At 48.0% G+C, this 57,671-nt stretch carries 56 protein-coding genes and 1 tRNA gene (1 of these 57 running past the window's edge); 2 read left to right on the forward strand and 55 right to left on the reverse strand.

The annotated features are described in order from the left end of the window. Positions 1-466 precede the first annotated feature (466 nt). From B5F07_RS13355 to B5F07_RS13410, 12 genes are all read right to left on the reverse strand, one after another. Positions 467-3,094, reverse strand: a complete 2,628-nt coding sequence (locus tag B5F07_RS13355) for a transglutaminase-like domain-containing protein (RefSeq protein ID WP_087161787.1) — start codon at positions 3,092-3,094, stop codon at positions 467-469. Continuing rightward, positions 3,012-4,118, reverse strand: a complete 1,107-nt coding sequence (locus tag B5F07_RS13360) for a DUF58 domain-containing protein (protein WP_087161788.1) — start codon at positions 4,116-4,118, stop codon at positions 3,012-3,014. The genes B5F07_RS13355 and B5F07_RS13360 overlap by 83 nt, the downstream gene beginning before the upstream one ends. A 76-nt stretch (positions 4,119-4,194) precedes the next feature. After that, positions 4,195-5,148, reverse strand: coding sequence for an AAA family ATPase (locus B5F07_RS13365; protein WP_087161789.1), 954 nt, complete (start codon positions 5,146-5,148; stop codon positions 4,195-4,197). Beyond that, positions 5,145-6,320 carry a class C sortase gene (locus B5F07_RS13370; RefSeq protein WP_087161790.1) on the reverse strand — a complete coding sequence of 392 codons (1,176 nt, stop codon included), beginning with the start codon at positions 6,318-6,320 and terminating at the stop codon, positions 5,145-5,147. The genes B5F07_RS13365 and B5F07_RS13370 overlap by 4 nt, the downstream gene beginning before the upstream one ends. Beyond that, entirely contained in the window at positions 6,317-7,177 is an 861-nt protein-coding gene (locus B5F07_RS13375) for a class C sortase (RefSeq protein ID WP_204248845.1), read from the reverse strand. The genes B5F07_RS13370 and B5F07_RS13375 overlap by 4 nt, the downstream gene beginning before the upstream one ends. A gap of 170 nt (positions 7,178-7,347) precedes the next feature. Further along, positions 7,348-9,375, reverse strand: a complete 2,028-nt coding sequence (locus B5F07_RS13380) for a SpaH/EbpB family LPXTG-anchored major pilin (RefSeq protein WP_087161865.1) — start codon at positions 9,373-9,375, stop codon at positions 7,348-7,350. Positions 9,376-9,440: 65 nt separating this feature from the next. Then, positions 9,441-15,533, reverse strand: coding sequence for a SpaA isopeptide-forming pilin-related protein (locus tag B5F07_RS13385; RefSeq protein ID WP_087161791.1), 6,093 nt, complete (start codon positions 15,531-15,533; stop codon positions 9,441-9,443). Positions 15,534-15,740: 207 nt separating this feature from the next. Continuing rightward, complete coding sequence (locus B5F07_RS13390; protein ID WP_087161792.1) at positions 15,741-17,261, reverse strand: response regulator transcription factor; 1,521 nt, start codon at positions 17,259-17,261, stop codon at positions 15,741-15,743. Between the two features lie 54 nt (positions 17,262-17,315). Next, on the reverse strand, positions 17,316-18,182 hold the full coding sequence (locus B5F07_RS13395; RefSeq protein ID WP_242972529.1) for a sugar ABC transporter permease: 867 nt from the start codon (positions 18,180-18,182) through the stop codon (positions 17,316-17,318). Further along, complete coding sequence (locus B5F07_RS13400; protein ID WP_087161794.1) at positions 18,182-19,567, reverse strand: carbohydrate ABC transporter permease; 1,386 nt, start codon at positions 19,565-19,567, stop codon at positions 18,182-18,184. The genes B5F07_RS13395 and B5F07_RS13400 overlap by 1 nt, the downstream gene beginning before the upstream one ends. A 68-nt stretch (positions 19,568-19,635) precedes the next feature. Next, entirely contained in the window at positions 19,636-20,925 is a 1,290-nt protein-coding gene (locus B5F07_RS13405; RefSeq protein WP_087161795.1) for an extracellular solute-binding protein, read from the reverse strand. 95 nt (positions 20,926-21,020) lie between these two features. Then, positions 21,021-25,475, reverse strand: a complete 4,455-nt coding sequence (locus B5F07_RS13410; protein WP_162613135.1) for an alpha-amylase family glycosyl hydrolase — start codon at positions 25,473-25,475, stop codon at positions 21,021-21,023. Positions 25,476-25,857: 382 nt separating this feature from the next. Between B5F07_RS13410 and B5F07_RS13415 the strand changes: the two genes are divergently transcribed. Further along, positions 25,858-25,931, forward strand: a tRNA-Arg gene (locus B5F07_RS13415). Between the two features lie 226 nt (positions 25,932-26,157). Here the strand turns inward: B5F07_RS13415 and trpS are convergent. The 11 genes from trpS to B5F07_RS13470 all read right to left on the reverse strand — a co-directional run bounded on the left by trpS (position 26,158) and on the right by B5F07_RS13470 (position 36,896). Continuing rightward, positions 26,158-27,243, reverse strand: coding sequence for a tryptophan--tRNA ligase (trpS, locus tag B5F07_RS13420; RefSeq protein ID WP_087161797.1), 1,086 nt, complete (start codon positions 27,241-27,243; stop codon positions 26,158-26,160). Between the two features lie 166 nt (positions 27,244-27,409). Next, positions 27,410-28,099, reverse strand: coding sequence for a phosphatase PAP2 family protein (locus B5F07_RS13425; protein ID WP_087161798.1), 690 nt, complete (start codon positions 28,097-28,099; stop codon positions 27,410-27,412). A gap of 140 nt (positions 28,100-28,239) precedes the next feature. After that, the gene (locus tag B5F07_RS13430) at positions 28,240-29,049 is read right to left on the reverse strand and encodes a glycerophosphodiester phosphodiesterase (RefSeq protein ID WP_087161799.1); all 810 of its coding nucleotides are present in this window, start codon (positions 29,047-29,049) and stop codon (positions 28,240-28,242) included. 40 nt (positions 29,050-29,089) lie between these two features. Next, entirely contained in the window at positions 29,090-30,016 is a 927-nt protein-coding gene (locus tag B5F07_RS13435; protein ID WP_087161800.1) for a diacylglycerol/lipid kinase family protein, read from the reverse strand. A gap of 74 nt (positions 30,017-30,090) precedes the next feature. Continuing rightward, positions 30,091-30,699, reverse strand: a complete 609-nt coding sequence (locus B5F07_RS13440; RefSeq protein WP_087161801.1) for a TetR/AcrR family transcriptional regulator — start codon at positions 30,697-30,699, stop codon at positions 30,091-30,093. Between the two features lie 93 nt (positions 30,700-30,792). Continuing rightward, positions 30,793-32,526: an A/G-specific adenine glycosylase gene (mutY, locus tag B5F07_RS13445; protein WP_087161802.1), complete on the reverse strand. Its 1,734-nt coding sequence runs from the start codon at positions 32,524-32,526 to the stop codon at positions 30,793-30,795. 147 nt (positions 32,527-32,673) lie between these two features. Continuing rightward, positions 32,674-33,498, reverse strand: coding sequence for an amino acid ABC transporter ATP-binding protein (locus tag B5F07_RS13450; RefSeq protein ID WP_087161803.1), 825 nt, complete (start codon positions 33,496-33,498; stop codon positions 32,674-32,676). After that, on the reverse strand, positions 33,482-34,192 hold the full coding sequence (locus B5F07_RS13455; RefSeq protein ID WP_087161804.1) for an amino acid ABC transporter permease: 711 nt from the start codon (positions 34,190-34,192) through the stop codon (positions 33,482-33,484). Before B5F07_RS13455 ends, B5F07_RS13450 begins: the two co-directional genes overlap by 17 nt. Positions 34,193-34,204: 12 nt before the next feature. Beyond that, on the reverse strand, positions 34,205-35,083 hold the full coding sequence (locus B5F07_RS13460) for a transporter substrate-binding domain-containing protein (protein ID WP_191403881.1): 879 nt from the start codon (positions 35,081-35,083) through the stop codon (positions 34,205-34,207). 141 nt (positions 35,084-35,224) lie between these two features. Continuing rightward, on the reverse strand, positions 35,225-36,052 hold the full coding sequence (locus B5F07_RS13465) for an undecaprenyl-diphosphate phosphatase (protein ID WP_087161805.1): 828 nt from the start codon (positions 36,050-36,052) through the stop codon (positions 35,225-35,227). Between the two features lie 13 nt (positions 36,053-36,065). After that, positions 36,066-36,896 (reverse strand): Cof-type HAD-IIB family hydrolase, encoded by an 831-nt coding sequence (locus tag B5F07_RS13470; RefSeq protein ID WP_242972530.1) that lies wholly within the window; start codon positions 36,894-36,896, stop codon positions 36,066-36,068. A 181-nt stretch (positions 36,897-37,077) separates the two neighbouring features. On the opposite strand from B5F07_RS13470, the gene B5F07_RS13475 reads away from it, so the two are divergent. Further along, on the forward strand, positions 37,078-38,172 hold the full coding sequence (locus B5F07_RS13475; RefSeq protein WP_087161806.1) for a cell wall hydrolase: 1,095 nt from the start codon (positions 37,078-37,080) through the stop codon (positions 38,170-38,172). Positions 38,173-38,330: 158 nt separating this feature from the next. On the opposite strand, the gene B5F07_RS13480 is transcribed toward B5F07_RS13475, so the two are convergent. The 32 genes from B5F07_RS13480 to rplC form a co-directional block, all read right to left on the reverse strand. Then, positions 38,331-39,086 carry an aminoglycoside phosphotransferase family protein gene (locus B5F07_RS13480; protein ID WP_087161807.1) on the reverse strand — a complete coding sequence of 252 codons (756 nt, stop codon included), beginning with the start codon at positions 39,084-39,086 and terminating at the stop codon, positions 38,331-38,333. Between the two features lie 295 nt (positions 39,087-39,381). Further along, entirely contained in the window at positions 39,382-42,024 is a 2,643-nt protein-coding gene (adhE, locus tag B5F07_RS13485; RefSeq protein WP_087161808.1) for a bifunctional acetaldehyde-CoA/alcohol dehydrogenase, read from the reverse strand. Between the two features lie 259 nt (positions 42,025-42,283). Next, the gene (locus B5F07_RS13490) at positions 42,284-42,820 is read right to left on the reverse strand and encodes a bL17 family ribosomal protein (protein ID WP_087161809.1); all 537 of its coding nucleotides are present in this window, start codon (positions 42,818-42,820) and stop codon (positions 42,284-42,286) included. A 108-nt stretch (positions 42,821-42,928) separates the two neighbouring features. Continuing rightward, complete coding sequence (locus B5F07_RS13495) at positions 42,929-43,888, reverse strand: DNA-directed RNA polymerase subunit alpha (protein ID WP_087161810.1); 960 nt, start codon at positions 43,886-43,888, stop codon at positions 42,929-42,931. Positions 43,889-43,947: 59 nt separating this feature from the next. Next, the gene (rpsD, locus tag B5F07_RS13500) at positions 43,948-44,541 is read right to left on the reverse strand and encodes a 30S ribosomal protein S4 (RefSeq protein ID WP_087161811.1); all 594 of its coding nucleotides are present in this window, start codon (positions 44,539-44,541) and stop codon (positions 43,948-43,950) included. Positions 44,542-44,647: 106 nt separating this feature from the next. After that, complete coding sequence (gene rpsK, locus B5F07_RS13505; protein ID WP_005613028.1) at positions 44,648-45,043, reverse strand: 30S ribosomal protein S11; 396 nt, start codon at positions 45,041-45,043, stop codon at positions 44,648-44,650. A gap of 29 nt (positions 45,044-45,072) precedes the next feature. Further along, positions 45,073-45,441, reverse strand: a complete 369-nt coding sequence (gene rpsM / locus B5F07_RS13510) for a 30S ribosomal protein S13 (RefSeq protein WP_087161812.1) — start codon at positions 45,439-45,441, stop codon at positions 45,073-45,075. Between the two features lie 395 nt (positions 45,442-45,836). After that, positions 45,837-45,950, reverse strand: a complete 114-nt coding sequence (gene rpmJ / locus B5F07_RS13515) for a 50S ribosomal protein L36 (protein WP_003497809.1) — start codon at positions 45,948-45,950, stop codon at positions 45,837-45,839. A 118-nt stretch (positions 45,951-46,068) separates the two neighbouring features. Continuing rightward, positions 46,069-46,287 carry a translation initiation factor IF-1 gene (gene infA, locus B5F07_RS13520; RefSeq protein WP_004074886.1) on the reverse strand — a complete coding sequence of 73 codons (219 nt, stop codon included), beginning with the start codon at positions 46,285-46,287 and terminating at the stop codon, positions 46,069-46,071. Positions 46,288-46,365: 78 nt separating this feature from the next. Continuing rightward, a complete protein-coding gene (locus B5F07_RS13525) occupies positions 46,366-46,608 on the reverse strand; it encodes a KOW domain-containing RNA-binding protein (RefSeq protein ID WP_087161813.1) in 243 nt (80 codons plus the stop codon). 6 nt (positions 46,609-46,614) lie between these two features. Continuing rightward, positions 46,615-47,259, reverse strand: a complete 645-nt coding sequence (locus B5F07_RS13530; protein WP_087161814.1) for an adenylate kinase — start codon at positions 47,257-47,259, stop codon at positions 46,615-46,617. Between the two features lie 107 nt (positions 47,260-47,366). Next, the gene (secY, locus tag B5F07_RS13535; RefSeq protein WP_087161815.1) at positions 47,367-48,719 is read right to left on the reverse strand and encodes a preprotein translocase subunit SecY; all 1,353 of its coding nucleotides are present in this window, start codon (positions 48,717-48,719) and stop codon (positions 47,367-47,369) included. Continuing rightward, a complete protein-coding gene (rplO, locus tag B5F07_RS13540) occupies positions 48,719-49,159 on the reverse strand; it encodes a 50S ribosomal protein L15 (RefSeq protein WP_087161816.1) in 441 nt (146 codons plus the stop codon). The genes secY and rplO overlap by 1 nt, the downstream gene beginning before the upstream one ends. Before the next feature lie 21 nt (positions 49,160-49,180). Continuing rightward, a complete protein-coding gene (gene rpmD, locus B5F07_RS13545; protein ID WP_087161817.1) occupies positions 49,181-49,363 on the reverse strand; it encodes a 50S ribosomal protein L30 in 183 nt (60 codons plus the stop codon). A 14-nt stretch (positions 49,364-49,377) separates the two neighbouring features. Beyond that, entirely contained in the window at positions 49,378-49,887 is a 510-nt protein-coding gene (rpsE, locus tag B5F07_RS13550; protein WP_087161818.1) for a 30S ribosomal protein S5, read from the reverse strand. Between the two features lie 15 nt (positions 49,888-49,902). Beyond that, positions 49,903-50,271, reverse strand: a complete 369-nt coding sequence (gene rplR / locus B5F07_RS13555) for a 50S ribosomal protein L18 (RefSeq protein ID WP_087161819.1) — start codon at positions 50,269-50,271, stop codon at positions 49,903-49,905. Between the two features lie 17 nt (positions 50,272-50,288). Then, entirely contained in the window at positions 50,289-50,831 is a 543-nt protein-coding gene (gene rplF / locus B5F07_RS13560) for a 50S ribosomal protein L6 (RefSeq protein WP_087161820.1), read from the reverse strand. Positions 50,832-51,040: 209 nt separating this feature from the next. Next, positions 51,041-51,442: a 30S ribosomal protein S8 gene (gene rpsH, locus B5F07_RS13565; protein WP_087161821.1), complete on the reverse strand. Its 402-nt coding sequence runs from the start codon at positions 51,440-51,442 to the stop codon at positions 51,041-51,043. A 15-nt stretch (positions 51,443-51,457) separates the two neighbouring features. Beyond that, positions 51,458-51,643, reverse strand: coding sequence for a type Z 30S ribosomal protein S14 (locus B5F07_RS13570; protein WP_004847508.1), 186 nt, complete (start codon positions 51,641-51,643; stop codon positions 51,458-51,460). Between the two features lie 13 nt (positions 51,644-51,656). Then, positions 51,657-52,196 carry a 50S ribosomal protein L5 gene (gene rplE, locus B5F07_RS13575; protein ID WP_087161822.1) on the reverse strand — a complete coding sequence of 180 codons (540 nt, stop codon included), beginning with the start codon at positions 52,194-52,196 and terminating at the stop codon, positions 51,657-51,659. Positions 52,197-52,219: 23 nt separating this feature from the next. After that, on the reverse strand, positions 52,220-52,531 hold the full coding sequence (gene rplX, locus B5F07_RS13580) for a 50S ribosomal protein L24 (protein ID WP_087161823.1): 312 nt from the start codon (positions 52,529-52,531) through the stop codon (positions 52,220-52,222). A gap of 14 nt (positions 52,532-52,545) precedes the next feature. After that, entirely contained in the window at positions 52,546-52,914 is a 369-nt protein-coding gene (rplN, locus tag B5F07_RS13585; protein WP_087161824.1) for a 50S ribosomal protein L14, read from the reverse strand. Between the two features lie 23 nt (positions 52,915-52,937). After that, positions 52,938-53,195, reverse strand: a complete 258-nt coding sequence (rpsQ, locus tag B5F07_RS13590) for a 30S ribosomal protein S17 (protein ID WP_005612998.1) — start codon at positions 53,193-53,195, stop codon at positions 52,938-52,940. 44 nt (positions 53,196-53,239) lie between these two features. Further along, positions 53,240-53,440 (reverse strand): 50S ribosomal protein L29, encoded by a 201-nt coding sequence (gene rpmC, locus B5F07_RS13595; RefSeq protein WP_087161825.1) that lies wholly within the window; start codon positions 53,438-53,440, stop codon positions 53,240-53,242. Further along, complete coding sequence (rplP, locus tag B5F07_RS13600) at positions 53,430-53,867, reverse strand: 50S ribosomal protein L16 (protein WP_087161826.1); 438 nt, start codon at positions 53,865-53,867, stop codon at positions 53,430-53,432. Before rplP ends, rpmC begins: the two co-directional genes overlap by 11 nt. Beyond that, on the reverse strand, positions 53,867-54,523 hold the full coding sequence (gene rpsC / locus B5F07_RS13605) for a 30S ribosomal protein S3 (RefSeq protein WP_087161827.1): 657 nt from the start codon (positions 54,521-54,523) through the stop codon (positions 53,867-53,869). Before rpsC ends, rplP begins: the two co-directional genes overlap by 1 nt. A gap of 9 nt (positions 54,524-54,532) precedes the next feature. Then, positions 54,533-54,919, reverse strand: coding sequence for a 50S ribosomal protein L22 (gene rplV, locus B5F07_RS13610; RefSeq protein WP_087161828.1), 387 nt, complete (start codon positions 54,917-54,919; stop codon positions 54,533-54,535). 29 nt (positions 54,920-54,948) lie between these two features. Then, the gene (gene rpsS, locus B5F07_RS13615) at positions 54,949-55,230 is read right to left on the reverse strand and encodes a 30S ribosomal protein S19 (protein WP_087161829.1); all 282 of its coding nucleotides are present in this window, start codon (positions 55,228-55,230) and stop codon (positions 54,949-54,951) included. A gap of 26 nt (positions 55,231-55,256) precedes the next feature. Further along, the gene (rplB, locus tag B5F07_RS13620; protein WP_087161830.1) at positions 55,257-56,099 is read right to left on the reverse strand and encodes a 50S ribosomal protein L2; all 843 of its coding nucleotides are present in this window, start codon (positions 56,097-56,099) and stop codon (positions 55,257-55,259) included. Positions 56,100-56,307: 208 nt separating this feature from the next. Beyond that, a complete protein-coding gene (gene rplW, locus B5F07_RS13625; RefSeq protein ID WP_087161831.1) occupies positions 56,308-56,607 on the reverse strand; it encodes a 50S ribosomal protein L23 in 300 nt (99 codons plus the stop codon). Beyond that, positions 56,607-57,227: a 50S ribosomal protein L4 gene (gene rplD, locus B5F07_RS13630; RefSeq protein WP_087161832.1), complete on the reverse strand. Its 621-nt coding sequence runs from the start codon at positions 57,225-57,227 to the stop codon at positions 56,607-56,609. Before rplD ends, rplW begins: the two co-directional genes overlap by 1 nt. A 30-nt stretch (positions 57,228-57,257) precedes the next feature. Beyond that, positions 57,258-57,671 carry the 3' portion of a 50S ribosomal protein L3 gene (gene rplC / locus B5F07_RS13635; protein WP_087161833.1) on the reverse strand. It continues 270 nt past the right edge of the window, so only the last 414 of its 684 coding nucleotides appear in the window; its start codon lies beyond the right edge, outside the window — the gene reads right to left on this strand; the stop codon is at positions 57,258-57,260.

A 57,671-nucleotide genomic window follows, 5' to 3' on the forward strand; every position in this document is an offset into this window, starting at 1 on the left:
TTGAAACAGAAATCCACCATGGGAAGCATGATAAAGTTTTCATTGTTACTGCTGTTTTTGTCAATTAATTTTACTGCGCCATTTGTCTCATTTTTTCCGCGATATTTAATGTTCGCTTTCCTTTTTCTCTTTTTTTGTCTCATATTTTCCACTTCCATCATACCATGTTCTTCCCGAAAACACCACCCCAACAGGTTCCTGTTCAAACTCTGGATTTCCCGGCAGATCCGCCTGCTGAATTTTAATTTCTCTTCAGATTGCTCTTGTTCAGATATCTTTTTTCAGATTTCTCAGAATGTTTGAATGCACCCGGAAGATCGTCATTCCAAAAGGCATTTTGATCTCCGGGTGCATTCACCATATCATGACATTATTTTAATTTCAATAAGAAGAACACAAAAAAGAGGGTTATCAACAAACTTACAGAAGTTATAAAAAGTTATCCACTTCATGTGCAGGATTTTTCTCAATATCCCCGCCAGACAACCGCTTTGATCCGCCGAATGAATCTCATCTGTCTCAGTACCGAAGGGACCAGTTCCCGGTAATACTTTCTGGCGCGGATCAGGTCTTTTTCCTGCAAGTCAGTGTTTCCATACACAGCCTCCAGAACAAGTGCATAGAACTCCCGTATCTCTCTGCATCCTGCAGGGTTTTCTGCCCCGCTACAGTACTCCGCCGCAATCTCCGTAAACCGGGGATCATCCGACGCGACAGCCGTATCCATCCCTGCATACAGGAGCACTTCATAGAAGGCCCGGAAGATCTCGCGGATATTTTCATTTACGGATAACCGCTTTCTTTTTCCGAGATGGCACCGGCGTTTCCAGATCAGATGACCTGACACAGCGCCGGTCACTGCCACAAGGGAAACGATCTCCATACAGAAGATCACCGAATCGAGACTTCCGTCAAGCAGGCGGGACACGAAGTCTGAAAACGGATTATTCCCATCTTCCTCCGTCCCATTCTCCTGACTGCCGTCCTCATCAGCGCCATTTTGCTCTGTTCCCTCCGGCATCTCCACCTGGGCTTTTGTCCCCAGGGCTCCCGGGGTCGTCTCCACCGGGACCCAGCCGACGCCGGACTGGTAGACTTCCACCCAGGCATGGGAATTATCCGCCTGAGCTACCGCCGTATATGTGCCTTCCGGCTGTACTGCGAAAAGATCTGCCGGCACTGCATACCCTGCCACATACCGGGCAGGCAGACCGCACATCCGGAACATAACAACAGCCGCGGTGGCAAAATGGGTACTATATCCGGTCTTCGACTCTTCCAGAAAATACGTGAGGAAATCCTCACCTTCGGGGACCGCCTCAGCATTCATATCATAAGTATAATTTTCCGTCAGATAAGGGATCACAAACTCCGCAACATCGTCCACGCCGTCCGCCGGGACGTCGCCGGTCTCCTCCACATGAAATTCCTGCTCCTCGCAGAGTTCCTTTAACTCGTCGAGGCCTTCCGGGACGTCCATATACCACTGCCTGGCATAAGCTTCGTATGAAGCTTCCACACGGTCGAGCACGCTGGCATTTTCCTCATCGCTGTTCCACGCCTCCAGGACGGAACTGCTTGTCTCCTCCGGAAACCAGGAAAAAATATCATCCTGGACCGACTGGCCTGCCACCGCCCCATCTCCGTCCGGGATATCATAATATTCATTCAGATAAGCATTGTAAGGAACATATGTATACGAAGACACCGCATTCAGCCTTTCCACCGTCAGTTCCGCAGGAGCCGCTGCCGTCCCGCCTGACGAACCATCCGACAAAGCACCTACTCCGCTGTTTTCTCCGCCGTCAGCACTGCCCGCAGATGCATCTTCCCCGTTCTCCCCGTCTGCCGTCATATTCAGAGCATACATCGTCCTCAAAAAAGGCAGATTCTGTATATAAAGAGCCGGATCATCCTCGGTCTGCCAGTTCGACGCCGCACTGAAAAATGTCTCCCCGGAAGGCGCAAGCCATCTGTTCTCCCCGTAAGTGCTCCCGATAAATCCTTTGAGATAGACGGTTTCTGACGGTTTCACTGAACTGGTGAGGCGCAGATCTTCAAGGGAACCTACAGCAAACCCATCCGTCTCTCCGAGCATGCCGTCCTGCACGCCTCCCCCGTCCGTCTCCGCAGTCAGGCTTAACCCGCCGTTTTCCGACTGGGGCAGGAGAGCGATCAGGCTTTCCATGATCCGGTTCTCCACTCTGGCCGTCACGCTTTCCGCGCGTTCAAGCTGTACATTCAGCCCCGGGCGCACCAGATAGAACGCAAAGATCGAGAGCACGACACCGGCTGTCCCGACAGCGATCAGAATCTTTTTCTGCACATTTTCAAAACATTCCAGATTCCGTTTCCGCTGTTCACTCCCCGGCGTCCCCCAGAGAGCCTTTCTCCGGAACGAACGGGAAGACGCATAGGTCCCCACCGCGCCGAACAGCAGGAAAAACAGCGCCGGCATGGAAGGTTCTCCGGCGCACAGGAACATCACGGCAAGAATCGGGAACTCCGCCAGAGCGAGGATCAGCGCGTCCGGACGCCATAGCACGACCGACGCCAGAAATCCTGTGAGGACAAGCATGATCTCCAGAAGGAAAACGGTCATCTCCCCAGCATCTACAGTCTGGGAAAACACCGCGATCGAACTGTTATACTCCCGATTCACCGCCGAGACCACCGCATTGACAAACTGCTTTCCTCCGCTCAGAAAGGTATCCTGCGTCACAAACAAAAGCCCGGCGTAAAGCAGGACAAAGAGGAACACCATATATCTCCGCTTTCCCTCCAGGCGCCCTTCATAAAAAAACAGCGACGCCAGGACAGCGGATACCGCGGTCCCCAGATAAACTGCAGGCGCATTGACCGGCAGATCCCATCCGGTGACTGTTGCCATGAGGATCCCTTCCGCCTCCAGCAGCAGCAGGATCACGCCCGCCAAAAACCAGACCCGGGGATGGCTCTTTCCTGTCTCCACCTGGACCAGTTCTTTGCCCGTCACCCGGATCCCCGCATTTTTATTTTCCCGTTTTCGTTTTCTCCCTTTTCCGGCTTCCACCTGCTTCGAGTGAAAGCCTTCCAACTTCCCTGAATGTCTCATCAGAAAACCGCTCCTTATAAAGTAGATCCAGATCTGCCCTCCGGCTGGAAAGAGGCGTGTGGACCAGCGCTGTCAGCATCCCCCGGAAAGAAGATTCATCCCGCACCTCATAACGCACGATCCCGTTTCCTGATCCGGCCCTTTTCTCCTGTTCTTCCAGATCCGCCCACACAACATAGTGGCGCACGCCGTCCGTGAGAAGTCTGTGGGATGCCGCTGCCGCCCGCTCGTAGAACCGGTCCAGTTCAGACCGTGCCTGATCCGACCGTGCCAGCGCATCTTTGTCCGCCGTATACAGATCCAGGAAGATCAGCACCGCCGTGTCGGCCGTATCGGAAGGCTCGCGCACCATCAGATCCTCCATCTTCGCCGAAAGTTTCCAGTGGATACTGTGCCTGGCGTCTCCTCTCCGGTAAGGACGGATGTCGCGGATCTCCGAATAATCATCCCCCGAACGGTCCCCATCCGCCTCCTCACTGCCCCCGGTCCTCTGCCGTTTCTCCGCGCTCCCCGCTTCCGCCTCCGTCCAGTCCGGGAGCACGGCATATTCCGGATTGCCCGGCGCCGGAGCTGTTTTCCTGCGAAAGAGGGCAAGGTAGTCTTTCACCCAGACTTCCCCGGGGAGGACGCGGATGACTCCGCAGTGTCCTGCCCTCAGCCGGAAACGCGCGACCGATCTTCCCCGGCTGTCTGCCATGGCAGGCATCTGTACAGTCCCTCTCTCCCCGGAGATCACATCTTCCCAGATAAACCCGGCTGTCAACGCAGGAACGGGAAGGATACTGTGGTTCACGATCTCTGCCTCCACCACGATCTCCTTTGACCGGCTGTCCGCGAGGACCGGAAGCCGGAAATGGACTTCGATCTTCCCCGCAAGGACCTTAAGTGAAAAAAAGAGTGCAGCCGCCAGCACGACCTCGAATCCCAGAAGAAATCTGGGAAATTCGCCCTCATGGGTCAAAGCGATGATCAGCGTGAGTACGACCACCGCGCCGTACCCCGCCTTACTCTTCATCCTCTCCATACCTCACACTCCTCGCATCATGATCCGTTTCTCTTCACCCTGCTGGCCGTTCCATCCTGCTGACCGTTTTCCCCTGCTACCGCTTCTCCGGTCTGGGCTTTTTCACCGTCTCCAGGATCTCGTCCAGCACATCGTCCGCAGTCATATTTCCCGCCTTCGCCTGGGCGCTCAGGAGGATCCTGTGTCTGGCGGTATCATGGAACACTCCCGCCACATCGTCCGGCACTACAAAGCCTCTCCCCGCCATGTAAGCGCCCGCCTTCGCCATCTGCACTGCCGCGAGAGAACCTCTGGGGCTTAATCCCAGAGAGATCAGGGGATGTTCCCTCGTAGCCTCGGCCAGAGATACGATATAGTCATAGACAGCCCTGTGGACAAATACCTCCTGCGTCTCTTTCTGCATCCTCCGCAGTTCTTCCTTCGTGATCACCGCCTCTGTCCGGGCGAGTGGACCTGCGCCCGCTTCTCCCATGAGGATGCGGATCTCTTCCTCTCTCTCCGGATATCCCATGACCACGCAGATCATGAAACGGTCCAGTTGGGACTCCGGGAGCATCTGGGTTCCCGCAGAGCCCAGAGGGTTCTCCGTGGCAAATACAAGAAACGGCTTCGGCACGGAATGGGTCTCCCCGTCCACAGTCACGTTGCCTTCCTCCATCACTTCCAGGAGCGCGGACTGCGTTTTCGCGGAAGTTCGGTTGATCTCGTCCGCCAGGAACAGGTTGCACATCACCGCTCCCGGATAGTAGACAAACGCGTCCTGAGACTTCTCATACATCGTGAATCCCGTGATATCCGAGGGCATGACATCCGGTGTAAACTGCACACGCCTCTGGCTTAAGTCCATGGCTCTGGCAAATGCAACGGCAAGGGTCGTCTTCCCCACTCCCGGGATATCCTCGATCAGCACGTGTCCCCCCGCCAGGACTGCCATCATGATTTTCTCCACACAACCGTCCTTTCCGGCGATGACTTTCTCCACTTCCTCCACCACCAGTCTGGCTTTCTCTGCGTATTTTGATGCACTCATCTTTTCTTCTTCCTCCTGCCTTTCTTCTTCCCGCGCCCTGCACACATCACCGCGATGGAAACGATGATGACTGCAGCGGCAAATACGATCCATATCCCGTAAGTCTCCATCCAGATCTGCAGATTCGAGTATCCGGCTCCTGCTGCCTCCGTGCCTTCCAGGAAAGATGGGCTGATGTCAGAGGGATCCACAAGTATGGTATTTCCATCCACATCTTCCACTTCCCGTGCACTGGAGTCGTAACTGCCTTCCGCCTCGGCCAGATCTTCCTCCTTCGTCCGGGGCTCCTCGTCCGAGCGTTCGGCGATCACGAGATACCTCTGATAATTCTGCGTATATGGATGACAGGTGAGCAGGGTCACAAGATCCCGCCCTTCCCGGATCAGCACTTCTTCTGTATCGTCCGGGGAAATGATCTTCAGCTCACATACCCGGTAAATGAGAGTCTCCCACGGCGTCGTGATCTGGATCTTATCCCCGATCTGGATCGACTGGATATTGCGGAACATGGGGATTCCGCTCCATCCCCGGTGCGCCGCGATGACCGCGTTCGTGTTCACACCGCCCAGAGGCATGGAAGTCTGACCCATCAGAGCCGCTCCCTTTGCCATGTTTGACGCGTTCGCGCCGAGATAGACCGGAAGCTCCTCATTCAGACGGGGGATCCAGAGCACGCCGATCACGTTCTGGCTGAATCCGTACTCCGTCAGGTCAAAGGAGGAAGTTTCATAGGAAAACGGATCCCTCAGCCCGGACTGCCCGGTCTCGTACAGTTCCTCATTATAGGCTTCCAGCGCCTCCCTTAGATCTGCCAGACCGGAGGCAGACGCCTCCCCGGAATATGCACCGATCCCATCCTCGTCCGCATCCGTTCCAGTTCCCGCATCCGCTCCGGTTCCTGCACCCGCTTCTGCTCCTGTCTCCGCACCTGTCCCTGTACTTCCTGCGCCTTCCGCCACGGTCCCGTCTGCGCCTCCGCCTGTGCCGTCAGCATCCGCGCCTTCACTGCCGGAAATGGAAGCCGCCTCTTCCTGAAATACAGCGATCACTTCAGAACTGTCACGCCCGGCGATCCAGCGGTTTACCATGGGACCGAAGAAAATGACCACCCCTGCAGTAAATGCGATCACAGCCAGTATCTGTACCGCCTTTCTCAAGATCTCTTTTTTCATAACATCTCTTCCCTGTCACGTTTCTTCTTCCTGCGCACCAGGAGGATAAACAGCACTGCTTCCGTACCGATGGCGGTCACGCCCGCCATCAGGAGCCAGGGCCACACATCAAGAAGCCTTTTCGCGATGGTCCCCGACTGTAATTCCTGATACTGCACATCACTTTCCAATTCACCATTATACGCTGTCCTTACGCCCCGCACAAGCAGTCTGTGGGTATTGACCGCATAAGGCGTACAGGTGACGAGCGTACAGTAATCTTCCCCCTCGATGATATCCAGATCACCGGTCTCATTGGGCTCTACGACCTTGATCTGATCCACCTGATAGGCAAGGATCTCATCCAGCACATGGAGGTAAAACCGGTCCCCCACTTCCAGATCGTCCAGATTCGTAAAAAGCTCCGCGTCCGGAAGTCCCCGGTGCCCGGTGAGAACACTGTGGGTGCTCTCTCCGCCGATGGGATAAGAAGACTGCTCCATGTGTCCGATCCCCTTCTGCAGGACCTCTTCACTGCTCCCGTTGTAGATCGGCAGTTCCACGTCAATCTTCGGGATCGTTATGTATCCGATGCTCTCGCCTACATTGACCAGATCCACGTAACTCTCCCCGGCCTGCTCGCCTTCCCCGTTCTCGTCACGGACGACGACTGACTGGAGCTGTTCATTGTACTTGCGCGCTGCTTCCTTCGCCGCGTCGATCTCCTCCTGCTCCATGTCGTCCACCGTCTCACTGTAAGTCTCCACGACTTTCGTGGCGTTGCGCTCATAGAGCATGTTGCTGATAACCGGATAGGCCGCGATGCCAAGTCCCGTGGCAAACATAAGAAGCGCAAAAATCGTCTTTATCTTCTTCATTTTCCTGATCCGTCCTTTGCTTCCTCTTCTCTTAAGTCCCCTGAGGCTCTCAGCCGGTTTCCAGAATCCCGCGTCCTCTGGATCCCGGCTGAAAGTCTCATAGGAGGGACATGCAGTGCACATCTCTCCTATGAAACAGTAAAATGAAAGAGTTTATCTAAAATTTGTAATCAGGCATTTTTTCTCTTTCTGGAGGAAAGGAATACAAACGCTCCGCCTGCCATCAGCAGGATACCTGCGAAGGAAGCGAGGAGGGTTCCCATGCCACCGGTAACGGGGAGCTCGAAGCCTTCACTATTATCCACAGTAAATGTATAAACAGGTGCTTCAGTAGTCGGATCTGCTTCCGTATATGTTGTTTCTGAAGTGGTGGTAGTAGCAGTACGAATAACATTGCCATACTGATCTTTCTCCGTAGTAGTTTCTGTTGTCGTTATCGTTGTGGTATAGGGCACTGTAATTTCTATTTTTATAGAATCTTTAAGGAGATTAAATCCTTCAACCGTCGCAGTCTCCACAAAATAGTATGTTCCCTGAGCAAAGCCTTTATCCTGGTTTCCTGTTTGTGAAGTATTATATGTTATCTTACCTTGTTCATCTGTTGTATAAGTTCCAATCGGACTAACTTTTACATCTTGATTCTCATGTTTAATAGTTGTACTTCCATTGGCATCCTCTCTATACAAATCAAATGTTGCAGTATATCCTTCTGCTGGTGTCGCTCCATTAAATGTTTTTGTAAGTTCCATACCAAATGTATAGATAACTACTTTATCGGTTAATTTGCTTGTAGTCGGAGTTCCCGGCTCATTTGGATTTCCCTCATCATCACTTTCTGGCAGAATTTTATTGGAATATTCCAGCTCAATATCGTTATCGTTACCTGTCCCGCCAGTTACTGCATCTCCATTTAATGTAGCCTTAAACTCAATAAAAATTGTATCCGCATTTGCCAATTTGGTCATATCACCCTCAGCAAAACTATATTCTAACGTCCAACCATTATTGGTAGAAACTGGAGTTCTGCTAAGTCCAATATCGGTAACTGATCCATCTTTGTAATATGTAACACTAAATTCTTTTGCGCTTTCCAATCCACTTTCCATTGTATCAGTAAGTTTAAAGGTTTTCAGTTTTGCAATATTGGATGGAATATCAACCTCTATCTTAAATGGAACATCATCTCCAACACTGTAATCTACATCATCGCCATAATTTCCCTCTGCATCTCCCACTGTCTTGTCAACTTCTGGTTTTTCATTGGGGACTGTAATGACTGCAGTTTTGTCTCCCGTCGTCGTAATGCCATATGCATCATCCTTAGCTGTAATGCTTCCATCCTCATTTATCACAAACCCATAACGCTTGCTTCCATCCATAATATATCCGCCAGGAGCAGAAACCTCGATAAATCTATATTCCCCTACTTTCAGTCCACTGAAAGTCGTACCACCTGCAGGAATAGTATAAATCACATCTTGATTATAGGTTGTTCCGCTGTAATTATACCCATCTGTTCCATTTCCGGTGACATATTTCCAAGTAGTACCGTCCTTAATCTGAAGTACAAAGCGTGAATCTGGAAGATCCTTTCCTGCGTCGTCTGTCTTTTTCAGTGTAACACCTGCATATACCGTCTGGTTTTTAGGATTTACTGTTATATCATACAGCCAACCATCACCATCTACATTTGTCATCGGGACAGAAATGAGCGTCTCTACAGCTGTACTTATAGTATTTGCAGAAGGCTTTGTCTCCTTTAAATAGTAGATACCAAACTCAAGATTATTATATGGAATTTCTCCATTTTCATCTGTCAGCTTTTCTCCACCATCAATAGGTGTTAGGCTCTCTTCTTGAACTTTATTTTTTGCCTCCTCAAGTGTCGGAAGGGCAATACCAGCACTTGTATAATAGTTATCCAAATCTGCTACCTTCCAGAGAGTAAAACCAACTCCCTCCATTTTTGTTGCTCCGGTTGGAATTTCCTGATTAGCTTCTCCTGTTCCTGCCGGATCATCTGGAATATTTCCTTGCATTTCATATTTAACCACTTTAAGAGAACAATTCCCGTCTCTACTTTGGTCAATCAAAGTATCATTTTCCCCCGCTGCGAATGCTGTCACCGCCATGGTAGACATCACCATAGCCGCGCTAAGTATACCGGCTACGAGTTTTTTGAGTTTCTTCATCTTCATACCTTATTTCCCTCTCTTTCACTCAAAAATATAGGTTTTCATTTTTTACTACGTTGATTGCTCCACTACTTCTTTCCAGGAGTCTTGACCTCCTTTCTTCGTTTCTGCAATCTATAGATGAAAAGTGCTGTGCCCGCAAGGGCAAGACCTCCAGCTATCATATAGAATCGGAGATAACCTCCGGTCACCGGGAGCTCGAACTGCAGACGGTTGGAAATGGTGATCTTGATCGTATTGTTTTCAAGTGTAACGTTCTGCGGTTTTCCATCTGTCCCATCTTGGATCTTCATACTGCCTTTTCCATCCACGTTCAGGAACAGCGGTGATTTCAGCAGACTGTATTTTTCCTGTGTCTTTGTCTCAATGATCCGATAAATCCCCGGCGAAAGATTTTGAACAGTTGCGATTCCCCCGTTTTGGGTTGTCAACGTCTGTTTAGCAAATGAACTGTCTACTATAAATCCTTCATCTGATAAAGTACCTTTTTCCAGAGTAAACTCTACATTATCCAATGTTTTATCTGTCTCGGAGGCATCTACCTTTTTGATCTGGAGATCAAATACTCTGGTATTGGTTATAGCAGCCAAGTGTTCTTCGCTATGCATATCACTGTCTCCGGTAACACCTTCGTTCGTCGCTGTGCCGTACTGAGCATCGGAATCTTCTGCCTGAATTTCCTTATATTCATAATCAACGCCGTATTCGATTTCTGACACTGTGATTTTCCCATTTTCAGCTTCTACAAAATTGCCATCGCCGTCCAATGTTCCTTCAACAACACGATACGTATATTTTACTAATTGCGCCGGATCTCCCGTCAGATCCGAACTTCGGTATTTCTCCAGACCGGTAAATGTATACCGCCATCCTTCATATCCTTTTTCAATGGTAACGTAATTCTTTCCATTGATCATGACCGGCTCAAATTGATCAGCATTTCCATTCACGTAATTCCGTTGCAGCTGTACATAGATCGGTGCACTAATACTGTCACTGATGTCTTCCCCTGATGCGTCCTGCCATTTCTTCTCTACAGTAATATCAAGAAGCGGGCGGTTTGTATTTTTAAATACAAACGAACAATCCACAGTGTTGTCTTTCATAATGCCATGTACCGTCTCGCCTTCAACGCGTACCCACTTAAGAGCCTCCTCTTTTTCCTCGTCAGATAAGCTGCCCGTGTTTATCTCGATACTTTCCAGTCGGGAACCATCTGCCGGTTCCACCTCTTCTATAACATAATCGGTTCCAATCGGAATACCTTCTATCGTTACAGACTCTCCTGCTTTCACTTTAACCGTATGTTCAATCGGCGTTCCATCCCCCAGGGATGATCCTGCAACATTGGTAAAAGTAATCTTAAACTCATATTCAGTATTCGAACCCAAGTCTCCCGATGTATCCGACTTGTCCTTCTTAATAACAAGGCTTCTGGTCTTCACTGTATTCGTAAAGACTGCTTTCAGCTTGGTCTGGTTTGCTCTATTATCCGGATTCGTGTAAGAGCGGAAAACGATCGAATTTTCCTCTGTATCATTTACTTCTTCACCTTTTCCATAATTCGCAGCCGGAGAATTTTCATCAGTTTTCTCAATCCGACCGTCTTCCAGAGCAGTCCCTTTCACATCTACCAGATTTTTACTTTCATCACCGACATTAATTGTATCTCCAGAAGACATACTGGTAACGGGCACTCCATTGTCATAGATCGTCCATGTTGTATCAAACGCTTCCGAATTTACTCCGGTCTCCTCAAGATAGATGTAACTTCCTAATCGGAACTGATTACTGAATGTAGCCGTCTCACCATCCCGCAAAGTAAACATCCCATCTGTACCGATCCGCCCGTAAGATTTGGTGTTATCTGATCCAGTCAACGTATATACAGCACCAGTAGCATTTTGCAGAGAAGGATTATTTTCATTGGCTCCGTTTGCCTCAACAGATCCATAGTCTGGTATGTCTGCCTGCTGTAATGTAAACCCTGTCATAACATCCATAGATGTCTCTGGAACGAAAGTGAAATTATCAAAATAAATATCACGGCTTTTCGTAAAAGCAAGTTTGATATTCTTCACCTTTTCCCAGTCAAATCCCGCTGTGTTTCCGTCATTTTGCGTTGTCAGTTTGTCCAGCCTTACCTTAATGTTCTGCCACGTTTTCTGCTTCAGATTCCCTGAACCAAACGTATTACTTGCCGATAGTCTTGCTCCTATCTTCGTTCCATCCGCATCTTCCAGCTCGATCCAGGCGTTACTCAACGATGGAACTGCATCGTAATCAAAGTAAAAGTCAAAGCTCAGATATGCAGCTGCACCCAAAGCATCAAAAACCGCTCCTTTTCCAGAAGAAGGATACACAATTCCCCAACGCTTTTCTTTATAGGTTCCCGACGCATCGTCTTCATGCAGAGCCTTCCAATGGACAACATCTGTTTTTCCTTGATAACTAGTTACCAATTCAAATGTATTGTCTGTCTCACTTGGCTCGACTGTATCCTCTTGAAAGCTTTCATTAAATACTTTGTCCTCTACAGCGTTATTATCGGACACTTTCGTTTCTCCCCAGTGTGTCACTGCATTTTTGATCGTGAATCCAAAATCTGCTGTCGTGAACAGTTCCTCGGGGAAGATTTCTGTATTTACATTGGTTGTATCAACTTCCTTTTTGACTTCCAGCTGGTTCTCATCCGGGAAGTTGAAGGTGATCTTCATGTTCGATTCCCACATACCACGCTCCATGTAGTACATGGTCAGAGTGTGGATTTCTCCGGGTTTGGAATCTAATGTAGTTGTTTTTACCGTATTTGTTGTACTACCCGGTGTAAATCCGGCACTGCTTTTGACATTGCTGACAGTTGCCTTTATCTGTGTTGTATCGCTGTCATTGTTCCCTTCCTGACTAAAGTTAAGTGTACCTGTAACCTTTCCATGAGCTCCACCTACATCAAGTGCAAGTTGATCATCAATAAACACCCATACATCGTCATCTCCGGAAAACTCAAAAGTAATATCAACGGGATTACCTTTAGAATCCAATACTTTCCCATCTTCTGTCAGTCGGAAATTGAACTCAATCTTCGTACCAAACCCATAATTATATGTACCAGCTTGTCCGTTTGTACTACCACTGTTAAATGGGAAAAATCCATATTTATTCTCTGTATTAATACCATATCCATTAGAACCCGAATTTAAGTTTTGATATTGATCTTCCTGAGCGATCTTCTTCAAATAATATTCGTCCGTATCTGGATCCTGCTTCATCTCCAAAGTTGTCTTGTTACTGTCAAACACCCAGTACTCGACTCCATTGTCATGTAAATCTTCTTTCGTAAACGGAAAAGAAACATTCTTATATACTTCACCCAGTACGGCATTTTTACTGTTCTCTCCCAAAAGGAAGTCTTCATCAAAATGTGGTTCAAATGTTTCTCTATTACTGGTCTGCAGTTTTCCTTCTTCTGTCAAACTTTGGGCAACAAGCCCTTGTGCTGCATAATCATAAAAAGGATTTTCGTTACTGTCAGTTGTATTTCCGTTATTATCAATAACTGAGTTATTCGTTGAAAAAAACAGATTATACTTATCTCCCCCGAACAGTTTTAACGTATTCGCAATCTGACTAAACGGATATGCAACATTTGTCCCATCTGTCTGGAAATGTCCGGTATAAATTGGGATCGCAACCTTATTCTCTTCATAGTAGTCGCTCAGAGCCTGATTAAACTGTCTGAAAGTAACCCAGTTTCTCTGCGAATTAAAGTCATTATCTTTCGTTGAAAAATCATTCTTATATGTATCTCGATTATTTCCATTCAATTCATAGTCTGTGTAGTAATCATAAAATGTTGTATTGACATACATCGTATCCTGTTCTTTCACAAATCTCTCCGAATTGTCAATATCAACTACGTCTGCCTCTTTCCCGCATTCAGCATTTCTGATACTATACACTTCATCCCAGTATCCACTTCTGGCTTTGCCCCCATCATATGCGATATCGTCACTGCTGTCCGCATAGAAGCAGGGCTTCGCCAGACTCCAGTCAATCGTCAGATTTTCTGTCCGTCTTGGCGAATTTTCACCAGGCCATGTTCCCAAATTATTGCTAGTATAAAAAATAATATGTGTATATTCTTGCTTTAACTCAGCACTGTAAACGTCCTGCCACTTATTTTCTCCTTCTGAATAAGACGAGTTTTTTTGTAATTCACCATCTTCTGTTGCAGTACTATCATCGTTATAGGCATGGTAAAAAATCTTTTCTCCACTGTCAGGTATCCCTACATTACCGCCTTCAACCGCTCCTGCATCTCCACTATAAGAAAGTTTCGACAATGACGCGTCAAAATACACGGTATATGACGACCTGTAAATATCTGATACAGTTGCCACATCTTCATTAAGCACTACCTGATTCTTTGCTGTATTCCCCCACAGAAAGCGATAGGTATTTCCTTTCGCTGTTACTGTAATGATACTCTGCTGTGTTGCATTAGAATCTTCTAGGAACGTGTATGCCAACATATTGGAGCCTTCTACAAATCCTGCATTTTCTTCTGATTCATTACACGACACTTTAACATCACTGCCAAAAGCATCCGAATTAAAATACAATATCTTTCCAACAAGACTTTCATTATCGCTGACCGGCTCTCCCCATGCACTGATAATGTTTTCTCCCGAAATCGTAGTGCTTCCATAATAGAATGTTGTATTTCCTGCATCGATAAGATTAGAAAGGCTATACGCGACGGTATAACTTTCACCAATCTTAAATCGTATCTGAGTATATGCTCCGCTCTCCACATCATCAGGTACAATTATTTCATCCGAAACTTCAACGCTCGTTGTACTCTCTCCATTTTTCGTCTGGAATTCCGCTGATATATAAGAGAGATCCAGTTCAGAAGTAAGATCAACAAAATTTAACTTTTCTCCTGCATAGCTTATAATATCCGGGGTGTATTCTTTCCAGCCTCCTCCATCAATATACAGCTTATTTTGAAAGGCAGATTCCTCATTCCATCCACTAAATACTTCTATCAACCCTCCCGAGTGTTGATTTCCGGTATCCGATGGACTGCAAAGCCAAAATTGCAGTGCTCCGGCTCCGCTGTGCTTAATCACATTTTTGTCAAACTCAGCCCGGTACACCTTCCTGCTTTCAACAGTAGTACCTGTATCAACCAGCGTAACCAGATTCCAAGATATTGTGCCTTGGGTACCACTACTCATATTTCCCTTTAGCACATACTTTTCATTTACTACTCGGAATTCCCAAGCTTGACTCGGAATAAAATAAACTGTATAAACATTTTCATCTGCCAGCGTCGCACCCCCATTCGCCGCTCTCATCACTCTCTTCGCCGTCACACCCTCAGTTTCCGTCGTCTCCTCTACATTCTCCTCTCCCGCCTCATCTTCAGCTTCACTCTCCCCGCCGGCCTCTGCCGCGGCTTCCCAGGTGAATTCCGCCTCATTATCTTCATCTTCCTCATCGGAAGCTTCTGTCACTTCCTGTCCGTCCACGAATGCTTTGGCGCGGACAAGTGTCGTCCTCGTATATATCTCTTCATCTGTCCTGTAGAGCAACTGCATATCGAACCGGGTGGAAGCTCCGGCCGGAAGCGCTGCCTCAAGGAAGTGCTCCGTAACCGTATTGTTATCATCTCTCGTCTCTTTCCACTCTGCTGTCAGATCTGCAGTACTGCCGTCTGCCAGGATGAGAGCCCCCTTCATGGTCTCTGCGATCGTACTCCTTGTTATATCCTCTTCGGTGATATCATCTCCCTCACTTTGTAAGTTCACATCCTCTGTACACAGGTTCGGCACTTCAATCTCCATATCCGGCGCAGTGCCGTCCGCATTTGTCAGATACACACGGAGTACAGCGTCGCTGTCCCCGATATTCTTTGCTGCGACATGCGCACTCTGAGTTTTTCCCGCCGTTATCTTTTCTGCATCATCCTGTATCACAGCTACTGTCACCCTATTTTCCGCCGGCGTCTCCGGTATTTTCCCCGTCTCCTCCACGGTTCCGGCATATTCCTCTGCCGCACCGTTCTCCTCTGCTGCCCCCGCCAGCATGGGGAAATCTGCGGCAGTAAACAGGACTGCTATTGCCAGTAAAATACTGCATACCTTCTTTTTCATAACTCCCTGTTACCTCTTTCCTTTCCCGGATAGAATCCGCCAGCCAGGAATATTCCCGACCGGCGGATTGCTTCTAAGTTTTTCTGTATTGAATTTTACCTCTTCACCTGTTCTTTCATAAATGACAAATTTTTCAGAAACATGTCACTATTTCAATATTCTGAACTTACGCACCTCTGTCGTCTTGTATAAATATGCAGGAAATTTTCACACATCCTGGTCTTTTTTCTCCTGTTTCCGGTAGGCGTCCGGCGTCACTCCATACTGTCTCCGGAAACATTTGCTGAAATATGACATATTTGCGAATCCTACTCTACTGCAGATCTCACCGACTGTCAGATCGGTGCCGGTGAGTTGTTCCGCCGCCTTTTCAAGCCGCACATTCTTGATAAACTGATTTAAGTTCTCCCCCGTCTCTTTCTTGAAGATCATGCTCAGATACCCGGCTGACAGAAAGAGCCGCTTTGCCAGAACGTCGAGATTGATGTCTTCTCCATAATGGTGAAGTACATAATCTTTTGTAACCTCCGCCTTAAAACGATAGCTCCCCTTATCCTGCCCGATAAACTGAAGATACTCGTCCACCTGTTTTCTTGTCACCTGAACAACTGCCTCGATTGTATGGCAGCCGTAGATCTGATCCACAACCTCATTGAGATTGTCGCCTTTCATAATAGCAGATGCCTCCCACAGGAGTTTTACGATATTGGAAAAGACAAATTTTACATACATGCTCGGGAATTCTGTACTCTCACTGTATTTTCTGATCACCCGCTCAAAGTGCTCCTCCAGATGATACATATCTCTGTTTCGGATGTCCTTCTCAAGCATGCCCATAAGCTGTCCTTCTTCAACAGCCGCTTTTCCCGGATTCTCCGGATCCTCACAGAAAATATGTCTTCCGGTCCGGTAGAACTTTTCTTCCATCAGGCTGTCCAGTTTCCGGTATACATCCGGGATATCCCGCCATGCCCCAATCCTGCTGCTGACCGCCATGTAGAATTCCTGACTGAATTGTCTGCGCAGACATGCCAGAAGGCTTTCTGCCGTCTTCACCGGATCCTCCGGCTCCATGCAAATCAGAAGGAGCGACTGGGTCATATTCAGGTTCAGGCAGTAAATCCGTTCCCCCAGCTCTTCCGTCACAGCCCGCTCGAATTCTTCCTCATATTTTTCAAAGAACCGGTTCTCACATTCGATAAATACGGCATACCGGATATTCTCCCATCCCGTCAGATCCACATGAGCGCCGGCTTCCTCTGCCACAGCCGTTTTTCCCTCCGTAATAAACCGGGTCAGAAAATACTGGTTTAAAAACTTCGACATCTGATCCCGGTTTCTGTGCTCTTCTTCTCTCCGGTGCAGATTCCGGCGCACCCGCCCGTAAGCCCGGCTGAATTCTGCCGGATCCACGGGTTTCAGGATATAATCTTTGACGCCATACTCGATGGCTGTCCGGGCATACTCAAAATCCTGGAGTCCGCTGAAAATGATCGTCTGAGTCGCTCCGGAGCATCCCGCTGCCCGTTCAGCCAGTTCCATCCCTGACATATGGGGCATCCGAATATCAGTGAGCAGGATATCAACGTTTTCCTCTTCCAGAAGTTCTGCGGCTTCCCGTCCGTTTGCAGCTTCCACAATCCGGCACTCGCTGTCCTCCCGCTCCACAAGACGGCGGATTCCCTTTCTTTCGATCTTTTCATCATCTACGATAAGCACTGTATGCATCTTTTCTCACCCCTCCTTTTCTTTCCGGGACTGTGCCGGGTAATAGATTCCATGCTATCCTTTTACCGCCCCGGACAGGCCGTCCGCATAGAATCGCTGTACATAGATAAACAGTATTGCAATCGGAATGGAGACGCATACCGCACCGGCGGCAAAAGGCGTATACCACTGATAGATATTCTCCTTTGTCAGCATGTTCCAGAGACCGACTGACACAGTATAATATTTTGCATCGGATCCGATGATAACCTTCGCAAAGATAAAATCTGTCCAAGGTGCGATAAAACTTGTCAGCAGTGTATACACAAGGATCGGCTTTGCCAGAGGAAGTGTGATCTTTGTAAATACATTCCACCTTGTTGCCCCGTCGATATAGGCAGCCTCATCGATCCCCTTTGGAATCGTGTCAAAGAATCCTTTCGCCACATAGAAGCTCAGGAGGTTTGAGCCGCCCGAATATACAAGAATCAGCGCCAGAAGCTTCAGGCCGCCGTCTGTAAGTCCGACTCCTTTTAAGATATAATAGACCGCGATCATGGACATGAATCCAGGAAACATTCCCAGGATCAGTGCAATGTTCAGGTACGGTTTTCTCATCTTGAAACGCATTCTCGACATAGTGTATGCGATGGAGATCAGGAAAAACGTAGCAAGCAGACAAGTTGCCACCGCAACGATAAAGGTATTCATAAACATTCTCGGGAAATCAAAAACTCCCGTATCGGTAAAAAGCTTCACATAGTTTCCCACCGTAAATTCATCGGGTATGAACTTTGTCGAATATGATCCCTTTCCTGCGCGGAAGGAGGTCATGATCACCCAGAAGATCGGGAATACCCAGATCACTGCCATCACCGAAAGGAATGCATGCACGATGGTGATCAGAATTCTCTTCTTTGTTTTCATGGATTTTACTTTCATTACTGGAATCCCTCCTCATCTTTGTAGGAACCTGTCCTTCTGTATGTCACCAATGCCAGAACCGCACAGATGATAAATACAAGGATACCGATCACCGCGCCGTAGTTGTAATCGTTAAAATCTATCGTCAGCTTATAGAGCCAGGTGACAAGAAGGTCTGTCTTTCCGGCTGTTCCGTTGAAGTAATCCATGGTTGCAGGTTTCCCTTCTGTCAGCAGATAGATGACATTGAAGTTATTGATATTTCCGATAAACTGTGTGATCAGGTACGGTGTCGTCACGAACAGCATATAGGGCAGCGTAATCTTGAAGAAGATGGTCACAGGTCCCGCCCCGTCTATTTTTGCCGACTCATACAGTTCTGCCGGAATATTCTGAAGGATTCCGGTAACCTGAAGAATCGTAAACGGAATGCCGATCCAGAGGTTTACAACGATGATCGTTACTCTCGCCCATGTCGTGTTTGTCCAGAACGGAAGCGGGGAGTCGATCAGCCCCAGATTCTGAAGGAGCACATTGATCGCGCCCTGTTCCTGAAGCATGGTTCTCATAACGAGGAGTGACACGAACTGCGGCACCGCGATAGAGAGAACAAACACGAAGCGCCAGAAGCTTTTCAGTCTGGTCTCTTTCCAGTTGATAATCATCGCCATGATCATTCCCAGAAGATAGTTCAGGAATGTGGCCGCAACCGCCCACACGAATGTCCATCCGAGAATGTGCCAGAAAGCATAGCCAAGCCCGCTTCCCGTATCCAGGATCTTTTCAAAGTTCACAAGCCCCACCCAGTCAAAGAGCTGTCCGGGCGGCTGATGGTTTCTGTCATAGTTGGTGAACGCCATACAGATCATGAACACAAGAGGCAGGATCGTAAAGATCACGATGCACATGACCGGCAGGAAGAGCAGTGTGGTGTTGAGCCTCTTGTCGAACAGGCTCTTGATATCTTCCTTCAGAGTTGCCGCCGGTCTGTTCTCTTCCGCCTTTTTCTGCTGGGCATACGCGGACTTGATATTGACTCTCCACAGAATGAAGAAACCGATCGTCACAAAGATCGTCGCGATACCATACAGCAGGAACAGCATCGAGTTGTCTCCCTGCACATATTCGTACAGCTGTTTTGATTCGTTGAATACTTCCTGAGTCGTCTGGGTTCCCAGTGTCACGAGTCCTGCGAGAGCGCCGCTCCCGATCACGATCATAAATAATATGTAGATGATTTCCGCTGCGAGAAACAGAAGTCCTTTTACGACCTGTCCCCGGCGGATATTTCCGGCTCCCATGATCACACAGGAGAGGCGTGTCGCCAGGTCTCCTTTTTTCAGTGATTCACGCACCGTTATAACGTCAGGAAATTCTTTCACTTTTAATTTCTTCGCTCTCATTGTATCCTCCTTCTGGAAATCCGGGTGAAAATGCCCCACCAGTAATCTGACGGGGCATTTTCATTCATTTATTCCGCTAATCCGCTGGAAAGAATTCCTTCTACCATAGTCTTTGTCTTCTCTGCAGCATTGTCAAGAGTAACATCCCCCTGAATGATCTCGTTGCCCATTGTCTCTGCAGGTGTCCAGTAGCTGTCCATCTCAGAGAGTACCGGCTGAAGGAATGATGCCTCGCTGATCTCGTCCATCTGTGCCTGTGCCACTACATCGTCGCCGATCTCTACGCTGTCAAGTGTCGGGATGATGCCTCTGGTCTCGTATCTGATCTGCTGGCACTCTTCGCTTCCAAGGTACAGTGCGAGCGCAACTGCCACTTCTGTATCCTCACAGTTCGGGTTTACACCGATCGCCTTGCTTCCTGCGAAGGATCTCATCTGTCCCTCTGTTCCGTTGATGTTGACTGTCGGGAGTTTTACAGCGCCGAAGTTCTCGCCGAGTGCTTCTCTGATCGCTGATGCATCCCAGGAACCGCTGCAGTATGCTCCCAGTTTTCCTTCTTTGAACAGTGCGATACTGCTTCCGTCAAGTTCGTTGGAGAATTTCGGGCTGGACGCCAGATTTACCATGTACTCTGTCGCCGCGATACCTGCTTCGCTGTCGAAGTCGCATCCTGCGGAAGCGTCTGTTCCGTCACCGAAGAGTGTACAACCTGCTCCGAAGTAGAATGCCTCGATATACCAGCTGTTTGTCATCGGGAATGCGAAGTTGTAAACGCCTTCTCCCAGATCTTTTGCCATCATTGTGTCAAGGGATTTCACTTCATCCTCTGTGTATTTGCTCTTGTCATAGTACATAAACCATGTATTGGATGTAAACGGGACGCCGTAAACACCGTCATTATATGTAACGGACTGTACCATGCTCTCATCATTATTCTCTTTCACCCAGGTCTCTGTATCGCCGCCCAGCCTTGCAAGTGCTCCGGCCTCTACCAGTTTCGGGATCTGGTCGTTCGCAAACATGTAAACATCTGCGGCTTCTTCCACATCCTTTGTCACCTGGTCTCTTGCATCGCCTTCACCGCATACGCCGTACTCGAATGTGATATTCCACTCCGGATGAGCCTCGTCAAAAGCCTCGCACATCGCTTTGAGGATTCCCTCCTCATATTCACCGAGCGGAGCCTGGTCTTCCTGCGGTCCCCAGACGGTCAGCGTAACGTCTTTTACCTCATCCGAGCCTCCCTGTTCAGAATTGTCTCCTGTGCTGCTGTCTCCGCCTGAGCTCCCGCATCCTGCCAGGAGTCCTCCCGCCATAACCGCTGCCATAACAAGCGCCAAGTATCTTTTCCTTTTCATCTTCACTTATCCTCCTGAAAAAATGATTTATTTTGTATGATGTTATTCTAGCCAAAGAATAGAAAATGGTATATGAAACAAATCCCGGAAACATATCACTTTTTCAAGATGTTTCCTCTTCTTTTGCTTCTTACAGCGGCATATCCTGTCCCCGCTGCCAGAGCCATCACCAGTACGGTCATAAAGAGCGGAGTACTGTCACCGGTCTGCACGCTTCCCTTCTCTGCGTCATCCTTCTGAACGCTGCTGTCCGCCGCATTCTGCGGTTTCTGAGTATCTTCCCCGCCCTGCGCGGAATCCCGGGTTCCTGTTCCCGGAGTTTCTTCACCCGGTGTCTCTTCTCCCGACGTTTCTTCGCCCGGGGTCTCTTCTCCCGGAGCCTCTTCTCCCGGAGTTTCTTCTCCCGGCGTCTCTTCTCCCGGAGCCTCTTCTCCCGGAGTTTCTTCTCCCGGCGTCTCTTCGCCGGTATAGATATAGGATTCATCATAAGCCGGCGCCAGCGCTTCGCTGTCGATCTCCATCTCCTTTACCGTATCTGTCAGGATCACGCCTGAGAGAGCCGGTACTTCTGCCGTGAGATTTCCATCTTTATCTGCTGTATATATATTTCCGCTGATCAGATCCGTATACGTCACGCCTGCCTCTGCGGTAAATACCACCTGCTGAGCATTCTCTGTATCATTATTTGACGCAACGTAAAGAACCGCTTCCTCATCGCTTCTCACATACGCCATGATCTTCTCCGCATCCCCTGCTTCAACAGGTTTGATCTCTCCTGTGCGGAGTGCGGAATAAGTATTGCGGATCTCTGCCATGGATGCATACCACTCAACCAGTTCCCGGTTTCCTCTGCCCCACTCCATGGCGCGTCTGTCATCCGGATCGTCAGCTCCGGCCATTCCCAGCTCATCGCCATAGTAGATCGTCGGTGCTCCCGGATATGTCATCTGGATGAACGCCACCAGGTACTGGCGCTCTTTCGCTGTGTCCGAGGTAGTCTCGTATGTCGGGAATGCGCTCGCCGTATCTGTCTGAGCCCGGTCGTCATTGATGCCGTCCAGGAAGGAAAGCACTCTCGTGGTATCATGGGATCCGACCAGGTTCATCATGGCATAGAATGCCTCCTGCGGATAGCGCTCTCTGAGTTTCTCAAGTTCATTTACGCAGTCCTGTGCACTGCCGCCCTTTGCATATGCAAGGACCGCATCGCGAAACACGTAGTTCATGACAGAGTCGTACATATCTCCCATCAGGTATTCGGAAGCGTCGTCCCAGATCTCGCCGATGATCACATTGTCGCTGTCAAGTGCTTTCACAGACTCGCGGAATCTCTGCCATGTCTCGTCGGACACCTCATTTGCCACGTCAAGCCTCCATCCGTCTGAGCCCTGCTCAAGCCAGTACTGAGCCACACTGCCCTCGCCGTCAATGATCTCTTCTGCCCATCCCGGTGTCTGGTATTCAGAACCGTCTGTGGCAATAATAACCGGCATGGAGTCATAGCCCCACCAACAGTCGTAAGCATAGACATTTTTCCCTGCACGCCCGCCGATGGTATCCTGCACGTACTCACCACTGTCGTCTGTCATAAAGCCGCCAGTGAAGTCAAACCACTGTGTATAAGTGAAGTCTGTCACACCCCGGCCCTCAAAATATTTTCTTGCCTCTGTCTCGGCCTCATCCTGAGAAGCCTCTTCATTTTCTGCCATGTAGTCATACACATATGCCCAGTACGGATAAGCTCCTACTTTCCCGTCCTGCCCTACATATTTATAATAGCGGTCAAAATAAACAGAATCATCCGCCACATGATTAAACACACCGTCAAGAACCACATGCATCCCATTCTCCTCTGCTGTTTTTACAAGCTCAGTAAAATCTCCGAGGGTACCCAGGATCGGATCGATCTGTGTATAATCCGTGGCATCATATCTGTGGCTTGAAATAGAATGGAATACCGGATTGAGATAGATCACGTTTACCCCAAGAGCTTTCAGGTACTCGATCCGCTCGGTGACGCCGCTGAGGTCGCCGCCGTAGATCTCGTTGCTCCACTCTCCGTCTCCGCTCCATGCATTTTCCGGATAGGTATCGGGATTGAGTGTCTCCTGTTCCGGATTTTCAGGCCAGGTATACCAGTCTGTGTTATACTCGTAGTCTGTCGCTCCCCTGGAACTTATCTGGGCTGTATCGTTGGACGTATCCCCGTTGAAGAAACGGTCCGGGAATATCTGATAGATCACCGCGTTCTTCATCCAGTCCGGAGTCTCGTACCCGTCGATATACACATTCATCTCATAAGGCTGCACCTGTGTCAGGTCCACCGTCTTTCCGGTCCCATAGTAACCGTCATCGTCGCAGTAGATCTTCACGCTGGACTCTCCGCCGATGACAAAATAATACTCATATTCGCCATACTCGGAAAATTCCGTTGTCACTGACCACCTCGACTTACCTTCCTCTGTCAGTCCATCTTCCTTCTCCAGAGAGAGGATCTTGTTCTCTTTCCCTTTCAGTACGAGCGTTACCTGCTGTGCATCATCCCCTGTGTCAATGGAAAATGCCACTTCTTTTCCCGTCGGCACCGCGCCGTAGATGCTCTTGTATGTCTCATCCTTGCTGTCAAAATAAATGCTCTCTTCATCCAGCACTTCATCGGACGCATTGTTGTAATAGATCTTTGTCACCGGATCAAAACAGAACGTCACTGTCTTGTCATTTTCCAGGGTAAACTCTTTCACCGCAAAAGTTTCCCCTTCATATGTGAGCGTCAGATCACTGTAGGTTCCTGCCGCAAGCGGAACAGACACGCTGTAGATCCCTGTAAGACCGTCGTCTGTCAGGCGGGTTCCCTCCGGGATCCCCTCTCCCGCCAGAGTGATCTCTGCAAAGATATAATCCAGATCCGTCACCGCCAGATGGCTGAGGTCGCTGTAATATACGGTCACATCTTTTGTCTCTGTGACAGAGAGGCTGTAGTTGGATCCATCCTGCAGTCCGCCCACACCGTAGTTCTCCGTCCAGGATCCCATGGAGATCTTGTACTGATAATTCGCCGCCGGCACTGCCTCAAACGTATAGGAATAGATGCCGTTCCCCTCGTATGTCATCACATTGGATGCCGCGTCCCAGCTTGGTCCCGGGAATGTTCCCGGCACGCACACCAGCCTTCCGGTAAACGCTTCCCTTGTAAAAGCGGACCATGTCTGTCCGCCGGCTTCCGCCTCCTCTGCCGAGGGATCGAGCACCCGGGTTCCATTTACCGTGTAGTAATAGATCATGTCCAGAGCGTCATCTCCGAACGAGAGGGCCTCTGTCTCAAAAGCCCCGTTGAAGTTCCCGTTGCTGTCCGTGCCTTTGCCAAGGACAGCTTCTGTCACATTGTCCGGCGTATCTGCGTCTGCATAGTAAAGTCTGACTTCGTCATCTTCCTCTGCAGTCATGACAAATGTGACGGTCCCGTTTGCATTGTTCCTCACTTCCGCTTCCACGGGAACCGCAGCGAAACCAAGTGCCTGTGCCACGATATTGTAGTCGTTGCATGTATCGTAGAGCATGTCTGCCTCCACATCGTAGAGGAAGATCACATTCGTCCCGTCACTGCTGATGTTGAGCGCCTTGTTTCCTCCGCCGTTGGATTCATACCAGTTCGCGTAATTGAACACGGCCTTGTATTCATAACTTCCCGCGTCAAACGCCTGCTGATACAGGTACAGGCCGTCAGAGATCTGCGTAAACTCATAGCCCTGTGCGCCTGCATTCCAGTTGTCCGCCTCATTCTGCCTTACCGTCCCGATCAGGGAGACCGTAGTGGCAAATGCCGGAGAGGAGACATTCCCGCTGTTCTGATAGATATCGAGAGCTTCCGTCCGCACAGAGTCATATACCTGCCCGCTGATCTCGTCCACAAACACGGTCAGGCTGTCCTCGCCCGCCGGGATGGTCAGCTCGATGTTGGAATCACCGTTTCCAAGAGAATAGTCCCATCCGTCGTCGAACGCCACCTTATATCCGCCGTCCTGCAGTGTCACATTCTCCGTAAGTTCCTTGAATTCAAAAGTCCGCGTATACAGACCACCTCCTGCATAATCCAGTTCCGCATTCGCATCCGCCGGATCCCAGCTGGCGATCGAATAATCTGCGCCATCACTGTCCACAAATTCCAGCCCCCAGAAATTCCCGGTAAATGCTGCCGTGTGATAGCGGTCGGCATTGTCCACGGAATTGATCAGTTCCCCGTTCTGGTAACGGACATACACCGTGCTGTCTCCTTCCACAGCCACCTCATCCGTGAGGCCTCCTGCCTCCCCGTTTCTGTACAGCGACAGGGTGTGTGCCCCTGCTGTCAGGCCGATCTCGGCCTCATACACTCCATTGGCATACAGCTGCATGTCCACACAGATGCCGTCCTCGGTCCTGATCTCGAGCAGATCATCCACACTGCCGTTTCCGGATGCTTCCACAGCAGCAGCTCCTGTCTGAGGCAGAAGTCCTGCTGCCAGGGTCAGTGCAAGAAACCCTGCGCCGATGCGTACACTCTTTTTCCTCAATTTCCTTTCCTCCTCTTTTTTGATTTTTATGTACAACGCCGGGCGCCGGCACACCGCAGGCATAAGTCCATGCTCTGCCACACTCTGTACGCCGGCATCCCTTCGCATTGACACCAGAGTTAAAAGAAATATACGATTTATCCCGCCGGGCATCAATAAAACATTTCGCTAAAATATGTCACAATTTCAAGGATCTGGTTATTTTTTATACTCCTGCCGGTTATCCGGCTGTACTGCCTGGAATCTGTCGGGGGTGGGAAAAGTGACAAAAGTTGAAAAAATTTGAAAATTTAAAAAAATCGTACAAAAACTATAAAAAAGTTATTGACATTCCTTCAAAACCCGGCTATAATATATTTTGCTGTGAACGAAACAGCGAAATGTGCGATTAGCTCAGCTGGATAGAGCGTCTGACTACGGATCAGAAGGCCGGGAGTTCGAATCTTCTATCGCACGTAACAAAAAACGTAAAGCATCTTTAAAGGCTGCTTTACGTTTTTTCTTTTTACCTGTATATGAAACTGTATTATCCCTGCGCGAAACCGCATCGTTTCAGCCGTTTCTGAAACATGTAACCGGAAAGCGGCAAAAAAGGGAAGCGCCTGCTCCGTTTCCGGCTGACGCTTCCCTGTGTTTCTTTTATTCCGTTTTCTCAGAATTCAAATATTCCCTGCCGCGTTTTCTACTCTCCGAACCGCTCCGCCTGCTCCTGGATCAGTTCAGCATCATCAAAGTAGTTGATCTTCATGGCGGCCTTAACCTCTTTTAATGTCTGTGCAGCAACAGCCTCCGCTTTGATGCTTCCCTTTCTCAGGATCTCATAGACTGCCGGGATATCTTTCTGGAACTCTTTCCTCCGGTTGCGGATGGGCTCCAGTTCCGCCTGAAGTACATTGTTCAGGAATCTCTTGACCTTCATATCCCCAAGTCCGCCTCTCTGATAATGCTCTTTGAGCTCGTCCAGATTCTTGTACTCCGGCAGGAATTCCGGGAAATACTCCGGTCTGCAGAATGCATCCAGATAAGTAAATACGGTATTGCCCTCCAGACTGCCCGGATCTTCGATCCGGATATGGTTCGGGTCCGTAAACATGCTGAATACTTTCTTCTGGATCTCCTCCGGCTCCTCGGACAGATAGATGCAGTTGTTCAGCGACTTGCTCATCTTCGCCTTTCCGTCGATTCCCGGAAGTCTTAAGCACGCCTCATTTTCCGGGAGAAGGATCTTCGGATCCACCAGGGTCTCCCCGTAAACAGAGTTAAACTTGTGCACAATCTCTCTTGTCTGCTCGAGCATCGGCATCTGGTCCTCTCCAACCGGGACTGTCGTCGCCTTAAACGCTGTGATATCCGCCGCCTGGCTGATCGGATACGTGAAGAATCCCACCGGGATGCTGGCCTCGAAATTACGCATCTGGATTTCCGCCTTGACGGTAGGATTCCTCTGCAGTCTGGAAACCGTAACCAGATTCATATAATAAAAGGACAACTCGCACAGTTCCGGCACCTGTGACTGAATAAAGAGCGTTGATTTCTCCGGATCCAGCCCGCACGCCAGATAGTCCAGCGCCACCTCGATAATATTCTGGCGAACTTTCTCCGGGTTGTCCGCATTGTCCGTCAGCGCCTGGGCGTCTGCGATCATAATAAATATATCGTCAAAGTCTCCTGTATTCTGGAGCTCCACACGCCTTCTCAGCGATCCTACATAGTGTCCCACATGCAGTTTCCCTGTCGGGCGGTCTCCGGTAAGCATGATCTTTTTCATGTAATTATTCCTCCTACTACTGATTCTCGCATCTTTTCCCATTATATCACCATCGGCGTGAATTGGCTACTATAGAAACAGAAAATAAGCCGCCGCACACTATAATCTGATATGTGTGCAGCAGCTCGTTTTATTTCCTCTTTATATGTCTTCTATATTCTTGCATCTACAGCGCCGGCCGTTTCTGCCGCTTCTGCCGCGCATATCCCGGCACCTTCTTCTTCTCCGGCGCATATACAAACTGGTACAGCACATACGCCATCAGGAACGCTCCGATCACATCCAGTATGGAATGCTGCTTTAAGAACATGGTTGCAAGAATAATCAGGGCGGCAAGCAGATAGACGCCGCAGCTTATATATTTGTGTTTCTTCAGTTCGCTGCTCTCGTAAACCGCCACGCACACGCTCAGTGAATTGAACACATGCAGGCTCGGGAATACATTTGTGCTTGTATCCGCCCGGTACAGCATCCGTACCATATCGACAAAAATATTATCCCGCTCAAATACAACCGGTCTTAAATCCTGTCCGTTCGGGAACAGGGTGGATATGATCAGAAAGATCGTCATCCCGGTAAACATGAATTTTGTCAGTTTATAGTATCCCGGCACATCTGTAAAGAAAAAATACAGAACCGCACCGGCAATAAATACAAACCAGAGCAGATACGGCACGATAAAATATTCAATAAACGGAATATACTGATCCAACCGCGTCTGTATCACATGGTAGTCTGTCGTCACATGTTTTTCCAGGTACAGGAACCAGGGCATATAAATAAAAATATAAAGAAGAACCCATGCATGTTTATACTTTTTCATCCATTCTGTGAATCTGGCTTTTAATTTCCTCATAATCTGATGCTCCCTTGCGTGATTTGAAGTCTTCCGCTCAATTCGCCTCGATTATAGCACGATTCAAAACCAACAACAACCACCTTCATAAAAGGTTAACAAATCTTTTGAAATTCTTTTGATTTCCGGCTTTTTTCCGGTCAGTTCAGCTCAAAAATCATCATATCCACTTTCCGTCCTGCTTCTTTCACCGCGCGCTCCCCGTGAAGCGTCCACGCCGCCGTAGGCGCCCGGAACACCACCCGGTTCAGCCAGAATCCCGGATTTTTCCTGTCCGCCCATTTGTAGGAAATGAAATCCGGCCGGCAGATCCAGTTGCTCAGTAAATATTTTACGCAGAACCGCAGCAGATAATGCGGCGTCTTCTCACTTTCCGTCAGGTTGGAGGAGAGCTGTCCCCTGGGGATCTCGCCCCGGTGCTTTTTCAGCCACCGCAGGACCAGGCAGTTAAAGGACTGGATCATATAGCGTCCTTTATAATGCTCCAGTTCCTGCACCAGATACCGGCAGATCTCTGTATCGGCATTAGGCAGTTTCACCTCGATGAGAAGGGGAACCTTCCCGTCCACTGCCCGGAGCACCTCAGAGAAAAGCGGAATTCTCTCCTCTGTCCCGCACAGGCGGTAAGACTTCATCTCACTGTAATCCGTTTCCTCCACATTGCCCGTTTTTCCGCATACCCGCTCAAAGGTATCGTCGTGAAATACGACAAGCTGCTTATCCTTCGTCAGATGGACGTCAAGCTCGATGCCGTATCCTGCATCCACAGCCGCGTCAAAAGCCGCCATGGAATTCTCCGGAATTCCTTTCGTCATATCGTGGAGCCCTCTGTGCGCCCACTTCGTCCCCACAAAAGGAGACACTCTGCGGCGGCCCGACAGCCTCGGGGCAGTCATAAAACCGCCAAGAATCACTACCGCCGCTATAACAAGCAGCAAAATCAGTAACATATTGCTCACCTCTTGTTTTACCTTCCGGTAAATTTATCTTTCATCTAACAATAACCCGCAGCTTTTCCGGCAGAATACTTACTTCCGCCCTCCGCCGCAGGAAGCACGGTTCACCGTCCGTGTGGATGGGCAGCGCCCTGTCTGTCTCCACAGTCAGCTTCCGGCACCGCACAATGTCAACGCCTTTAAAACCCACATGTTTCCCGGAAAAAGCCGTGGGAAGCAGGCAGAGAATCTTAAGCCTGCTGATGCCCGATACGACCATCACATCAAGCATCCCGTCCTCCGGCGAAGCCTCCGGGCAGAACCTGAATCCGCCCCCTTCATAGGGCAGATTCATAAATGCTGCAAAGTAAGTCTTCTCAAAGATCTGCCGTTTTCCATCATCCCACAGGATCTCCGCGCGCACCGGACGGTCCTTGATCAGCCGGTCCAGGGCCACAGCCGCATAGCTCAATTTTCCCAGTCCCAGCCGGTTCAGGATCACTTTCCACCGGGACACGCACACCTCGTGGCACACTGCCGCGTCAAAACCGATTCCCGCGCTTACAGCAAACCTTCTCGTCTTACCGTTTCTCGCGAGAACTCCCACGTCCATGGAGATCACTTTCTCCGGGCTAAGTATCCGTTCCAGCGCCGTCAGCGGATCTTTCGATATTCCCAGTCCACGGGCAAAATCATTGCTGGAACCGATGGGGATATATCCCAGAGTCACTTTTCCGGGAAAACAGATGCCATTGACCGCCTCATTTACGGTCCCGTCTCCACCCAGGATCACAATACTGTGCTCTTCTTTATCCGACGTAATGCCTTCTGCAATCTCTCTGGCGTGCCCCCGGCGTTCTGTCAGAAACAGACTGTAGGGAATGTGTCTCTTCTTCAGCTCAGGCTCCAGCATCTTCCACGTCTCCGCCCCCATTCCGGAGCGCGCCTTCGGATTTACGATAAATTCATATTCCACTGCCATCCCCCTCCGTACCGATCTCATTGAGCCACGGAAAAACTGTTGCTCCCCGCAGATCAATGCATCCGGATAAACCGTTACACTTCACAGAGTGTTGCATCCAGATATTTTCCCAGAGAGCGGCTCATATTTCCCTCAAAATCCGTATCGCCGCCCCGCAGGCACCACTCAAACACATTTCCGATCACAATCATCCGGATATCCGTGGTAAATTCATCAATCTCCTCATTCAGCTTTACCACGCCCGCTGCAATCGCCTTCTCCACATAAGTCTGTACCGTCACAATGGGGTAAGGCCGCTCCGTACGGATCGCCGCATTCAGCGCCTGGTTTTTCGTGTCATAGTAGCCGGACATGAATTCCACGCCCAGTTCCCGGCAGTACTTCACATAATTCATGTACACCTCGATGATCCCCTTTTTCACCCCTGCCACATCCTCCGGCAGTTCGAGAAGATCCGGATTGATCGTCGGCTGATCCTCTATATAGTAGGAAAGCAGGTCATCCTTCGTCTTAAAATGATGGTAGAAGCTCCCATTGGACACGCCCGCCTCCTCACAGATATTTTTAATTGAAAGTTCCTCATATCCCTTTTTCTGCAAAATCCGTTTCGCCGCCTGAAAGATCTTCTCCCGGGTTTCCCTGGATTTCTGCTGCTGTCTGGATAGTTCTGTTTTTCCGTTCATCTGTATACTCTCCTGTCTCTTCTGTCGTGAAAAGTATAGCATAAATCAGAGCCGGTTTCAAGAAAACCGAGCGGACTCGGTGTTTGTTCCTTTTCACATCCCCGCCGCTTCCTTAAAGTGCTCGAAAGCGGAGGGCATGGGATATTTTTCTTTCAGTTCATCCCGTCCGGCAAAGATCACGTCCCCGGTATCAATCTTCTCCAGCTCATCCACGAGGATTTGATAACCGGTCATATGCCACTCGATATGGCTGAAAATGTGTTTTGCATCAGACAGCTTCTTCACACGGACAGGCGCAAGCCCCAGTGATTTTCCGTATTCAATCACTTCGCTGCGCTTTAAATGTCCCTCTACATTGGGGAACTCATACATTCCCGCCAGGAGCCCGCTGTTCCCCCGTTTACGGATTGCCACAGAATTGCTGTCACAGAAGACAAACACCGTTCTCTCCTCAATTCTGCGCGCTTTTGCTTTCTGCTTTACAGGATACTCCCGCTGCGTTCCCTCCTCTTTTGCACGGCAGATGCCCCTCACCGGGCAAATCTCGCATTTCGGCTCTCCGTTCGGCAGACAGACCACCGCGCCCAGTTCGATCAGGCTCTGGTTGAAATCTCCCGCCGCATCCCGGGGGATCACTTCCTCTACCATTTTCTCGATCTCTTTCTTTACCGAGGCTTTCATAATGTCACCGCTGTATGCAAGAAGCCTTGTCACCACCCGGAGTACGTTTCCGTCCACCGCCGGTTTTGGTATGCCATATACGAAAGAACTGATTGCGCCTGCGGTATAGCTGCCGATCCCCTTGAGGGTACAGATTTCCTCATAAGTCTCCGGAAACTTTCCTCCGTACTCTTCCATAATCTGTTCCGCTGCCTTTTTCAGGTTCCGGGCACGGCTGTAATACCCCAGCCCCTCCCACAGCTTCAGAAGCCGGTCCTCCGGTACTTCAGCAAGTGCCTTTATATCCGGCAGTTCCGCCAGGAATCTCTCATAGTAGGGCTTCACAGCCTCCACCCGTGTCTGCTGCAGCATGATCTCCGAGATCCAGACCCGGTAGGCATTCATCCGTTTCCGCCAGGGCAGGTCTCTCCTGTTTGTTCGATACCACTCTATCAGCGGATTCACTGCTTCTTTGAGCCTGGGGCTTAGAAGCACTACATCCACGGGATCTTTGATGCAGATGCTGTCCGGCGTCACATCGCAGTCATATGCCAGAATGCGGACTCCCGCTGCAGCCGCCCTTTTCAGCGCCTCCGCAAATGCCGGATGAGTATCGGTATTTGGTGTAAAATACCGGACTCCTTTCATCTGAATCACGAAAAAGACGTAAGTCTCGTATCCCTCTTTCTTCGCCTTTATCAGTTCTTCCAGGTGCTTTACCGCCCGCTCACTGGGCGCATCCGGGAAACGGCACACGCCGTCCTCCTCGAGGGTCACGCCCTTTACCTCGATAAAAATCCGCCTGCCTTCCGACTCCACATAAAGATCAAACCGGGAATTTCTGTAAGTCGTCTCCGGTTTCACCAGGGACGGCTTTCCGAAATATCCGCTCTCACGGACCCACTCCTCTGCCACACGGTTCGGTATCTGAGAATCCATATTGATCATGCGCTCTCCTTTTTCCACCGCGATCAGGTCCCATCTTGTCTTTCTCGCCGGATTATCGCTCTCCTGAATATATACCGCAGCCCCCGGCACCAGAAGCTCCGCGCAGCGCCCGGTATTCTTCACATGCACCGTCTCCCTCTTCCCGTCCAAATCCACATAGGCGATAAAACGGTTCGGGCGCTCGACAAAGAATGCCCTGTGTATTCTCTCATATCTCATAGCTCTGACCTCATTGAATCTTTTGATAATATTGAAAAATCAGCCTGCTGGAGACTGATTTTTCAAAAAAATATTATTCATTTCTCATGTTTATCCACATACTTCCTGTTCCGGAGGCATTATGCTTTTTCGCCATCTCCCGGCAGATCAGAGAATCTTCGACAGGAATTCCTTCAGCCTCGGATCTTTCGGATGTTCAAAGAACTCCTCCGGCGGAGCCTCCTCAAGGATCTGCCCGTCGTCCATAAAGATAACACGGGAAGCCACCTCCCTGGCAAAGCCCATCTCATGAGTGACAACCACCATTGTCATCCCCTCGTCTGCCAGACGCTTCATAAGCTCAAGCACTTCCCCGACCATCTCCGGGTCAAGCGCTGACGTAGGCTCGTCAAAAAGGATCACATCCGGATTCATAGCCATGGAACGGATAATGGCAACTCTCTGCTTCTGACCGCCGGACAGGGTGGACGGGTAAACGTTCGCCTTGTCGTCCAGTCCGATCCGCTTTAAGAGATCCATCGCCTGCTGTCTGGCCTCCTCCTGAATCTGCTTCTTCGTCTGGGTAATCGGAATCAGTTCCTCTTTCTTGCTGCGGAATACATTTTTTATCCTCGTGATCCGGTTCTTCCGCTTCGCCTTCTTCAGATCCTGGCAGCGCAGGTAAGAGGGCGCCATCATGACGTTTTCCAGAACCGTTTTGTTGTTAAACAGATTAAAATGCTGGAACACCATCCCCATATGGCGGCGGTGCACATTGATATCCACATGCATGTCTGCAATGTCCACACCGTTGAAAATAATACTTCCGCCAGTCGGGTCCTCCATGCAGTTTAAACACCGCAGGAAGGTACTTTTACCGGAACCGGAGGGACCGAGCACTGCGACGATATCACCCTTGTTGATGGTGATATTAATCCCTGTCAGGACGTCCAGAGCCCCAAAGCTTTTTCTAAGATTAATTACGTCTATCACTCTTCCTCAGGCTCCTTTCCATAATTCTGATCAGCAGGGTAATGAGAAGTACCAGGGCAATGTAAATAAGAGCCATCACCAGATACGGTACCATGAATTCATAGCTGTTGCTTCCGATGTAGCTGAATGCCACATAGAGGTCAGCAGCGCCGACAAAACTTACCACCGACGTCTCCTTGATCAGGGTAATAAACTCATTTCCCAGCGTGGGGAGGATATTTTTCACCGCCTGGGGAATTACAATCATCCGCATACTCGCCCCGAAACTCAAGCCTACTGCACGTCCTGCTTCCATCTGCCCCGGATCAACGGACTGAATACCGCTTCGCATGATCTCGGAGATATATGCACCGCTGTTCATTCCGAACACAATCATACATTCCTGCACCGATGTAAGTCCTCCGCCGATGGAAGGCATCAGCACATAATGGAACAGAAGCAGCTGAACAACCATCGGAGCCCCGCGGAACAGTGTCACATAAACGCCGCATACCCCGTTTAAAATCCTCGGAAGCCTCTTATACTTCGGGATCACCCTGACCGTTGCAATCAGTGTTCCTATGATGATACCGATGATCAGACCGCTGACTGCGATAAGCGCAGTATTCTGAAGACCTTCAAGTACTCTTACGTAGCCGTTCTGTCCCACGAAAATCTCTATAAACCTGTCTATTTTCTGTCCAAAATTCCCCATTTTCTTTCCTTCCTACTGGAGCGCGTTGATCGCCTCTGTGATCGCCTCTGCCGGAGCTGCATCGATGATCACGTACTGAACATTATTGTTCAGCATATCCTGCACTGCAAGAGATCCGCTCTTATAAGTCTGGCATGTCGCGTTAAGTCCCGGGAAGCCAAAGCTTTCATCTCCCTCTACATAGGAGTTTCCTGTTGTTCCCTGCTGAACGCCGATCTTTGTGTCAGACGTCAGCTCAGCAAGTTTTGCTTCTACATCCTCTTTCGTCTTGCAGTCGTCAAAAGTAGTGTCATCGCTTGGCACGATCAGACGCTGGGATGCCTGATAGTATGTATCGGAAAATGTTACATACTCTTCTCTTTCCGGATTTACTGTCAGACCTGCCATGGCGATATCGCACATCTGCTGTCCTACAGAAAGGCATACTGCATCGAAATCCATGTTCTGGATAACAAGTTCCTGTCCAAGCTCCTCAGCCAGCAGCGCTGCGATCTCCATATCGATTCCCACATAGTTCTCGCCTTCCATGTACTCAAAAGGCTCAAACGCTGCGTTTGTTGCAACTACAAGCTGATCCTTGGAAGTATCCAGTGCTGCGGACTCTACCGGCTGCGGCTCTCCGTCGCCGAAGTAGCGGTCAAAGATCTCGTCCAGTGTTCCGTCTTCCTGAATCTTTGCGATAAATGAATTTACCTGCTCAAGGAGTTCCGGCTGTGATTTGTCTACGCCGAATGCATATTCTTCATCTGTCAGGTCGATATCGATTACCTTCGCGGTTCTTTTCGCACTTCCGGAGTTTCCGCCTGATGCGCCTCCGTCATTGCTTCCACATGCTGCCAGTGTTCCTGCTGCCAGTGCAGCGCACAGGCATACTGCCAAAAACTTCTTCATGTTCCATTCCTCCATTTTTTCTTTGAATTGCATAATCATTCAGATTATCCCAATCATTTTAGCACATTTTCTGCAAAAAACAAGCCCTTTATTCACAGTTTATGCAATCAGCCCTGTATTCACAGTTTATAGAGTCATTGTTTATGCAGTCAGCGCTGTAATCCCGAAATAGAGGAATACAATAATGCCCAGCACGATCCTGTAATAGCCGAAAAACTTGAAATCATGGCTGCGGATGTATTTCATCAGGAACTTGATGGAAACAATGGAAACCCCAAAGGATACCACCATTCCCAGAATCAGAAGGAACACCTGCATTCCCGTAAAATTCAATCCGAAGTGGAACAGCTTCACGGCGCTCGCCCCCAGCATCGCCGGAATCGCCAGGAAAAATGTAAACTCTGCCGCCAGCCCCCGGGAGACGCCGAGCATCAGTGCTCCCACAATGGTGGCGCCAGACCGGGAAGTGCCGGGGATCAGGGCAAGCATCTGGAACACGCCGATAATCAGAACCATCGGTACCGTAAGCCCGGACAGTTTCCTCACCCGTGGTTCTTTGCCCTTCTGATAATTCTCCACCACGATAAACAGGATTCCGTATATAATCAGAGTAGCCGCCACAACATAGGCGTTGTTAAACTTTTCTTCTATAAAATCATTCAGCGAGAGCCCCACGACAGCTGCGGGGATAGAGCCGATGACGACTTTGATCCAGAGCTGTATGGTGAGTTTTTTCTGCTTTTCCGTCTTTCTCGGTGAGAACGGATTCAGCCGGTGGAAATAGAGCACAACCACTGCCATGATAGCGCCGAGCTGGATTACTACATTAAACATATCGATAAATGCCTGTTCCTGGTCAAGCGACAGCAGTTCATTCATGAGAATCAGATGTCCCGTACTGCTGATCGGGAGCCACTCTGTAATTCCCTCCACAATGCCGAGTATAATAACCTTCAATGCATCCAACATAGCTTTTCCCTCCTCAAAGAGCAAATTTTTCGATTGCTTTGGCAGGGCCCTCCTCATTGTTGCTTTCGGCAATATAATCCGCTACTTCTTTTACTGCAGCATCTGCATTCGCCGGAGCCACGCCGAATCCTGCTTCCCTGAGCATGGCAACATCATTATCTCCATCTCCGCACGCCATGATTTCTTCCCTCCTGATTCCCAGGAGCCTCCCCAGGCTGATCAGCCCGGTGCCTTTGTTGACGCCCGCTGCATTGATCTCTATATTATAATGAAGAGATCCCACCAGATCCAGACCTTCCACCTGTTCAAGCTCATGCCAGGCCTGTGTCCGCTCGTCCATGCTGGCAAACAGCGCCTGGACCTTGTCAAGAGGCCGGTTTTCTTTCTCCAGCAGTTCCATGATATCTTTCGTCGGTATCCTCGTCTTTCTCATATATTCCCACATGTTCGGATTGTGGTGATACCGCTCAACATGGTCCATTTTCTCTTTTTCCGCGTATCCCTGCCCGTCAAAGTATACCTCTTGTAGCGTATCATATTTCCCGCAGATTTCCAATGCTTTTTTTGCCAGTTCCGGAGAAAGGAGATGTTCCTCAAGTATCCGTCCTTCCAGAGTATCGATGATCCGCGCTCCATTGGCTGTCAGGGCATACCGCATGCCCGGAAAATTCCTCAGTTCTTCCGGTATGCCGGTCCACGGACGACCGGTTGCCACGAGCACAATAATCCCTTTTTCCACAGCCCGTTTCAGTATGTCCTTTGTATACGGGAGCAGTTCCTTCCTGTCATTGAGCAGCGTTCCGTCCAGATCCAGCCCTATCATCTTTATTTTTCTTTTTTCCATGTTGATTTTCCCTCTCTGTACATTTTTCACAAAAATTTACTTTTCTCTTTAAATTCTGAAACAATTATGTAAACTTTTTATAACTTAATTGTAACAGGGTTTGCTATCTTACGCAATTTATAGTATAATATTATTCCGTAATAGAGCAATAGAAAAGTGAACGGAGAAAGGAATCGGGATTATGAACATCAATAAAAAGCGCTGGATGCATGCAGGAGCTGCTCTGGTGTGCTCTTTTGCAATGGTTCTTTCGGTACTCCCCGCAAAAGCGGATGACGAGATCGAGAACCTGGAGAATCAGACTTCTGCCCTCGAAAGCCAGCTTGCGGGGATCAATCAGGAGATACTTTCCCTGAGCGAACAGATCTCATCCACAGAGATGCAGGTAGAGATGTTAAACGGCGAGATCGAGCGGACGACAGACGCACTGGCAGAAGCAGAGGCCAACGAAGAGAAACAGTACGAGGATATGAAAGCCCGTATCAAGTTTATGTACGAGAACGGGAATGCGACACTGTTAGAGATGCTTTTTTCCGCGGAAGATATGACAGATTTCCTGAACAAGGCGGATTTTATCGAGAACCTCAGCGAGTATGACAGGAATGCCCTGGACCAGCTCACCGAAGTCCATGATGAGATCGAGTTCCAGAAGACTTCTCTGGAATCCCAGCAGGCTTCTCTCACCGAACTGCAGGGCAGTCTTGAGACACAGCAGGCGGAGCTTCAGGCAAAGGCCCAGGAGACTTCCACAAATCTTCAGGAGGTAAATGCCCGTCTTGAAGAAGCGCGCAGGTTGGAAGCGGAAAGGATTGCCGCAGAGCAGGCAGCGGCCGGGAACAGCAGTTCCGGAAGCGGATCGGGCGGAAGTTCCGGAGGCGGCAGTTATGACAGTTCGGTTACAACAGGCGGCAGCGTCAGCGCCTCGACGGATGAAGTGACACTCCTCGCTGCACTGCTCGACTGCGAGGCAGTACAGGATTATAACAGTATGCTTGCTGTTGCTACCGTAATTATGAACCGTGTGTCCAGTCCTCTTTTTGGAAACAGCATCAGTTCCGTTATTTATGCAAGAGGCCAGTTCTCTCCCGTGTGGACAGGCAAGCTTGATGCGGTACTGAACCGTGGCCCCAGCAGTCTTGCAAGACAGGTTGCCCAGGATGCGGTAAACGGAGCGCGTCTTGCGGCAGTTTCTAACTGTTATTATTTCCTCTATGCTCCTTCCACGAACAGGAACGGAGTGGTGATCGGAGATAACCTTTTCTTCCCTTACTGGTAAAATCTGAAAATACAGTACAAAGAGCATAACGAACCTTCGTGCAGCAGACCGCCGCACGAAGGGAAACAGGGGACATGCCGGTGCGGCATGTCCCCTGTTCTTTGCATTTTCTCACTCCGGAACGTCTGTAATCCATCCGGAATTCTCTCATCGCAATTCTACTGGTAATCAATGACGTCGATCCATTTCATCAGGAAATCTTTCTCCAGTTCATTGTTCTTTGTCATCTGTGCCGCCGCAACAATCGGAAGCCACTGCTGTACGTACTGTCTTGCAGTGTCACTCTTTCTGCAGAACAGATTCATATACATATCCGCTGTCTCCTGATCCTTCAGTGCAAAAAGCAGATATGTCATAGCTGCGTCTGCGCTTGCATTTCCCTGTGTTGCATGAGCCCAGTCAACAACCGTCATCTTGCCGTTCTTTCCTACAATCACATTGCTCGGGTTGAAATCGCCGTGGCATACCTTGTTGTGCTTTGGCATACTCTCGAGACGTGTCAGAAGTTCGTATCTCGTCGTGGCATCGATCTCTTTCAGGCTGTTGATCTGACGGGAAAGTTTATCCTTCATCCCTTTGAGGAGCGGTGAAGTCTTGCTCATGACCTCAAGCTGAAGATCAACGAAATCCTCCATGTATTTCTCCATATTCTTTCTGTCGGACTCCATCATCTCTTCCAGCGTCTTTCCATCCTTATATTCGATGACCAGGGCCCATTTTCCATCAATCTGCGTAACTTCTTTTACCTTCGGAATATCCAGTCCGGTCTCCTCGATCCGTGCCGTAAGAAGCGCCTCGTTGAAAACATCTGACTTCGGATGAGTCTCGCTGAACACTTTCACAATGTTGTCATCACATCTGTATACTTCTTTGTAGGGTCTTCTGACAATAAGGTTTTTTTCTTCCAGTTTCATAGATGTTGTCCTCCTTATGAGCATTACTTTTTTTCGATAGCCACATTATACAACAGAAAAAAACGTAATGAAACCCCTTCAAAGCAATTTTGTGCATTTTTTAACCATCTTTTTTTATCTCATATTATTGTTAATATTTTAACCATTAATCGTAACACCCTACATCAGGCAAAAAAAAGCAGGTACTTTCTTCCGCCTTCAGTATTTTCTGAATCTGCGGTCAAAAGTACCTGCCATGATTATCCGTATTTATCGGATCACTATCTGTCTGATCCGTATTTGACGGAATGCTCTATTATTTTCCGTAGTAGCACTTCAGGTAGATCTCTTTGATCTCCTTGATGAGCGGATATCTCGGGTTAGCGCCTGTACACTGGTCATTGAATGCCTGCTCGCACATGTCATCCAGAGTATCCAGGAAGTATTTCTCATCGATGCCGTAATCCTTGATCGTCTTCTTGATGCCGATCTTCTCTTTCAGATCTTCCAGTTTTGCGATGAAGTTCTCGAATACTTCCTCATCTGTATTTCCTGTGCATCCTGCGAAACGTCCAAGTTCTGCGTATCTCTGCAGTGCATGCGGATACTGGTACTGGGAGAATGTTCCCATCTTTGTCGGAACCTCTGCTGCGTTGTATCTCATAACCTCTGTCAGGATGACAGCGTTAGCGACACCATGCGGCAGATGGTGGAATGCACCAAGCTTGTGAGCCATGGAGTGGTTTACACCCAGGAACGCGTTGGCAAATGCCATACCTGCCATACAGGAAGCGTTGTGCATCTCTTCACGTGCCTTCGGATCATTTGCTCCGTTCTCATATGCTGACGGAAGGTTGTCAAATACCATCTTAACTGCCTTCATTGCAAGACCATCTGTAAAGTCTGTAGCCATGATGGATACATATGCTTCGATTGCATGTGTCATAACATCGATACCGGATGCGCTTGTCAGTCCCTTCGGAGCTGTCATAGCGTTATCCACGTCTACGATTGCCATGTTCGGCATCAGTTCGTAGTCTGTGATCGGCCATTTGATTCCTGTCTCAGCGTCTGTGATGATGGCGAACGGTGTTACCTCGGAACCTGTTCCTGAAGATGTCGGGATAGCTACGAAGTATGCCTTCTCTCCCATCTTCGGGAATGTGAATACTCTCTTACGGATATCCATGAAGTCCATAGCCATGTCTTCGAAGTTTGCTTCCGGATGCTCATACATCAGCCACATGATCTTACCGGCATCCATAGCGGAACCGCCGCCAAGAGCGATGATTGTATCCGGCTCGAAGTCTCTCATCTGCTCTACACCCTTCTGAGCGCACTGCAGTGTCGGATCCGGAGCTACATCGTAGAAGCATGTATGCTGGATTCCCATCTCGTCCAGTTTCTCCTCGATCGGTTTTGCGTAGCCGTTCTTGTAAAGGAATGTATCTGTAACAATGAATGCTTTCTTCTTGTGCATAACTGTTCCGAGCTCGTCCAGAGCAACCGGCATACAGCCTTTCTTAAAGTATACTTTCTCAGGTGTTCTGAACCACAGCATATTCTCTCTCCTCTCGGCAACTGTCTTCACATTCAGAAGATGTTTTACTCCAACGTTCTCTGATACAGAGTTTCCGCCCCATGAACCGCATCCAAGTGTCAGTGAAGGAGCGAGTTTGAAGTTGTAAAGGTCACCGATACCACCCTGGGATGACGGTGTGTTGATCAGGACACGGCAGGTCTTCATAGCCTCGTAGTGTTTCTGAATCTTCTCTGTCTCTGCCGGATGGATATACAGAGATGATGTATGTCCATATCCTCCGTCTGCTACAAGACGCTCTGCTTTTTCGAGAGCCTCGTCAAATGTTTTTGCTCTATACATAGCAAGTACAGGAGAAAGTTTCTCATGAGCAAATTCCTCGGAAATATCAACAGACTCAACCTCACCGATAAGGATCTTTGTGTTCTCCGGAACATCAACGCCTGCAAGCTTTGCGATCTCATAAGCAGATTTTCCGGGGATCTTGTTGTTCAGCGCGCCGTTGATGATGATTGTCTTACGGACTTTGTCAAGCTCCTCGCCCGGTTTCAGGAAGTAGCATCCTCTGTACTGGAACTCTTTCTTCACCTCATCATAGATGCTGTCCAGAACAGTAACAGACTGCTCAGATGCGCAGATCATACCATTGTCAAATGTCTTGGAATGGATGATGGAGTTAACTGCCAGTTTGATGTCGGCTGTCTCGTCGATGATAACCGGTGTATTTCCAGGTCCTACACCAAGAGCCGGCTTTCCTGAAGAATAAGCGGATTTTACCATTCCCGGGCCGCCTGTAGCAAGGATCAGGTCAGAATCTCTCATAACCGTTGTCGTCAGTTCCAGTGACGGAGCATCGATCCATCCGATAATTCCTTCCGGAGCACCTGCCTTCACTGCCGCATCAAGAACAACCTTTGCTGCCTCGATTGTACATTTCTTTGCAGCTGGATGTGGGCTGATGATGATCGCGTTTCTTGTCTTCAGACAGATCAGAGTCTTGAAGATTGCTGTGGAAGTCGGGTTTGTTGTCGGGATAACTGCTGCGATCAGACCGATCGGCTCAGCGACCTTCTTGATTCCGTAAGCTTTGTCTTCCTCGATGACTCCGCATGTCTTTGTATTCTTATATGCATTATAAATGTACTCTGCTGCGTAATGGTTCTTGATGACCTTATCTTCCATGACACCTCTCTGTGTCTCCTCTACAGCCATCTTTGCAAGCGGGATACGAGCTTTGTTCGCCGCCATAGCTGCTTCGTAGAAGATCTTGTCAACCTGCTCCTGCGTAAATGTAGCAAATACTTTCTGCGCTTCACGCATTGCTTTCATCTTCGCCTCGAGCGCTTCGACATTGTCAATGAACTCCGGAACTGCTGTTGTCTTTTCCTCAACTGCAACATTCTGTTCTTGCTTTGCCATTTTGATAATTCCTCCTGTAATTGAATTACTCTGTTTGTTTCTCACCTCCATAAGTATAAGCCATTTGTTAAATATTTGTCAACATGGCATTTGTTAATATTTTAACGTTATGTTTTTAACGTTCGTTGTGAAATTTACACAATAAATGTTTCTTCAAAAAAAATAAGCGTCGAATCTGTATCTTCAATAGCTTAACGATACAGTCTCAACGCTTACTTATCCGGCAGTAAATATTTACTGCACTATTTAATTACAAATCTTAAACGAGCTCGATCAGCACCATCATCGCTGCATCACCTTTACGCTGGCCGATCTTTACGATTCTTGTGTAACCACCGTTGCGGTCTGCATACTTCGGAGCGATCTCTGTGAACATCTTGTCAACCAGGTCAACCTGCTTTGTGTTCTTCTTCTGTCCGGCTCCCTTTGCAGGAACTTCCTTAACCGGGCAGAGAACTTTGAGCATCTGACGTCTTGCATGAAGTCTGCTCGGCTGATCTTTCTTGATCTTCTTCTCTACTTCGTCATAAACAGTTACTTTCTTTCCGTCAACGACTTCTTTCACTCTCTTGCCGTCTTTATCTTTGCGCGGAACCTTCGCTGTAACTGTAACCTCATCGAAGTTCTCTCTCTCTCTTACAGCCATGGCAATCAGTCCTTCAGCGATCTTGCGGATCTCTTTTGCCTTTGCCTCAGTTGTGATGATCTTGCCGTTGTTCAGCAGGGCTGTTACCTGATTTCTGAGCAGAGCTTTTCTCTGTCCAGATGTTCTGCCAAGTTTTCTATACTTTGCCATTTTATATTTCCTCCATTTTTACATTTGGTTATGCGTCTTCGGGCTTACTAATCAAATGCTCCCGCCGTGCTCTTCGGGCTTACCGGCGGAATAATCATTTTTCAGATTCTATTCTTCACCCTGATTTAGCTCAAGGTTCAGTTCTTTCAGCTTAGCAAGCACTTCCTCCAGAGATTTGCGTCCCAGGTTACGGACTTTCATCATATCCTCCGGAGTCTTGTTTGTAAGTTCTTCAACTGTGTTAATTCCAGCTCTCTTCAGGCAGTTATATGAACGCACGGAAAGCTCAAGCTCATCGATACTCATCTCAAGGACTTTCTCTTTCTCATCATCCTCTTTCTCAATCATAACCTCAGCTGCCTGGGCAACCTCGGAAAGATCGATGAAGAGTTTCAGATGCTCGCTCAAAACCTTCGCTGCGAGACTGACTGCCTCATCGGGAAGCATTGTTCCCTTTGTCCAAACGTCAAGTGTAAGCTTGTCGTAATCTGTAATCTGTCCGACACGGGTATTTTCAACAGTAAGGTTTACTCTGTCCACAGGTGTGTAGATGGAGTCAATCGGAATCACACCGATCGGCATGTCCTCCGTCTTGTTCTTATCGGAGCTGACATATCCTCTACCCTTTGTGATCGTAAGCTCCATGTAGAGCTTACTGTCCTTACCGCCGCTGAGTGTAGCGATAACCTGTTCGGGATTAACGATCTCGATATCGGAATCTGCCTGGATGTCGGCACCTGTTACAATACCTTCTCCCTCAAATTCGATGTATGCAGTCTTCACTTCATCAGACTCAGATGTATTTTTGATCGCCAGAGACTTCAGATTCATGATAATCTCTGTAACGTCTTCCTTAACACCCGGAATGGAACTGAACTCATGCAGTACGCCGTCGATCTTTACGGAACTTACAGCCGCTCCCGGAAGAGAAGAAAGCATGATTCTTCTCAGGGAGTTGCCAAGAGTTGTCCCGTATCCTCTCTCAAGCGGTTCCACGACAAATCTTCCATACTTTTTATCATCTGAAATATCTGTAATTTCAATATTCGGTTTATTAAAATCAAACACTACACAGACCCTCCTTGTGGGTTTAAATATGTTGAGGGGATACTTTGTTACAGCCGATATTACTTGGAATATAACTCGACGATAAGCATTTCATCTACAGGAACATCGATAGCTTCTCTTGTCGGAAGCTCTTTCACTGTACCTTTGAGATTCTCGGAGTCAACGTCAAGCCAGTCAGGGATCATGTTTCCTGCTGTCACTTCGAGAATATCTTTGTATCTCTGTGAGCCTTTCTTGTTCTCTTTGATTTCAACTGTGTCGCCGGCTTTGAGCAGGTAGGACGGAATGTTCACCTGTTTGCCGTTTACAAGCACGTGCTTGTGGTCAACGATCTGTCTTGCCTCTTTTCTTGTTCTGGCGAATCCCATACGGAACATAACATTGTCCAGTCTGGACTCAAGAAGGATCATCAGGTTGTCACCTGTCATACCTTCCATCTGTTTTGCCTTTGCATAGTAGTTTCTGAACGGTTTTTCCAGAACACCGTAGATGAATTTTGCTTTCTGCTTCTCGCGGAGCTGCAGTCCGTACTCACTCATCTTTCTGTTTGATCTTTTTAACTGTCTGTTAGATTTTTTGCTGATTCCCAGGTAAATCGGATCCATACCTAAGGAACGGCATCTTTTAAGAACAGGAACTCTGTTTACTGCCATGTCTATCCTCCTAATATTATATACAACGACAGCACCTTCTGCTGTCTGATCACTTCTGGTACAGATAACAAATTGATAAATTCAAAAAGCGCAGCTTCTCTGCCGATTACACTCTTCTGCGTTTCGGCGGACGGCATCCGTTGTGCGGTACCGGAGTAACGTCCTTGATGCTGACCACATCGATTCCGCATGCCTGAAGCGCACGGATCGCTGCTTCTCTTCCTGATCCCGGTCCTTTTACGAATACATCTACAGATTTAAGACCATGTACTAATGCTGCCTTTGCTGCTGTCTCAGCTGCCATCTGTGCTGCATATGGAGTAGATTTCCTTGAACCTCTAAATCCCAGACCGCCTGCACTTGCCCATGAAAGAGCATTTCCCTGTGTATCTGTTAATGTTACGATTGTATTATTAAAAGATGACTGGATGTGTGCCTGTCCGCGTTCAACGTTTTTCTTGACACGTTTTTTTGTTACTTTTTTTGCAACTTTCTTTGCCATTTAAACTAACCTACTTTCTTTATTCTCACTTATTTCTTTTTGTTCGCTACAGTTCTCTTCGGACCCTTGCAAGTTCTTGCATTAGTCTTGGTCTTCTGACCACGTACCGGAAGTCCTTTCCTGTGGCGGATTCCACGGTAGCATCCGATTTCTTTCAGTCTCTTGATGTTCAGCTGGATCTCTCTTCTGAGATCACCTTCTACCATCTGTGTCTCATCGATCACAGCACTGATTCTCTTTACTTCGTCACTTGTAAGATCTCTTACACGTGTGTCAGGATTTACTCCTGCCTCTGCTAAGATACGGTTTGAGGTTGTTCTTCCGATTCCGTAAATATAAGTCAAACCGATTTCTACACGTTTGTCTCTTGGTAAGTCTACACCTGCAATACGAGCCATGTGTCTTTCCTCCATTTTCTTCTTAACATATTGTCTCTAACTGAGGCTGCGGATGCCTGATGCGAAATCATTCGCTTCGGTGTTAAAGCGGCATCCTACCAGGACTATCTCCCGATATCCCAGCCCAGGCATGCATGACGCACACCCTTTCCCGGCACGGATTCGAATCAAACCCGCCAATGCAAGCGCCGGGTATTATAAGCAATATACAACCGCATTTGTGACCGGAAATTCCCTCTGTAAAAAAATACGGGAAATCATCCTTCCGCAAAATGCGCAGAACACAGACTCTGCCGGTACCTGCGGGCAGTTGCTGTGTATCCTTACTGTATATTAAACAGCTCTACACGCAGCCTTGTGTGTCGAGCCGTCAGCCGCCTAATTTAGTGCACAAATCACCCCTGACGCTGTTTGTGCTTCGGATTCTCACAGATTACTCTGATACTTCCTTTTCTTTTAATAATCTTGCATTTTTCACAAATTGGTTTTACTGATGATCTAACCTTCATGTCAAATCCTCCTTCCCTGCTTTGCTCTGCCTACAAATTACCCATTTTTGAGCACACCACCCCAAAAATGACCATTTCATAGTATATCACCAAGTCCAGCTCAAAGTCAACACTTTTTTTATTTATCTCTCCAGACAATTCTTCCTTTGCTCAGGTCGTACGGTGACATTTCCAGAGTCACTTTGTCTCCCGGCAGAATCTTAATGAAATTCATACGCAGCTTTCCGCTGATATGAGCCAGTACAATGTGTCCGTTTTCCAGTTCTACTTTGAACATCGCATTCGGGAGTTTCTCAACTACAACTCCTTCAATTTCGATCACGTCAGCTTTTGACATCTTTCAAATCCTCCTGAATCTCAGGGACTATGCCCTGTCACAAACTTTCTGTTTCAGCCGCATGTCAACTGCTGCGGCTTACCCCTTTTTGATATAATCCCTGATCACCTTTCTCAGTGCCGCATCGTCTGTCAGGCAGTCTGCCTGAACAGAACAGATCGGCTGAAGGTGTTTTCTGTTCTTACGCTTCATGCGGGCAAGAGGCCGAAGCCCCCCGTCCGCCACATATACATATTCATTTTTGACATCAATTATGACATATATACAGTCCTTGTCGTGCCCTGCTTTTGATTTCGCAAGCATTCCCGGTTTCAGATCCATAAGATATTACTCTCCCAGGATCTTGACGATGGCCGCGAACACATCGTCAATGTCAACCGTACCGTCTACCTCTCTGAGGATCCCTTCCTGTGTATAGTAGTCGATCAGCGGCTGTGTCTGCTCATGATAAACGCCAAGTCTTTTCTGAACCGTCTCCGGCTTGTCATCATCCCTGAGGATCAGGCTGCCGCCGCATTTGTCACAGATGCCTTCTTTTTCCGTTGGAGCATATACAATATGATAGGTTGCTCCACAGTCAACGCAGGCTCTTCTTCCTGACATACGATTTACAATGTTTTCATCCGGCACTTCGACGTTGATAGCATAATCAACCTTCTGTCCCATCTCGGAAAGCGCCTTGTCCAGAGCCTCTGCCTGTGGAATCGTGCGCGGGAAGCCATCGAGAACGTATCCGTTTGCACAGTCATCCTGATTCACTCTGTCAACAACAAGGTCAACGACCAGCTCATCCGGCACGAGAAGTCCCTGGTCCATGTATGTCTTTGCCTTTTTCCCGAGCTCTGTACCGTTTTTGATATTTGCCCGGAAAATGTCCCCTGTGGAAATATGCGGAATCGCATACTTTTCTGCAATCTTTTTCGCCTGTGTACCTTTTCCTGCTCCCGGTGCTCCCAACATAATAATCTTCATAATTCTATCCTCCATTCCTGTTTATTGTACGTTTTTTTCAGAAACACATTTAACCCGCTGCGTTTTATCCCATAAACGGGATAAAACAGGGCGAGCTAAATAAGATCTTAATATCCGAGGAAACTGTTTTTCATGTTGCTTCCTTTATTGTTCAAAAATCCTGTGTAGTTTCTCACAAGCATCTGCGACTCAATCTTCTTGATCGTCTCAAGAACAACACCGACGATAATGATCAGTGAAGTTCCTCCAAAGGAAACGTTCGCTCCGAACACTCCGTTGAAGAAATAGGGGATCACCTGTACGATGATCAGACCGCATGCGCCGATAAAGATGATGTAGTTCAAAATCTTCTGAAGATACTCAACCGTCGGTTTTCCGGGACGGATACCCGGGATAAATCCGCCGCTCTTCTTCATGTTGTTGGCTATCTCAATCGGATTAAAGGTAATAGATGTGTAGAAATACGCGAAAAATACAGTAAGTATTATATACACAACCAAACCGATCGAGTAAATCGGATGCTGCGGATCACACCAGTTATTGGAGTTCAGACCTGCAAGGATCTGGCTTCCGATTCCTGTTCCGTTTCCGGCACCCACAAAACTTGCGATAACAATCGGTGTCTGCATAAGAGACGAGGAGAAGATAACAGGAATAACTCCGGCGGTATTAACACGGAGGGGAATATGTGTAGACTGTCCGCCGTACATTTTTCTTCCCTGTACCTTCTTGGAATACTGTACCGCAATTCTTCTTTCCCCGCTCTGAAGAATTACAACAAAAACAACCACAACAAGAAGGATGACTAGAATAACCAGTACTGCAAGACCACCCTTCGCCAGTGACTTTCCGCTCACGAACTGCTCGTAAAGACGCACAAAATCCTGCGGCACACGAGAAAGGATATTGATAAGAAGTACGATAGAGATACCGTTTCCGACACCCTTCTCCGTAATCCGCTCACCGATCCACATAAGGAATGCACTTCCTGCAGTCAGTGTACAAACAACGATCGCGCAGTTAACAAAATTATACTCCTCCAGGAGTCCCTGACGTCCGAATCCGACCGACATTGCAATGGATTCAATCAGCGCAAGCGCAACAGTCACATATCTTGTGATTGCCGCAATCTTCTTTCTGCCGTCCTCGCCTTCCTTCTGCATCTCCTCAAGCTTCGGTATTGCAATAGTGAGGAGCTGCATAATGATCGACGATGTAATGTACGGTGTGATACTCAGGGCGAAAATGGAAAAGTTCGTAAAGGAACCGCCGGTGAACGCTTCAAAAAAATTGAATACGTCACCGGTCTGGCTTTCAAAGAACTCCTGAATGAAGGAAGGATCAACGCCCGGTGTGGGCAGCTGTGATCCAAGTCTCACAACGACAAGCATTGCCAGCGTATAAAGAATTCTTTTTCTGATATCCTCAATCTGGAATGCTCTACGTACTGTCTTCAGCATTAGATCACCTCTGCTTTTCCACCAAGTGCTTCAATCTTCTCAGCAGCCTTTGCACTGAATGCATTTGCCTGAACTGTAAGCTTCTTAGTTAACTCTCCATTTCCAAGAATTTTTACTCCATCTCTCGGGTTCTTCACGATCCCGTTCTCGATCAGTGTTTCAACGGATACTGTAGCTCCGTCTTCGAATACTTCGAGAGCGCTCAGGTTAATTCCAACGATATGCTTGGAATTTCTGCATGTAAAGCCTCTCTTCGGTATTCTTCTGTACAAAGGCATCTGACCGCCTTCGAATCCCGGTCTTGTCGCACCGGAACGGGCCTTCTGTCCCTTATGTCCCTTACCGGCTGTCTTGCCGTTTCCGGAACCGTGTCCACGGCCTCTTCTGAAATTATCACTCTGTCTTGAACCGTCTGCCGGTCTTAAGTTTGATAAGTCCATGACGTTACCTCCTTATCTTTTTTATGCCTCTTCTTCAACCTTCACTAAATGTCTAACCTGCTGTACCATACCTCTGGTAGCTGCATTATCCGGCAATACAACTGTTTTGTTGAGCTTCTTAAGGCCAAGAGCCTCAACTGTTTTCTTATGCTTTGGTATAGCACCGATTGTAGACTTTACTAACGTAACTTTTAAATTTGCCATTTGAATTTACCTCCTTAGCCTACGATCTCCTCAATTGATTTGCCGCGAAGTCTTGCAACATCTTCCGGAGACTTAACGTCTTTGAGTCCTTCGATTGTAGCAAGAACAACATTCTGCTTATTGTTGGATCCAAGTGATTTTGTACGGATGTTCTTGATTCCCGCCATCTCGATTACGGCACGTGCCGGACCTCCGGCGATAACACCAGTACCATCCGGAGCTGTCTTAAGGAGTACGGATGCGCTTCCGAATTTTCCGGTTACATCATGAGTAATACTGTCGTTTTCGTTCAGTGTTACCTTGATCATTTTCTTCATCGCATCTTCTTTTCCTTTACGGATTGCCTCCGGAATTTCAGCAGCTTTTCCCAAACCTGCACCAACATGGCCTTTTCCATCGCCGACAACAACTAAAGCTGTAAATCTGAAGTTACGACCACCTTTAACAACTTTGGTAACACGTTTGATTGATACCACTTTTTCTAATAATTCCATCTGACTAGCATCAATACGTTCCTGTCTCATCTGTGTTCTCCCTTCCTAGAAATTCAGCCCGGCTTCTCTTGCTGCGTCTGCCAGTGCCTTGATTTTTCCCTGATATATAAAGCCGCCTCTGTCAAAGACAACCTCAGTGATACCTTTTTCTTTCGCTCTCTCAGCGATCACTTTTCCAAGATATGCTGCTGCTTCAACGTTGTTGGTCTTCTCAAGTTCTGCTTTCACGTCTTTCTGAAGAGTGGAAGCGGAAACGAGAGTATTTCCAACAGTGTCGTCGATAATCTGAGCATACATATGATTATTGCTTCTGAACACAGCTAAACGCGGTCTCTCAGCTGTACCGCTGAAACGGTTGCGTAATTTCATGTGTTTTTTTCTACGAATTTCGCTTCTTGATTTCTTACTAACCATTTTCACACTCTCCTTATTTATTTCTTACCAGTCTTACCAACTTTACGTCTGATTGTCTCATCAGCATACTTGATACCTTTGCCCTTATATGGCTCCGGTCTTCTCTTGTCTCTGATTTCAGCCGCATACTGTCCGACTTTCTCTTTATCGATACCTTTAACCGTGATCTTGTTCTGTCCATCCAGAACTGTCTCAAGGCCTTCCGGATCGATCATTTCAACTGGATGAGAGTATCCAAGGTTCAGTGTCAGCTTATTTCCTGATTTGGCTGCTCTGTAACCTACACCGTTTACTTCAAGAACTTTCTCATATCCCTGGCTGACACCGATCACCATGTTGTTGATCAGAGTTCTTGTCAGACCGTGAAGAGATTTCATTTTCTTTAAGTCGTTCGGTCTTGATACGATTACTTCTTCGCCTTCAACTTTGATTTCCATTTCTGTCGGAAGCTCTTTTACAAGAGTTCCCTTCGGACCTTTTACAGTCACTACATTGTGTTCTGCAACTTCTACAGTTACTCCTGCAGGAATTGCTACGGGCAGTCTTCCTATACGTGACATACTCGTTATCCTCCTTAACTTAGATTTTCGGAGAAGCTGCGGTGGCTCCTCTGTTTTCAGTTACTTTATAGAGCTTTGATGGCTCCGGTACACGTCCGTGCGCCTAAGCTCACCTTTCGCCTCCGGCTCGGGTTCGCTAACGCTTGGGACGGGCTTTCTCACTAAGTTCATCCTTCGCCTTTGGCTCGGATTCACTAAGTGATCAATGCCTACCAAACGAAGCAGAGTACTTCTCCGCCTACGCCGAGTTTTCTTGCTTCTTTGTCTGTGATTACACCTTTGTTTGTAGAGATGATGGCTGTTCCCAGTCCTCCGAGAACCTTCGGAATATCCTCTGTGCCAGCGTATACACGCAGACCCGGTTTGGAGATTCTCTTCAGTCCGGAGATGACTTTCTCATTCTTGTCAGCGCCGTATTTCAGCGTGATGTGAATTGTCTGGAAGTGTCCGTCTTCTACAAGGTCATATTTTGCAATATATCCCTCATCCAGCAGGATGTTTGCGATAGCAATTTTCATCTTGGATGCAGGTACATCTACTGTATCATGTTTTGCAGTATTCGCATTACGAATTCTTGTAAGCATATCTGCAATCGGATCGCTCATAGTCATTGATAGTTTTCCTCCTTACCAACTTGCTTTCTTAACACCCGGGATCTGTCCTTTATATGCCAATTCACGGAAGCAGATACGGCAGATTCCATATTTTCTCAGATACGCATGCGGACGTCCGCAAATTCTGCAGCGGCTGTATTCTCTTGTGGAGAATTTCGGTTTGCGCTGCTGTTTGATCTTCATTGATGTCTTTGCCATGAATTTCCCTCCTTTACTTAGCGAATGGCATGTTGAACAGTCTTAATAACTCACGCGCTTCCTCGTCAGTCTTTGCTGTTGTAACAAAGATTACATCCATACCTCTTACCTTGTCGATCTTGTCGTACTCGATCTCAGGGAAAATCAGCTGCTCTTTGATTCCGAGTGCGTAGTTTCCTCTTCCGTCAAAAGCGTTCGGATTTACGCCTCTGAAGTCACGCACACGCGGAAGGGCAAGGTTGATCAGACGGTCAGCGAACTCATACATTCTCTCGCCTCTAAGTGTAACCTTGCATCCGATCGGCATTCCTTCTCTGATCTTGAAGTTAGCCACAGAGTTCTTTGCTCTTGTGACAACTGCTTTCTGACCGGAGATCTTCTCCATATCAGCAATCGCAGACTCCAATACCTTTGCATTGTCTTTTGCCTCGCCGACACCCATGTTGATCACGATCTTGTCGAGCTTCGGCACTTCCATAATGTTCTTATATCCAAATTTTTTGATCATTGCGTCAATGATCTCATTCTGATACTGATCTTTCAGTCTACTCAAAGTCCTGGACCTCCTTCCTCGAATTAATCAATCACTTCGCCGGTTTTCTTGGCAATGCGGACTTTCTTGTCCCCGTCCATCTTGAAGCCGACTCTCGTTGCCTGTCCTTTGTGTACATACATAACATTGGATGCATCGATGTAGCCTTCCTGGTGAACGATACCGCCATTCTGGTTAGCAGCACTCGGTTTCGTGTGCTTTGTCAGCATATTTACGCCCTCAACCAGGACTTTACCGTCTTTTTTATTTACAGCAATAACTTTGCCTTCTTTGTCTTTGTCTTTTCCGGCGATAACCTTAACAGTGTCGCCCTTTTTAATTTTCATAGTTGACATCTTTAGGCACCTCCCTACAGTACTTCCGGAGCCAGGGAAACAATCTTCATGAAATGTTTCTCTCTGAGCTCGCGGGCTACTGGTCCAAAAATACGTGTTCCACGCGGATTCAAATCATCTCTTATAATAACAGCAGCATTTTCATCGAATCTGATATAGGAACCGTCTTTACGACGTGCGCCCCTTACAGAACGGACAACTACAGCCTTAACAACATCACCTTTTTTAACAACGCCGCCTGGTGTTGCATCTTTAACACTGGCAACGATCACATCACCGATGCTTGCATATCTTCTTGTTGAGCCGCCAAGCACACGGATGCAGAGTAACTCTTTCGCACCTGTATTGTCTGCTACTTTCAGTCTGCTTTCTTGCTGTATCATGCAGGTAAACCTCCTTCAGAATATTATTTTGCTTTCTCCATGATTTCCACAAGTCTCCATCTCTTGTCCTTGGACAGCGGCCTTGTTTCCATAACTTTTACTGTATCTCCAACTTTGCACTCATTGTTTTCATCGTGAGCTTTCAGTTTGTACGTTCTCTTTACGATCTTCTTGTAAAGCGGATGTTTTACGTGGTCCTCAACGGCAACAACGATTGTTTTGTCCATCTTGTCGCTGACAACCTTACCCGTACGGGTTTTTCTCAGATTTCTCTCTTCCACGGTGTTTCTCCTTTCAATTAATATAACAAGGAAGGGCTTTCAGCCTACCGTCCTGCCTCTGTGATCAGAGTCTGGATACGTGCGATATTCTTTCTTACTTCCTTGATCCTGCTTGTATTATCCAGTTGGTTTGTCGCATTCTGGAATCTCAGGTTGAAGAGCTCCTTTTTAGCAGCTACTAATTCTTCATTTAATTCTTCTACGGATTTTCCTCTTAAATCTTTTACAAATGTATTAATTTTCACTGTTATCACCGCCTTCTAAGTCTGCGCGAGAAACAATTTTGCATTTGCAAGGTAACTTATGCATTGCAAGTCGAAGTGCCTCTCTAGCTGTTTCCTCTGGTACTCCTGCAATCTCAAACATTACACGGCCCGGTTTTACTACTGCTGCCCAGTACTCAACAGTACCTTTTCCGCTACCCATACGGGTCTCAGCCGGCTTTGCCGTGATCGGTTTGTCCGGGAAGATCTTGATCCATACTTTACCGCCACGTTTGATGTAACGTGTCATGGCAACACGGGCTGCCTCGATCTGGTTGGAACGGATCCAGCACGGCTCTGTTGCTACGATACCGTACTCACCATATGCGATCGTGTTACCTCTGAGAGCTTTACCTTTCATGGTACCACGGAACTGTTTACGACGTTTTACTCTTTTTGGCATTAACATTATTTATCGCTCCCTTCCTTATCTGCTTTAGTCGGAAGAACCTCGCCTTTGTAAATCCAAACCTTTACACCGACTTTTCCGTAAGTTGTGTCAGCTTCTGCGAATCCATAATCAATGTCAGCACGAAGTGTCTGCAGCGGAATTGTTCCCTCGCTGTAGAACTCTGTACGAGCCATATCTGCACCGCCGAGACGTCCGGATACGGAAGTCTTGACTCCGAGTGCGCCTGCCTTCATTGTTCTTGACATGCAGGACTTCATCGCACGTCTGAAGGAGATACGGTTCTCGAGCTGCTGAGCGATGTTCTCAGCTACGAGCTGGGCATCTTTGTCAGGTCTCTTGATCTCTTTGATGTCAACGATCAGCTTCTTGTCTGTATATTTAGCAAGTTCGCCTTTCACTTTCTCGATCTCAGAGCCGCCTTTACCGATAACAACGCCCGGTTTAGCTGTATAAATAATGATCTTTACGCGGTCAGATGCTCTTTCGATCTCGATTCTTGAAACACCTGCGCTGTATAATCTCTTCTTAAGAAATGTTCTGATCTCGTGGTCTTCAACGAGGTTGTCAGCGAAATCTTTCTCTGCGTACCACTTGGAATCCCAGTCTTTGATAACGCCGACTCTCAAGCCATGTGGATTTACCTTCTGTCCCATAATGCCCTCCTATCTTTCATTCAGCACGATTGTGATGTGGCTCATTCTCTTCTCGATCCTGTAAGCCCTGCCCTGTGCTCTCGGTCTGATTCTCTTCATTGTCGGTCCTTTGTTTGCATAGCACTCCTCGATATAGAGGTTTGCCGCGCTCATACCGTTGTTGTTCTCAGCGTTCGCGATCGCTGATTTCAGCAGTTTCTCTATCACTGTAGAAGCATATCTCGGATTGTAAGCTAAAATACCGAGTGCTGTCTGTACATCCTTTCCTCTGATGGCATCCAGAACGTAGCATGCCTTCTGCACGGAAACCCTAGCATAGGAAATCTTAGCTGAAGGTCTTGTATCTCTCTGCTCGTTTCTTTCTCTTTTGATCTGGGATCTATGTCCTTTTGCCATGGAAGAACCCTCCTTTCAATCTATATAAATTATCTGACTTTGGACTTCTTCTCGTCTTTTCCGTGACCTCTGTAAGTTCTTGTTGCAACGAACTCACCGAGTTTATGTCCGACCATATCCTCTGTGATATATACCGGCACATGTCTTCTTCCGTCGTGTACGGCGATCGTATGGCCTACGAATGACGGGAAGATTGTGGAGCGGCGTGACCATGTCTTAATTACGGATTTATCACCAGAAGCATTCATAGCGTCTACTTTTTTCAGTAAGCTTTCGTCTGCAAATGGTCCTTTTTTAAGTGAGCGAGCCATAGGTTCTAACCTCCTTGTGAATCTAATTATTTAATCGCTTTACCGTCTCTTCTTCTTACAATCAGCTTGTTGGAAGCTTTTTTCTTCTTACGAGTCTTAAGACCCAGTGCAGGTTTGCCCCAAGGTGTGCTCGGACCCGGACGGCCGATACCTGTCTTACCTTCACCACCACCATGCGGATGGTCATTCGGGTTCATAACAGAACCGCGGACTGTAGGTCTGATGCCCATGTGGCGCTTACGTCCAGCCTTACCGATGTTGATCAGGTTGTGCTCTCCGTTTCCTACAACTCCGACAGATGCTCTGCACTCGATCGGAACCATTCTCATCTCACCGGACGGGAGTCTCAGTGTTGCATACTTTCCTTCTTTTGCCATCAGCTGTGCGCTGTTTCCTGCAGAACGAACCATCTGTCCGCCTTTTCCAGGATGAAGCTCAATATTGTGTACCTGTGTACCAACCGGGATCTCGGAAAGCGGCAGGCAGTTTCCTACTCTCACCTCTGCCTCCGGTCCGTTCATAACGGTCATGCCGTCTTTCAGACCTTCCGGAGCAAGGATGTATGCCTTCTCGCCGTCTGCGTAGCAGATCAGTGCGATGTTGGCACTTCTGTTCGGATCATACTCGATACCAACTACTTTTGCCGGAATTCCGTCTTTTCTTCTCTTAAAATCAACAATTCTGTATTTCTTCTTTGCTCCGCCCCCGCGGTGTCTTACAGTGATTTTACCCTGGGCGTTGCGTCCTGCTGTTTTCTTCTTGGAATCAAGGAGGGATTTCTCAGGAGTTGTCTTTGTAATCTCGGAGAAATCAGATCCTGTCATCTGTCTTCTGGAAGGTGTATATGGGTTATATGTTTTGATTCCCATTACTTTCTCTCCTTTCGTTTGCTCTAATTCTTGGTTTCACGGATTTGCACCGTATAAAATGATTGATGAAGTTCCATCAATGGATTTCAAAGCTCCGTGCGCCTAAGCTCACCCTTCGCCTCCGGCTCGGGTATCGCTAACGCTTGGGAGCGGCCTTCTCACCAGACTCGACCGGCGCTGACGCTTGGCCTCGCCAAGTGTTCAGTGCCTACAGACCCTCGAAAATCTCGATATCTGCGCTGTCTTCTGTCAGCTGCACGATTGCTTTCTTTGTCTTTGCTGTCTTTCCGTATGTCATTCCACGTCTCTTTGTCTTTCCGTCAAGGTTCATGGTGTTGACACTCTTTACCTTTGTTCCTGCGAACATTTTCTCAACAGCTTCTTTGATCTGATTCTTTGTAGCTTCTGTGTGTACAAGGAACGTATACTTCTTGTCAGCCATCAGATCCATGCTCTTCTCTGTGATAACCGGCTTAAGGATTACATCATAATACTGAATGTTTGCCATTATGCGTACACCTCCTCGATTGTTGCAACAGCAGCTTTCGTAGCGATTACTGTGTTGTATTTCAGGATGTCAAATACATTGATTGTGTTTGTATGCGCTGTTTTAACATCCGGGATGTTTCTTGCAGAGATCTCTACGTTCGTGTTTCCGTCTTCCAGAACAACAAGTGCTTTGTTCACATTCAGGTTGTTCAGAACCTCGCGGAATTTCTTTGTCTTGATCTCGTCAAAGTTCAGCTCGTCGATAACGATGAACTTGTTCTCTTCTACTCTGGAAGTAAGGGCAGATTTCAGAGCTGCTCTCTTCTCTTTCCTGTTCATCTTGAAGGAGTAGTCTCTCGGAACCGGAGCGAATACCACTCCACCGCCTGTCCACTGCGGAGCTCTTGTTGAACCCTGTCTTGCGTGGCCTGTTCCTTTCTGTCTCCACGGTTTTCTTCCGCCGCCGGAAACTTCAGAACGTGTCTTAGCCTTCTGTGTTCCCTGACGATTGTTTGCAAGCTGATTTACGACTGCCATGTGTACCAGGTGCTCGTTTACTTCAACACCGAATACAGCATCGTTCAGTTCGATGGTATCAACTTCTTTACCTTCGATATTGTAAACAGATACTTTTGCCATCTGTGTGTTCCTCCTTTCTTAACTGTCAGACTAGTTACCCTTTACGGTCTCTTTGATCGTTACCAGGCATTTCTTCGGTCCCGGTACAGAACCTTTTACAAGGAGAAGGTTGTTCTCAGCGTCAACTCTTACGACCTCAAGATTCTGAACTGTGATCTGCTTGTTACCCATCTGACCAGGCATCTTCTTGCCCTTGAATACTTTACTCGGATCAGATGCCGCACCGTTGGAACCAGCATGACGATGGAACTTGGAACCATGTGTCATAGGTCCTCTGCTCTGGCCGTGACGCTTGATCGCGCCCTGGAAGCCTTTACCTTTGGAAATAGCAGTTGCATCAACATGATCTCCTGCCGCAAAGATATCAGCCTTGATTTCCTGAGCAAGTGTATATTCCTCAGCATTGTCAAATCTGAACTCTTTTACATATCTCTTTCCGGATAC

The sequence above is a fragment of the Lachnoclostridium sp. An169 genome (genome assembly GCF_002160525.1).
Classification (GTDB): Bacteria; Bacillota; Clostridia; order Lachnospirales; family Lachnospiraceae; genus Mediterraneibacter; species Mediterraneibacter cottocaccae.

Bases quoted from the DNA above. Each gene is read 5' to 3' on its own strand.
- rpsH (WP_087161821.1), bottom strand. From the start codon at position 51,442: ATGACTATGAGCGATCCGATTGCAGATATGCTTACAAGAATTCGTAAT.
- rplO (WP_087161816.1), bottom strand. From the start codon at position 49,159: ATGGACTTATCAAACTTAAGACCGGCAGACGGTTCAAGACAGAGTGAT.
- B5F07_RS13380 (WP_087161865.1), bottom strand. From the start codon at position 9,375: ATGAAGATGAAGAAACTCAAAAAACTCGTAGCCGGTATACTTAGCGCG.
- B5F07_RS13570 (WP_004847508.1), bottom strand. From the start codon at position 51,643: ATGGCAAAGACATCAATGAAGATCAAACAGCAGCGCAAACCGAAATTC.
- B5F07_RS13365 (WP_087161789.1), bottom strand. From the start codon at position 5,148: ATGAGTGCATCAAAATACGCAGAGAAAGCCAGACTGGTGGTGGAGGAA.
- B5F07_RS13470 (WP_242972530.1), bottom strand. From the start codon at position 36,896: ATGGAAAAAAGAAAAATAAAGATGATAGGGCTGGATCTGGACGGAACG.
- B5F07_RS13440 (WP_087161801.1), bottom strand. From the start codon at position 30,699: ATGAACGGAAAAACAGAACTATCCAGACAGCAGCAGAAATCCAGGGAA.
- B5F07_RS13360 (WP_087161788.1), bottom strand. From the start codon at position 4,118: ATGGAGAGGATGAAGAGTAAGGCGGGGTACGGCGCGGTGGTCGTACTC.
- B5F07_RS13430 (WP_087161799.1), bottom strand. From the start codon at position 29,049: ATGTTACTGATTTTGCTGCTTGTTATAGCGGCGGTAGTGATTCTTGGC.
- adhE (WP_087161808.1), bottom strand. From the start codon at position 42,024: ATGGCAAAGCAAGAACAGAATGTTGCAGTTGAGGAAAAGACAACAGCA.
- secY (WP_087161815.1), bottom strand. From the start codon at position 48,719: ATGCTGAAGACAGTACGTAGAGCATTCCAGATTGAGGATATCAGAAAA.
- B5F07_RS13465 (WP_087161805.1), bottom strand. From the start codon at position 36,052: ATGTTGGATGCATTGAAGGTTATTATACTCGGCATTGTGGAGGGAATT.
- B5F07_RS13480 (WP_087161807.1), bottom strand. From the start codon at position 39,086: ATGAAACTGGAAGAAAAAAACCTTATTGTCAGAAGACCCTACAAAGAA.
- rplB (WP_087161830.1), bottom strand. From the start codon at position 56,099: ATGGGAATCAAAACATATAACCCATATACACCTTCCAGAAGACAGATG.
- rpmJ (WP_003497809.1), bottom strand. From the start codon at position 45,950: ATGAAGGTTAGATCATCAGTAAAACCAATTTGTGAAAAATGCAAGATT.
- B5F07_RS13530 (WP_087161814.1), bottom strand. From the start codon at position 47,259: ATGAAGATTATTATGTTGGGAGCACCGGGAGCAGGAAAAGGTACACAG.
- rplW (WP_087161831.1), bottom strand. From the start codon at position 56,607: ATGGCAAACATTCAGTATTATGATGTAATCCTTAAGCCGGTTATCACA.
- B5F07_RS13525 (WP_087161813.1), bottom strand. From the start codon at position 46,608: ATGGATCTGAAACCGGGAATGCTTGCGAAATCAAAAGCAGGGCACGAC.
- B5F07_RS13455 (WP_087161804.1), bottom strand. From the start codon at position 34,192: ATGGGGAATTTTGGACAGAAAATAGACAGGTTTATAGAGATTTTCGTG.
- infA (WP_004074886.1), bottom strand. From the start codon at position 46,287: ATGTCAAAAGCTGACGTGATCGAAATTGAAGGAGTTGTAGTTGAGAAA.
- B5F07_RS13460 (WP_191403881.1), bottom strand. From the start codon at position 35,083: ATGAAGAAGTTTTTGGCAGTATGCCTGTGCGCTGCACTGGCAGCAGGA.
- rpsS (WP_087161829.1), bottom strand. From the start codon at position 55,230: ATGGCTCGCTCACTTAAAAAAGGACCATTTGCAGACGAAAGCTTACTG.
- B5F07_RS13370 (WP_087161790.1), bottom strand. From the start codon at position 6,320: ATGAAAAAAGAGATCTTGAGAAAGGCGGTACAGATACTGGCTGTGATC.
- rpmD (WP_087161817.1), bottom strand. From the start codon at position 49,363: ATGGCAAATTTAAAAGTTACGTTAGTAAAGTCTACAATCGGTGCTATA.
- B5F07_RS13490 (WP_087161809.1), bottom strand. From the start codon at position 42,820: ATGGCAAAGTATAGAAAACTTGGCAGAACATCTGGACAGAGAAAAGCT.
- rplN (WP_087161824.1), bottom strand. From the start codon at position 52,914: ATGATACAGCAAGAAAGCAGACTGAAAGTAGCAGACAATACAGGTGCG.
- rplX (WP_087161823.1), bottom strand. From the start codon at position 52,531: ATGTCAACTATGAAAATTAAAAAGGGCGACACTGTTAAGGTTATCGCC.
- rpsM (WP_087161812.1), bottom strand. From the start codon at position 45,441: ATGGCTCGTATTGCAGGTGTAGACTTACCAAGAGACAAACGTGTAGAA.
- B5F07_RS13390 (WP_087161792.1), bottom strand. From the start codon at position 17,261: ATGCATACAGTGCTTATCGTAGATGATGAAAAGATCGAAAGAAAGGGA.
- B5F07_RS13385 (WP_087161791.1), bottom strand. From the start codon at position 15,533: ATGAAAAAGAAGGTATGCAGTATTTTACTGGCAATAGCAGTCCTGTTT.
- B5F07_RS13355 (WP_087161787.1), bottom strand. From the start codon at position 3,094: ATGAGACATTCAGGGAAGTTGGAAGGCTTTCACTCGAAGCAGGTGGAA.
- rpsD (WP_087161811.1), bottom strand. From the start codon at position 44,541: ATGGCAGTAAACAGAGTTCCTGTTCTTAAAAGATGCCGTTCCTTAGGT.
- rplD (WP_087161832.1), bottom strand. From the start codon at position 57,227: ATGGCAAAAGTATCTGTTTACAATATCGAAGGTAAAGAAGTTGATACC.
- mutY (WP_087161802.1), bottom strand. From the start codon at position 32,526: ATGAGATATGAGAGAATACACAGGGCATTCTTTGTCGAGCGCCCGAAC.
- trpS (WP_087161797.1), bottom strand. From the start codon at position 27,243: ATGAAAAAGATCATGCTTACCGGAGACCGCCCGACAGGGAAACTGCAT.
- B5F07_RS13395 (WP_242972529.1), bottom strand. From the start codon at position 18,182: ATGAAAGTAAAATCCATGAAAACAAAGAAGAGAATTCTGATCACCATC.
- rpsK (WP_005613028.1), bottom strand. From the start codon at position 45,043: ATGGCAAAGAAAGTTGCAAAAAAAGTAACAAAAAAACGTGTCAAGAAA.
- B5F07_RS13405 (WP_087161795.1), bottom strand. From the start codon at position 20,925: ATGAAAAGGAAAAGATACTTGGCGCTTGTTATGGCAGCGGTTATGGCG.
- rplV (WP_087161828.1), bottom strand. From the start codon at position 54,919: ATGGCAAAAGGACATAGATCCCAGATCAAAAGAGAAAGAAACGAGCAG.
- B5F07_RS13425 (WP_087161798.1), bottom strand. From the start codon at position 28,099: ATGAGGAAATTAAAAGCCAGATTCACAGAATGGATGAAAAAGTATAAA.
- rplR (WP_087161819.1), bottom strand. From the start codon at position 50,271: ATGGTTAGTAAGAAATCAAGAAGCGAAATTCGTAGAAAAAAACACATG.
- rplP (WP_087161826.1), bottom strand. From the start codon at position 53,867: ATGTTAATGCCAAAAAGAGTAAAACGTCGTAAACAGTTCCGTGGTACC.
- B5F07_RS13375 (WP_204248845.1), bottom strand. From the start codon at position 7,177: ATGAAGAAGATAAAGACGATTTTTGCGCTTCTTATGTTTGCCACGGGA.
- B5F07_RS13400 (WP_087161794.1), bottom strand. From the start codon at position 19,567: ATGAGAGCGAAGAAATTAAAAGTGAAAGAATTTCCTGACGTTATAACG.
- rpsE (WP_087161818.1), bottom strand. From the start codon at position 49,887: ATGAGACAGGAACGTATTGATGCTAGTCAGATGGAATTATTAGAAAAA.
- rplF (WP_087161820.1), bottom strand. From the start codon at position 50,831: ATGTCACGTATAGGAAGACTGCCCGTAGCAATTCCTGCAGGAGTAACT.
- B5F07_RS13435 (WP_087161800.1), bottom strand. From the start codon at position 30,016: ATGGCAGTGGAATATGAATTTATCGTAAATCCGAAGGCGCGCTCCGGA.
- B5F07_RS13475 (WP_087161806.1), top strand. From the start codon at position 37,078: ATGAACATCAATAAAAAGCGCTGGATGCATGCAGGAGCTGCTCTGGTG.
- rpsC (WP_087161827.1), bottom strand. From the start codon at position 54,523: ATGGGACAGAAGGTAAATCCACATGGCTTGAGAGTCGGCGTTATCAAA.